A 56,558-nucleotide genomic window follows, 5' to 3' on the forward strand; every position below is an offset into this window, starting at 1 on the left:
TGCCAGAGTGCGTAGTGCCGGGCCGTGCTGGTATCGAAGTCCCGTGTATCGCCCCATTGGGTCCCGCGCTCTTCGTAGAACGAAAAGCCCACCATGAATTTCCGGGGCGCGAGAAAGTCGGCGAACAGTCGGTCGAAGTGTTGCTGCACCTGATCGGTTTTTTGCCCATAGGCCTGGAAAAGCACGTAGTCCAACGCGCTCTCCAGCGAGCGCAGCAAATCCATGTCGCCTATCTCACTGGTGTCGTAGATGAACAGCTTGCCCTCTTGCTTCAGACGCTTGGCCAAAATCAGCGAGACTTCGCGGGCCTTGTTGCGCTGGGCCTCGGACAGGCGCTTTTCGAGATCCACATCCAGCCCATCCAGGCCCTGCACCGACAGGAAACGGCTCTGCAGATGGTCGGCCAATTGCTGGTAGCCCTCGGCCGAATCGGGGAAGTCCGGATTGATCAGCTCATCGATGAACAGGGTGCGCACGACCTTGATGCCTTTGGCGTGCATCGCCGGAATCATTTCCGCTTCCAGCTTTTGCCAGAACTGCGGCGTTTCCTCACCATTGGGAAAAACGAATGCGATATCGACTTCTTCGGGCAGTTGCAGCATTGAGCAGTGGTTGCCCACTTCACCATTGGCGGTGTCGCGCCAAGAGCGGAAGTAACAGCCCATCAGGGGTTTCGGAGAGTTGGACATGAGCGGCTCCATTGATACAAAAGGTGCCGCGATTCAAGCGTCTGTCGCCAGACGCCGGAATCCTGAACGCTTTCCATGATGCCTGCGGGCAAGCCTATGACGACTCGAACATGAGCGCCCCTAGCGCAGCAAATTGTTCTTCGCCAGGTTCACCAACTCCTTGGCCCGACCATCCATGACCGCACGCAGCATGAACAGGCCGAAGCCTTTGACGTTCTCGGCGGTGATTTCCGGCGGCATGATCAATTCCTGTCGCTCACTCACCACATCGACCAACACCGGCCCATCGTGGGCGAAGGCCTCGCGCAGCGCCGCTTCGAGTTCCTGCGGTTGCTCCACTCGAATGCCCTTGATGCCCATGCTTTGGGCGAACGTGGCGAAGTTGGGGTTCTTGAGCTCGCAGCCAGTATCCAACAGGCCGCTGGCTTTCATCTCCATTTCCACGAAGCCCAAGGTGCCGTTGTTCAGCACGATCACCTTGACCGGCAGATTGGCCTGACTCAGGGTGAGGAAATCGCCCATCATCATGCTGAAACCTCCATCACCCGACATCGACACCACTTGCCGCCCCGGACAGCTCGCCTGGGCGCCGATGGCCTGCAGCATGGCATTGGCCATCGAGCCATGGTTGAACGAGCCAATCAGCCGGCGCTGACCATTCATCTTCAGGTAACGCGCAGCCCAGGCGGTGGGCGTACCGACATCACAGGTGAAGATGGCGTCCTCGTCGGCCAACTCGCTCACCAGTCGATTGAGGTATTGCGGATGGATGATCGCGCTGTTGGGGCTGCTTTCGGCCAGTCCGTCAAGGCTCTTGCGGGCGTCGCGATAGTCGGCCAAGGCCTTGTCCAGGTGAGCGGTGTCGGTGCGCTCCGGCAGAAGCGGCAGCAGTTGCTCGAGCGTGTGCTTGATGTCTCCGATCAGGCCAATCTCCAGCGCGCAGCGATTGCCCAGCGCCTCGGGCTTCAAATCGATTTGGGCAATACGTGCTTTCTCGGGGAAGAATTGCCGGTAAGGGAAGTTGCTACCCAGCATCAGCAGCGTGTCGCAATCCTTCATGGCATTGAAACCCGACGCGAAGCCGATGAGCCCCGTCATGCCGACGTCGTAGGGATTGTCATACTCCAGGTGCTCCTTGCCCCGCAGCGCATGCACGATGGGTGCCTTCAACTGCCTGGCCAGGGCGACCACTTCAGTGTGGGCGCCGGCGCAGCCTGCCCCGCACAGCAGCGTGATGCGTTTGCCGGCGCTCAGGAACTGCGCCAGCTCATCGAGTTTGGCAGGTTCAGGCACCACCACCGGCGGTGTAGGCGTCAACCACCGGCCGACCTTGGCATCGAGCGGGGCCAGTGCCACGTCGCCGGGAATCACCACCACCGCCACCCCGCGCCGGCTGACCGCCACACGCATGGCGCGCTCGAGAATCTGCGGCAACTGCTCGGGCTGCGACACCAGTTCGACGTAGTGACTGCACTCTTTGAACAGCGATTCGGGGTGAGTGGCCTGGAAGTAGTCGATGCCGATCTCGCTGCTGGGGATGTGCGCGGCGATCGCCAGCACCGGCACACCGCTGCGATGGCAATCGAACAGGCCATTGATCAGGTGCAGGTTGCCCGGTCCACAGCTCCCGGCGCACACCGCCAGCTCGCCAGTGAGATGGGCCTCGCCGCCGGCGGCGAAGGCACCGGCTTCTTCGTTGCGCATGTGAATCCAGTCCAGTCCACCCAGGCGGCGCATGGAGTCGGTGAACCCGTTCAATGAATCGCCGACAACCCCGTAAACACGTTTGACGCCGGCTTGTTTGAGGGTGTTGACCATGAAATCAGCAGCGGTGGCCATGGGAGGGTCCTTGAATGACGGTGAGTTCAAGGTCTGAGTCCAGGCAAAACGCGCGTGTTCCAACGCGATCATTAAGAAAAAGCTAAGCGGCCCGACGATCAGTCGTCACATTCAGTGGAATGGATATCGGCGGGCAGAAAAAAAGCGAAGCCAGGTTTCTGGCTTCGCTTTGGGTGTTTACCGCGTCGAGGACGGTTTCTCAGAACGGAATATCGTCATCGAAGCTGTCGAAGTCAGCGGCGGGCTGGGGTGCCTGCTGCTGTGGCGCGGGACGCTGCTGTGCCTGCTGCGGACGCGGCGCCTGCTGACGTGGTGGGGCTTGGTTGTATTGCTGCTGACCACCGCCCTGGTTGTAGTTGTTGCCACCACCCTGGTTGTACTGATCGCCGCCTTGCTGGTTCTGCGGACGACCGCCGAGCAGCTGCATGGTGCCCTGCATGTCGACGATGATTTCGGTGGTGTAACGCTTGATGCCGTCCTTTTCCCACTCACGGGTCTGCAGCTTGCCTTCGATGTAGCACTGCGAACCCTTGCGCAGGTACTCGCCAGCGATCTCGGCCACTTTGCCGAACAGCGAGACACGGTGCCACTCGGTGCGCTCGACCTTCTGTCCCGACTGCTTGTCGGTCCACTGTTCGCTGGTGGCCAGGCTCAGGTTGGTCACGGCGTTACCGTTGGGCAGGTAGCGGACTTCGGGATCCTGGCCGCAGGTACCGACCAGAATGACTTTGTTAACCCCACGGGCCATAACGTTCTCCTAGGCTTCGCACGCCGTCGGGGCTGGGTTCACCAGACGCTCGAGGGTCGCACGGTCCAAAATTTTCGTATCCAGTTTGATATAGATGGCGGCTTCTTCCGCCACCACCACGGCGTCGGTCACACCCGTCACGGCCATCAGACGTTCGGCCAGTCCGGCTTCCCGAACCGCCTCCGGCGTCAGCGGCATACGCAGGCTGGTGACATAAGGCGGTTCGTTCATGCCCAAGGCAGATACCAGCCAGATACCACACAGTACAGCACATCCGAGGAACACCGTGCCCAGGCCTCCGTGCTGGAACAACCAGCCACCGATGATGCCTCCCAGCGCCGCGCCGAGGAACTGGCTCGTGGAATAGACTCCCATGGCCGTCCCCTTGCCGCCAGCGGGCGACACCTTGCTGACCAGCGAAGGCAAGGATGCCTCCAACAGGTTGAAGGCCGTGAAGAATATCACGGTGCCGGTCACCAATGCCCGCAGGTCGTCAGCCCAGCGCCAGAAGAACACCTCGGTGAGCAGCAGCACGGTGACTGCACCCACCAACACGCGCTTCATCTTGCGCTTCTTTTCGCCGTAGATGATGAAGGGCACCATTGCAAAAAATGAGATCAGCAATGCGGTTAGGTATACCCACCAGTGCTGTTCCTTGGGTAACCCGGCGCGCTCTACGAAGGCCAGTGGCAGGGCCACGAAGCTGGCCATGAGGATCGCGTGCAGCACGAAAATGCTCAGGTCCAGGCGTAGAAGATCCGGATTGCGCAGGGTCGGGCCTAGGGCCTGACGTGCCACGCCCGATTCTCGATGCTGCAACACGCTGTGCGTGCTGGGCACGACGAAGGCGATCAAGGCGATACCCACTACCGCCAGTCCTGCGGTAGCGAGGAACAATCCTGACAAACCGAAGGCACTTGTCAGCAACGGGCCAACCACCATGGCAACGGCGAACGACACGCCGATGCTCATGCCGATCATGGCCATGGCCTTGGTGCGGTGTTGCTCGCGAGTCAGGTCGGAAAGCAGGGCCATGACGGCTGCGGAAATGGCACCCGCCCCCTGCAGAATACGGCCGGCGATCACGCCCCAGATCGAATCGGCCTGCGCCGCCAGTACGCTGCCCAAGGCGAACACCACCAGCCCCAGATAGATCACCGGGCGTCGGCCAATCCGGTCGGAAATCATCCCGAACGGAATCTGCAGGACCGCCTGGGTCAAGCCATAGGCACCGATGGCCAGGCCGATCAGCGCGGGTGTGGCGCCGGCCAGGTCCATGCCGTAGGTGGCCAGCACGGGCAAGACCATGAACATACCCAGCATACGAAAGGCAAAGACCAGGGCAAGGCCGCCTGCGGCGCGGGTTTCGCTGCCGCTCATGCGTTCTTGATGGATGTCGTGCATGGATGAACCTCGTCTGAACCGGCGGCGATTCTATCAGTCCCACGACCAGACGGCATCTGCGCGACGCTTTGCCGCGTAGTGGCAGCGCGCCGTATACTTCTTCGTTTACGCCCGCCGAGCGAGGCTGCTTTGGACACGATCCTGATCCGTGGGGCACGCACCCACAACCTGAAGAACATCGACCTGACCCTGCCACGGGACAAACTGATCGTCATCACCGGTCTGTCCGGTTCCGGCAAGTCTTCCCTGGCCTTCGACACCCTCTACGCCGAGGGCCAACGTCGCTACGTGGAGTCGCTGTCGGCCTATGCCCGACAGTTCCTGTCGATGATGGAAAAGCCCGACGTCGACACCATCGAAGGCTTGTCGCCGGCGATTTCCATCGAGCAGAAGTCCACGTCGCACAACCCGCGCTCGACCGTGGGCACCATCACCGAAATCTACGACTACCTGCGCCTGCTGTACGCGCGCGTGGGCACACCGCGCTGCCCGGATCACGACATTCCGCTGGAGGCGCAGACCGTCAGCCAGATGGTCGACCTGGTACTGGAACAACCCGAGGGCAGCAAGCTGATGCTGCTGGCACCGGTGGTGCGCGAGCGCAAGGGCGAGCACTTGGCAGTGTTCGACGAAATGCGCGCCCAAGGCTTCGTCCGCGCCCGGGTCAACGGCAAGCTCTACGAGCTGGATGAACTGCCCAAGCTCGACAAGCAGAAAAAGCACAGCATCGACGTGGTGGTCGACCGCTTCAAGGTCCGCGAAGACCTGCAGCAGCGTCTGGCCGAGTCGTTCGAGACGGCCTTGAAACTGGCCGACGGCATCGCCCTGGTGGCGCCGATGGACGACGACAGCGGTGAAGAAATGATCTTCTCGGCGCGCTTCGCCTGCCCCGTGTGCGGCCATGCGATCAGCGAGCTGGAACCCAAGTTGTTTTCCTTCAACAACCCGGCCGGTGCCTGTCCGACCTGCGACGGCCTGGGGGTCAAGCAGTTCTTCGACACCAAGCGCCTGGTCAACGCCGAGCTGACCCTGGCCGAAGGCGCGATCCGCGGCTGGGACCGGCGCAATGTGTATTACTTCCAGATGCTCGGCTCATTGGCCGCGCACTATGGCTTCAGTCTCGACCAGCCTTTCGGTGAACTGGCGGCCGAGCACCAGAAGGTCATCCTGCAGGGCAGTGGCAAGCACAGCGTCGACTTCAAGTACCTCAACGACCGCGGCGACATCGTCAAACGCTCGCACCCCTTCGAGGGTATCGTGCCGAATCTGGAGCGGCGCTACCGCGAAACCGAGTCGGCCACCGTGCGCGAGGAACTGGCCAAGTTCCTCGGTACCCAGCCCTGTCCAGACTGCCGCGGTACTCGCTTGCGCCGCGAGGCACGGCATGTCTGGGTCGGTGAGAAGACGCTGCCGGCGGTCACCAACCTGCCGATCGGCGACGCCAGCGAATACTTCGCTGCGCTAACCCTGACCGGCCGACGTGGCGAGATCGCGGCGAAGATCTTGAAGGAAATCTGCGAGCGGTTGCAGTTTCTGGTCAACGTGGGCCTGGACTATCTCACCCTCGACCGCAGCGCCGAAACGCTCTCCGGGGGCGAAGCGCAGCGCATCCGCCTGGCCAGCCAGATCGGTGCGGGCCTGGTGGGGGTCATGTACATCCTCGACGAGCCATCGATCGGCCTGCACCAGCGTGACAACGATCGCCTGCTGGCCACCCTCAACCACCTGCGCGACCTGGGCAACACGGTGATCGTCGTAGAGCACGACGAGGACGCCATTCGCCTGGCCGACTATGTCGTGGACATTGGCCCAGGCGCTGGTGTACATGGCGGGCAGATCGTCGCCGAAGGTACGCCGGACGAGGTCATGGCCCATCCAGACTCGGTGACCGGCATGTATCTGTCCGGTCGCAAGAAGATCGTCGTTCCAGCCAAACGCACACCCCGCAACAAGAAGCTGCAACTCAAGCTGAAAGGTGCGCGCGGCAACAACCTGCAGAATGTCGATCTGGAAGTCCCCATTGGCTTGCTGACGTGCGTCACCGGGGTTTCGGGGTCAGGGAAATCGACACTGATCAACAACACCCTGTTCCCCCTGGCCGCCACCGCCCTGAACGGTGCCAGCAGCCTGGAGCCGGCCGCCCACAGCAGCATTGACGGCCTGCAGCACCTGGACAAAGTGGTCGACATCGACCAGAGCCCAATCGGTCGTACCCCACGCTCCAACCCGGCGACTTACACCGGCATTTTCACGCCGATTCGCGAGCTCTTCGCGGGCGTGCCAGAGTCACGCTCACGCGGTTACGGTCCGGGACGGTTTTCTTTCAACGTCAAGGGCGGACGCTGCGAGGCGTGCCAGGGCGATGGCCTGATCAAAGTGGAAATGCACTTCCTGCCAGATATCTACGTGCCGTGCGATGTGTGCAAGAGCAAGCGATACAACCGCGAAACGCTGGAGGTCAAGTACAAGGGCAAGAACATCCACGAAGTGCTGGAAATGACCATCGAGGACGCCCGCGAGTTCTTCGATGCGGTTCCGGCACTGGCGCGCAAACTGCAGACGCTGATGGATGTGGGTTTGTCTTATATCAAGCTGGGACAATCGGCGACGACGTTGTCGGGCGGTGAAGCGCAGCGAGTGAAACTGTCGCGCGAGCTGTCCAAGCGCGATACGGGCAAGACCCTGTACATCCTTGACGAGCCCACTACAGGCTTGCACTTTGCCGATATCCAGCAACTCCTGGACGTCCTTCACCGTTTGCGCGACCACGGCAATACCGTGGTGGTGATCGAACACAACCTGGATGTGATCAAAACCGCAGACTGGCTGGTAGACCTGGGTCCAGAAGGGGGCTCACGCGGCGGGCAAATCATCGCCTGCGGCACACCGGAAGAGCTCAGCAAGATGAAGCAATCCTACACCGGGCATTATCTGAAACCGCTATTGGAACGGGACCGGGCATAACGCATAAGGCCGCGCCTATAAAACAGTGCAGATCCGATGATCTGCACTGTCTTGTAAGTGCGGCCTCATGTGTCGAGAGGACTAAACAGCCCTCCTGGTGTCACATCTGCGATTGCAGGTAGTTCTGCAGCCCGATGGATTTGATCAACCCCTGCTGCTTTTCCAGCCAGTACGTGTGATCTTCCTCGGTATCAGCCAACTGCGCGCGCAGGATGTCACGGCTGATGTAATCCTTGTGCGACTCGCACAACTCGATGCCCTTGCACAGGGCAGCACGCACTTTGTACTCCAGGCGCAAGTCGGCGGCGATCATTTCAGGCACCGTCGTGCCGATATCGAGGTCGTCCGGCCGCATGCGCGGCGTGCCTTCGAGCATGAGGATACGACGCATCAGAGCATCGGCGTGCTGCGCCTCTTCTTCCATCTCGTGATTGATACGCTCGTAGAGCTTCGAAAGGCCCCAGTCTTCGTACATGCGCGAGTGGATGAAATACTGATCGCGTGCCGCCAGTTCGCCCGTGAGCAACGTGTTGAGGTAATCGATGACGTCCGGGTGACCTTGCATCGCCCTGATACTCCTGAATAACGCTTGATAGGCTCATAGTGTGAACCATGATTTTCCCAAGGTCACTCGATACCGCGCAATTTATGCGAAAAAACTCGACAAACAGTAGTGATTTTCATTGAAAAACCGCCCAAATGCGGGCGGTTCTCCTTATCACTTCGACTCAGAACAGATTGATGCCCAGCGCTTTGGCAATCCCGCCACCATAAGCTGGATCGGCTTTATGGAAGTGCTGCAACTGGCGTCGAACCACTTCTTCCGTCACACCCGCCATAGTGCCTGCGATGTTGTCGATCAACAGCGCTTGTTGCTCAGGACTCATCAACCGGAACAGTGCACCGGCATGGCTGTAGTAGTCGTCGTCCTCACGATGATCGTGACGATCGGCTGCGCCATTGAGCGCCAAGGCAGGTTCCGCGTGGCGCGGGGACTGCTTGGGCGCGTCGGCGAAGCTGTTTGGCTCGTAGTTAGGAGCACTGCCATAGCTACCCATGCTCATGGCACCGTCGCGCTGATAGCTGTTTACCGCGCAGCGCGGCGCATTCACCGGCAAGTGTTGGTGATTGGTACCGACGCGGTAACGATGGGCGTCAGCGTAAGCGAACACGCGACCCTGCAGCATACGATCGGGCGACAAGCCCACGCCCGGCACCATGTTGCTCGGCCCGAATGCAGCCTGCTCGACTTCGGCGAAGTAGTTGAGCGGATTGCGGTTGAGCTCAAGCACGCCAACTTCGATCAGTGGATATTCTTTCTGCGACCAGGTCTTGGTGACGTCGAACGGGTTTTCGGCTCGGTTGGCAGCCTCCTCCTCGCTCATGACCTGAATGCATACTGTCCAACGCGGATAGTTGCCCTGCTCGATGGCCTCGAACAAGTCACGCTGGGCGTAGTCAGGGTCAGTACCTGCGATACGCGCAGCATCGGCCGGCGTCAGGTTCTTGATGCCCTGCTGCGTCTTGAAGTGCCATTTGACCCAGGTGCGCTGTCCCTCAGCGTTTATCAGGCTGTAGGTGTGGCTGCCGAAGCCGTGCATGTGGCGGTAGCCATCCGGAATGCCACGATCAGAGAACAGGATGGTGACCTGGTGCAGCGCCTCAGGCGAATGCGACCAGAAGTCCCACATCATCTGCGCACTTTTCAGGTTGGTCTGAGGGTTGCGCTTCTGCGTGTGGATGAAGTCGGGGAACTTGAGTGGATCGCGAATGAAGAACACGGGCGTGTTGTTACCCACGATGTCCCAGTTGCCCTCTTCGGTATAGAACTTGACGGCGAAGCCACGTGGATCGCGTTCGGTGTCGGCGGAGCCGCGCTCGCCACCTACGGTAGAGAACCGCAGGAAGGTTTCGGTCTGCTTGCCGACGCCATCGAAAAGCCGAGCATTGGTGTACTCAGTGATATCGCGAGTCACGGTGAAGGTGCCATAGGCGCCCGAGCCCTTTGCGTGCACACGGCGCTCAGGGATGTTTTCGCGGTTGAAATGGGCAAGCTTTTCGATCAGGTGGAAATCGTCGAGCAGCAATGGACCGCGCGGACCCGCGGAGCGGGAATTCTGGTTGTCGGCAACGGGCGCACCGCTGGCGGTGGTGAGGATCTTGCTCATGGGCTCTCCTTATCAGACGCAAATGTTGGCTTGATCGGCTTGGGGAGCAGTATCGCGAGCACAGATAAAAAGATCTAATGCATTGATATTTTATGTTCGATAGATTTTTACAATTTATTCGAACACAAAAAACCGGGCACTAGGCCCGGTTCTTTGTAGCAGACGGAACGTCTTACTCGGCAGCTTCTACAGCACCACCGACTGGACGATCAACCAGCTCGACGTACGCCATAGGCGCGTTGTCGCCAGCGCGGAAACCGCACTTCAGGATGCGCAGGTAGCCGCCCTGACGAGTGGCGTAGCGCTTGCCCAGATCGTTGAACAGTTTGCCAACAGCAGACTTCGAACGGGTACGGTCGAAGGCCAGACGACGATTGGCAACGCTGTCTTCCTTGGCCAGGGTGATCAGCGGCTCGGCAACGCGGCGCAGTTCCTTGGCTTTCGGCAGGGTGGTTTTGATCAGCTCGTGCTCGATCAACGACACTGCCATGTTCTGGAACATAGCCTTGCGGTGAGAGCTGGTACGGCTCAGGTGACGTCCACTTTTACGATGACGCATGATTCATTCCTTACCAAACACTACGTTCGGTGATTACGACGATCAGGCAGTCGCCTTGTCGTCTTTCTTAAGACTTGCAGGCGGCCAGTTGTCGAGGCGCATGCCGAGAGACAGACCACGAGAGGCCAGGACGTCCTTGATTTCGGTCAGGGACTTCTTGCCCAGGTTAGGAGTCTTCAACAGCTCTACTTCGGTACGCTGAATCAGGTCGCCGATGTAGTAGATGTTCTCCGCCTTGAGGCAGTTGGCCGAACGTACAGTCAGTTCCAGGTCGTCAACCGGGCGCAGCAGGATCGGATCGATCTCGTCTTCCTGCTCGACCACGACCGGCTCGCTGTCACCTTTGAGGTCGACGAACGCGGCCAGCTGCTGTTGCAGGATGGTCGCGGCCCGACGGATGGCCTCTTCAGGATCCAGGGTGCCGTTGGTTTCCAGATCGATGACCAGCTTGTCCAGGTTGGTACGCTGTTCAACACGGGCGTTCTCGACCACGTAGGCGATACGACGCACCGGGCTGAACGAAGCGTCCAGCTGAAGACGGCCAATGCTACGGCTTTCGTCTTCGTCGGTTTGACGGGAGTCGGCCGGCTCGTAACCACGACCACGAGCTACGGTGAGCTTCATGTTCAGGGCGCCGTTGGACGCCAGGTTCGCGATTACGTGATCGGGGTTGACGATCTCGACATCGTGATCCAGCTGAATATCGGCAGCGGTAACCACCCCCGAACCCTTTTTCGACAAGGTCAGCGTAACTTCGTCACGACCGTGCAGCTTGATAGCCAGACCTTTGAGGTTCAACAGGATTTCAATGACGTCTTCCTGTACACCTTCGATCGCGGAGTACTCATGGAGTACACCATCGATCTCGGCCTCGACTACTGCACAGCCAGGCATGGAGGACAACAGGATGCGGCGCAGCGCGTTGCCCAGGGTATGGCCGAAACCACGCTCGAGAGGCTCGAGCGTGATCTTGGCGCGGGTTGGACTGACCACCTGAACGTCGATGTGACGGGGCGTCAGGAACTCATTTACCGAAATCTGCATGGATGCACCTATTTTCTAGCCCTTACTTGGAGTAGAGCTCGACAATCAGGTTTTCGTTGATGTCGGCGGACAGGTCGCTGCGAGCAGGAACGTTCTTGAAAACGCCCGACTTTTTAGCGGAATCAACGTCTACCCACTCAACGCGGCCACGCTGAGAGCACAGTTCAAGGGCCTGAACAATGCGCAGCTGGTTCAGCGACTTCTCGCGAACTGCGACCACGTCACCCGGACGAACTTGGTAGGATGGAATGTTTACAGTCTTACCGTTGACGCTGATCGCTTTGTGCGAAACCAGCTGACGGGACTCGGAACGAGTCGAGCCGAAGCCCATACGGTAGACGACGTTATCCAGACGGCACTCGAGCAGTTGCAGCAGGTTCTCACCGGTTGCGCCTTTTTTCGAGGCAGCAGCTTGGTAGTAACCGCGGAACTGACGCTCCAGAACACCGTAGATACGACGGACTTTTTGTTTCTCGCGCAGCTGGGTACCGTAGTCGGACTGACGGCCACGGCGCTGGCCGTGGATACCTGGGGCTGCTTCGATGTTGCACTTCGATTCCAGAGCGCGAACGCCGCTCTTCAGGAACAGGTCGGTGCCTTCACGACGAGACAGTTTGCATTTTGGACCAATGTAACGTGCCATTCTTCTGTCTCCTGATTACACGCGACGCTTCTTCGGCGGACGGCACCCGTTATGCGGGATAGGCGTCACGTCGGTGATGCTGGCGATCTTGTAGCCGCAGCTGTTCAATGCACGAACGGCGGACTCACGACCTGGACCTGGACCCTTGACGTTCACGTCGAGGTTCTTCAGACCGTATTCCAGCGCAGCTTGACCAGCACGCTCAGCAGCGATCTGAGCTGCGAACGGGGTGGATTTGCGCGAACCACGGAAACCCGAACCACCGGAAGTCGCCCAGGACAATGCGTTGCCCTGACGATCGGTGATGGTCACGATGGTGTTGTTGAAAGAAGCGTGGATGTGGGCGATGCCATCAACCACTGTCTTTTTGACTTTCTTACGAGGACGAGCAGCAGGTTTTGCCATGTCTATATTCCTGGGCGATTACTTGCGGATCGGCTTACGCGGGCCCTTACGGGTGCGTGCGTTGGTCTTGGTGCGCTGACCGCGAACCGGCAGACCTTTACGATGGCGCAGGCCGCGGTAGCAACCCAGGTCCATCAAGCGCTTGATCTTCATGTTGATGTCACGACGCAGGTCACCTTCGGTGGTGAACTTCGCAACTTCGCCACGCAGGGTTTCGATTTGCTCGTCGCTCAGATCCTTGATCTTAGCGGCTGGATTTACACCAGCATCTGCACAGATTTTCTGTGCAGTAGTGCGACCGACACCATAGATGTAGGTCAGCGAGATAACAGTATGCTTGTTATCTGGAATGTTGACGCCTGCAATACGGGCCATTCAGTGGGACTCCAATTGACAGCTACCTACGCCCCGGAAGCCAAGAAATAGGGCGCGAGATAATATCGCTGTAGAAACGAATAATCAACCCAGCAGCGCACTAGCTGCTGGGTTTGAAGCGCAGATCACACTCAGCCTTGGCGCTGCTTGTGACGCGGTTCCGCGCTGCAGATCACGCGCACGATACCTTCGCGACGAATGATCTTGCAGTTGCGGCACAGCTTTTTCACCGATGCACGAACTTTCATTACCGACTCCTCGAACCTTAGGGGGTCTATCAGCGCAGCAGACCGCTGCCACCGTAGCCTTTCAGGTTGGCTTTCTTCATCAGGGATTCGTACTGGTGCGAAACGAGGTGCGATTGTACTTGGGACATGAAGTCCATCACAACCACCACCACAATCAGCAACGAGGTCCCGCCAAGGTAGAACGGCACGTTTGCAGCCACCACCAGGAACTGGGGCAGAAGGCAGACGGCCATCATGTAAAGAGCACCGAACATGGTCAGACGAGTCAGAACGCCATCAATGTAGCGCGCCGACTGCTCACCAGGACGGATACCCGGAATAAAGGCACCGGACTTCTTCAGGTTTTCCGCTACGTCTTTCGGGTTGAACATCAACGCTGTATAGAAGAAGCAGAAGAAAATGATCCCTGCACTAAACAGCAGAATGTTCAACGGCTGACCAGGAGCGATCGACTGCGAGATGTCCTGCAGCCAGCCCATACCTTCAGACTGACCGAACCAGGCACCCAACGAAGCCGGGAACAGCAGGATGCTGCTGGCAAAAATGGCGGGAATGACGCCCGCCATGTTTACCTTCAACGGCAAGTGGCTGGTCTGCGCGGCGAAGACCTTGCGGCCCTGCTGACGCTTGGCGTAGTGAACGGCGATACGACGCTGACCACGCTCGATGAACACCACGAAACCGATGATCGCTACTGCAAGCAAACCGATAGCGACCAGGGCGAAAATATTGATATCGCCTGTGCGCGCAGACTCGAAAGACTGCCCGATTGCTCTCGGAAGACCGGCAACGATACCTGCGAAGATCAACATCGAGATACCGTTGCCTACACCGCGCTCGGTGATCTGCTCGCCGAGCCACATCATGAACATTGCGCCGGCCACGAAAGTGGAGACGGCAACGACATGGAAGCCCAGGCCTACAGAAAACGCCACGCCCTGGTTGGCCAGGCCAATGGACATGCCAATGGCTTGAACCAGCGCCAGGATAACGGTGCCGTAGCGGGTGTACTGGCTGATCTTGCGACGGCCAGCTTCACCTTCCTTCTTCAACTGCTCCAGTTGTGGGCTGACCGCGGTCATGAGCTGCATGATGATCGATGCCGAAATGTACGGCATGATCCCCAATGCGAAAATACTCATGCGCTCCAGCGCACCACCGGAAAACATGTTGAACAAGCTAAGAATGGTCCCCTCATTCTGCCGAAACAGATCCGCCAGACGGTCTGGATTGATGCCAGGCACCGGGATGTGCGCGCCGATCCGGTAGACGATGATCGCCATGAACAGAAAGCGCAGACGAGCCCAGAGTTCCGACATCCCGCCCTTACCGAGCGAAGAGAGAGCACCTTGCTTAGCCATTTATTCCTCGAACTTGCCGCCAGCTGCTTCGATAGCCGCACGCGCACCTTTGGTGGCTGCGATGCCCTTGATGGTGACAGCGCGAGTGACTTCGCCCGACAGCATGATTTTCACACGCTGAACGTTCTGGCCAATCACGTTGGCGTCCTTCAGGGACTGTACGGTAACCACGTCACCTTCCACCTTGGCCAGCTCGGACAGACGCACTTCGGCGCGGTCCATAGCCTTCAGGGAGACGAAGCCGAACTTCGGCAGACGACGGTGCAGCGGTTGTTGACCGCCTTCGAAGCCCGGAGCGATGGTGCCACCGGAACGGGAGGTCTGACCTTTGTGGCCGCGGCCACCAGTCTTGCCCAAACCGCTACCGATACCACGACCCGGACGATGCTTCTCGCGACGGGAACCCGGCGCTGGACTCAGATCATTGAGTTTCATCGATTAACCCTCGACGCGCAGCATGTAGTAAGCCTTGTTGATCATCCCGCGATTCTCGGGAGTATCCTGGACTTCTACAGTGTGACCGATGCGACGCAGACCCAGGCCTTTAACGCACAGAATGTGGTTAGGCAGACGGCCAGCGGTGCTCTTGATCAGCGTTACTTTTACGGTTGCCATGATCAGAAGATCTCCTCGACGCTCTTGCCGCGCTTGGCAGCAATGGATTCAGGAGATTGCATGGCTTTCAGACCCTTGAAGGTGGCGTAGACCACGTTCACTGGGTTGGTCGAACCGTAGCACTTGGCCAGAACGTTCTGGACGCCAGCAACTTCCAGGACAGCACGCATTGCGCCGCCGGCGATGATACCGGTACCTTCCGAAGCAGGCTGCATGTAAACCTTCGAGGCGCCGTGGGCAGCCTTGGTGGCGTACTGCAGGGTGGTGCCCTTCAGGTCAACCTGGATCATGTTGCGACGTGCAGCTTCCATGGCTTTCTGAATCGCAGCAGGTACTTCGCGCGACTTGCCACGGCCGAAGCCGACGCGACCTTTACCATCACCTACCACGGTCAACGCGGTGAAGGTGAAGATACGGCCGCCTTTGACGGTTTTAGCAACGCGGTTAACTTGAACCAGCTTCTCGATGTAGCCTTCGTCGCGCTTTTGATCGTTATTTGCCATAACTTAGAACTCCAGCCCGCCTTCACGAGCAGCATCGGCCAGCGCTTTGACGCGGCCATGGTACTTGAAGCCGGAACGGTCAAAGGCAACTTGAGATACACCGGCGGCTTTCGCACGCTCAGCAACCAGCTTGCCAACCTTAGTGGCCGCGTCGATGTTGCCGGTGGCGCCATCACGCAGGTCTTTGTCCAAGGTCGAGGCGCTTGCCAGAACCTTGCTGCCGTCGGCCGAAATGACTTGGGCATAGATGTGCTGCGAGGAGCGGAACACGCACAGACGCACGGCTTCGAGCTCGTGCATTTTCAGGCGTGCTTTGCGAGCGCGACGCAGTCGAGTAACTTTTTTGTCGGTCATTTGCTAGGCCCTACTTCTTCTTGGCTTCTTTACGACGGACTACTTCGTCCGCGTAACGCACACCCTTGCCTTTGTAAGGCTCTGGCGGACGGAAGTCGCGGATTTCAGCGGCCACCTGACCCACCAGCTGCTTGTCGATACCCTTGATCAGGATATCGGTCTGGCTTGGGGTTTCTGCGGTGATACCGGCTGGCAGTTCGTAGTCCACTGGATGCGAGAAGCCCAGAGCCAGGTTCAGGACAGTGCCCTTGGCCTGTGCCTTGTAACCAACACCGACCAGCTGGAGCTTGCGCTCGAAGCCTTGGCTTACGCCCTGGACCATGTTGTTCACCAGAGCACGGGTGGTACCGGCCATGGCGCGAGCTTGCTGGTCACCGTTGCGAGCGACGAAGCGCAGTTCGCCGGACTCTTCGGTAACTTCAACAGACGAGTGAACGTTCAGTTCGAGAGTGCCCTTGGCACCCTTCACCGAAAGCTGCTGGCCGGCGAATTTGACTTCGACACCGGCGGGCAGCTTAACGGGGTTCTTAGCAACGCGAGACATGCCTATCTCCCCTTAGAACACTGTGCACAGAACTTCGCCACCGACACCGGCAGCGCGCGCAGCGCGATCAGTCATCACACCTTTGTTGGTGGAGACGATAGACACGCCCAGACCGCCACGTACTTTCGGCAGATCGGTGACGGACTTGTACTGGCGCAGGCCTGGACGGCTGGAGCGCTTCAGTTCCTCGATGACCGGACGGCCTTCGAAGTACTTCAGTTCGATCGACAGGGAAGGCTTGGCCTCACCAGTTACCTGGTAGCCGGCGATGTAACCTTCATCTTTCAGAACTTTGGCAACCGCGACCTTCAGGGTGGAGGAAGGCATGCTTACGACGGACTTTTCAGCCATCTGGGCATTACGGATGCGAGTTAGCATGTCCGCTAACGGGTCCTGCATACTCATGGGCTAGATGCTCCTGATACAAGAATTATTAGCCTTGCGGCTATCACAACCACCTAAGCAGGCAGGGCAAAATACCCAGGCCCAGGTGAGCCGGTCATTCTAGACACAAGACAGAAACGAAACAAGCCCCATGAAGGGGCTTGTTCGTTGGCGAGGCCACCGGTGGTCGGAGATTTCTCTCCTTCCACCGGAAATCACACCAGCAGCGCTTACCAGCTGGCCTTGACCAGACCTGGTACGTCGCCGCGCATTGCAGCCTGGCGCAGCATGTTACGGCCCAGGCCGAACTTACGGTAAACACCGTGAGGACGACCGGTCAGGCGGCAACGGTTGCGCAGACGTGCGGCACTGGCATCACGCGGTTGCTTCTGCAGCGCGACAACGGCAGCGAAACGCTCTTCAGGAGAGGCGTTCAGGTTGACGATGGTCGCTTTCAGCTCGGCACGCTTTTTAGCGTACTTGGCTACCGTGAGCTGACGCTTCAGCTCGCGGTTTTTCATGCTCTTCTTGGCCATTTTCCTACTCCAATCAGTTGCGGAACGGGAACTTGAAAGCACGCAGCAGAGCGCGGCCTTCGTCGTCCGAACGAGCAGTGGTGGTCAGGGTGATGTCCAAACCGCGCAGAGCATCGATCTTGTCGTAGTCGATTTCCGGGAAGATGATCTGCTCTTTCACGCCCATGCTGTAGTTGCCACGACCGTCGAAGGACTTGGCATTCAGGCCGCGGAAGTCGCGAACCCGAGGCAGGGAGATCGCCAGCAGGCGGTCCAGGAACTCGTACATTTTTTCGCGACGCAGGGTCACCTTGACACCGATCGGCCAGCCCTCACGGACTTTGAAGCCCGCGATGGATTTACGAGCGAAGGTCACGACCGGCTTTTGGCCGGTGATCTTTTCGAGATCGGCAACAGCGTGCTCGATGACTTTCTTGTCACCGATCGCTTCGCCCAGACCCATGTTCAGGGTGATCTTGGTAACGCGCGGAACTTCCATTACGTTCGACAGCTTAAGTTCTTCCTTAAGCTTGGGAGCGATTTCGTTCCGGTAAATCTCTTTCAGTCGTGCCATGGTCTTCTACCTAGCAGTGTTCAAGCATCAACCGCTTTTTGGGTCGACTTGAAGACACGAATTTTCTTACCGTCTTCTACTTTGAAACCAACACGGTCAGCCTTGTTGGTTTCGCCATTGAAGATGGCCACGTTGGAAGCGTGCAGAGGCGCTTCTTTCTCGACGATACCGCCCTGAACGCCTGCCATCGGGTTCGGCTTGGTATGACGCTTGACCAGGTTGACACCACCAACGACCAGACGGTCGTCAGCGAGCACCTTCAGCACCTTACCGCGCTTGCCCTTGTCTTTGCCGGCGATCACGATGATCTCGTCGTCACGACGAATCTTTTGCATGTCGGATCTCCTTACAGCACTTCAGGGGCGAGCGAGACGATCTTCATGAACTTCTCGTTACGAAGCTCACGGGTCACTGGCCCGAAGATGCGAGTACCGATCGGCTCTTGCTTGTTGTTCAGCAGAACAGCAGCGTTGCCGTCGAAACGAATGATGGAACCGTCAGCGCGACGTACACCGTGACGGGTACGGACGACAACAGCGGTCATCACCTGGCCTTTTTTGACCTTACCGCGAGGAATCGCTTCCTTGACGGTTACTTTGATGATGTCACCGATGCCAGCGTAACGGCGGTGCGAACCGCCGAGCACCTTGATGCACATGACGCGACGAGCGCCGCTGTTATCGGCCACATCGAGCATGGATTGAGTCTGAATCATAAAATTTCTCCGACCCCTAGCCCTTAGACTTCAACAGCGCGTTCGAGGACTTCAACCAGTGCCCAGGACTTGGTCTTGGCCAGCGGACGGGTTTCGGTGATGGAAACCTTGTCGCCGATTTTGCACTGGTTGGTTTCGTCGTGCGCGTGCAGCTTAGTCGAACGCTTAACGTATTTACCGTAGATCGGGTGCTTGACGCGACGCTCGATCAGAACGGTGATGGTCTTGTCCATTTTGTCGCTGACGACACGGCCAGTCAGCGTACGGACGGTTTTTTCAGCTTCAGCCATGATCACTTACCTGCCTGCTGGTTGAGCACAGTTTTCACGCGAGCGATGTCACGCTTAACTTGCGAGAGCAGGTGCGACTGCCCCAACTGGCCAGTTGCTTTCTGCATACGCAGATTGAACTGGTCGCGCAGCAAGCCGAGCAGTTGCTCGTTCAGTTGCTGTGCCGATTTTTCACGAAGTTCATTCGCTTTCATCACATCACCGTCCGCTTAACAAAGGAGGTGGCGAGAGGCAGCTTTGCAGCGGCCAGAGCGAAAGCTTCGCGCGCCAGCTCTTCAGAAACACCCTCGATCTCGTACAGGACTTTGCCTGGCTGGATCTGGGCAACCCAGTACTCCACGGAACCCTTACCTTTACCCATCCGCACTTCAAGAGGCTTCTTGGTAACTGGCTTGTCCGGGAAGACGCGGATCCAGATCTTGCCGCCACGCTTAACGTGACGGGTCAGTGCACGACGTGCCGACTCGATCTGACGGGCGGTGAGGCGACCGCGAGCAACAGCTTTCAGGGCGAACTCGCCGAAGCTGACCTTGCTACCGCGCAGTGCCAGACCACGGTTGTGGCCAGTCATCTGCTTGCGGAATTTTGTACGCTTTGGTTGCAACATTTGGCGTACCCCTTACTTAGCAGCTTTTTTACGAGGCGCTGGTGCTTGCGGCTTCAGCTCTTCCTGGCGACCACCAATCACTTCGCCTTTGAAGATCCAAACCTTCACACCGATCACACCGTAGGTGGTGTGAGCTTCGTAGGTGTTGTAGTCGATATCGGCACGCAGGGTGTGCAGTGGCACACGACCTTCCCGATACCACTCAGTACGGGCGATCTCGGCACCGCCGAGACGACCGCTCACCTGGATCTTGATGCCCTTGGCACCAATACGCATGGCGTTCTGTACTGCGCGCTTCATGGCGCGACGGAACATAACGCGGCGCTCCAGCTGCTGGGCAACGCTTTGAGCAACCAGCATGGCGTCGAGCTCCGGCTTGCGGATCTCTTCGATGTTGATGTGCACAGGCACACCCATCTGCTTGGTCAGGTCCTGACGCAGCTTCTCGACATCCTCACCTTTCTTGCCGATAACGATACCGGGACGAGCAGTGTGGATGGTGATGCGTGCAGTTTGAGCCGGACGATGAATATCGATACGGCTTACGGACGCGCTTTTTAGTTTGTCTTGGAGGTACTCACGCGTTTTCAGATCCTTCAACAGGTAATCTGCGTAAGTAGCACCGTCTGCGTACCAGACGGAGGTGTGCTCCTTGACGATTCCCAGGCGAATGCCAGTGGGATGTACTTTCTGACCCATCTGATCGACTCCGTTACTTGTCCGCAACCTTGACAGTGATATGGCAAGACCGCTTGACGATGCGATCAGCGCGGCCTTTGGCACGCGGCATGATGCGCTTAAGCGAACGCCCTTCGTTGACGAAAACGGTGGAGACCTTCAGGTCATCAACGTCTGCGCCTTCGTTGTGTTCGGCGTTGGCAACGGCCGACTCGAGGACTTTCTTCATGATTTCAGCGGCTTTTTTGCTGCTGAAGGCCAACAGGTTGAGCGCTTCGCCCACCTTCTTCCCGCGGATCTGGTCGGCGACCAAGCGGGCTTTCTGGGCGGAGATTCGAGCGCCCGACAACTTAGCGGCTACTTCCATTTCCTTACCCCTTAACGCTTGGCTTTCTTGTCAGCCACGTGCCCGCGATAGGTGCGGGTACCGGCGAACTCGCCCAGTTTGTGGCCGACCATGTCTTCGTTCACGAGAACGGGGACGTGTTGGCGACCGTTGTGTACCGCGATGGTCAGACCGACCATTTGTGGCAGGATCATCGAACGGCGCGACCAGGTTTTCACCGGCTTGCGATCGTTCTTTTCCACCGCCACTTCGATCTTCTTCAGCAGGTGAAGATCGATAAAAGGACCTTTTTTCAGAGAACGTGGCACTGTCGTATCCCTCTAGTTACTTGCGACGACGGACGATCATGTTGTCGGTACGCTTATTACCGCGGGTCTTCGCACCCTTGGTTGGGAAGCCCCATGGCGATACCGGATGACGACCACCGGAGGTACGACCTTCACCACCACCATGTGGGTGGTCAACCGGGTTCATGGCAACACCACGAACGGTTGGGCGAACGCCGCGCCAGCGTTTAGCACCTGCTTTACCCAGCGAACGCAGGCTGTGCTCGGAGTTCGAGACTTCACCCAGGGTCGCACGGCATTCAGCCAGTACTTTGCGCATCTCACCGGAGCGCAGACGCAGAGTCACATAGGCACCTTCACGAGCGATCAGCTGAGCCGAAGCGCCAGCGGAACGAGCGATCTGTGCACCTTTACCCGGCTTCAGCTCGATGCCGTGAATGGTGCTACCTACTGGGATGTTGCGCAGCTGCAGGGAGTTACCAGCCTTGATTGGGGCCAGTGCACCTGCGATCAGCTGGTCGCCAGCGCTCACGCCTTTAGGGGCGATGATGTAGCGACGCTCGCCGTCTGCGTAGCACAGCAGTGCGATGTGAGCAGTACGGTTCGGGTCATATTCGACGCGCTCGACAGTGGCAGGGATGCCATCTTTGTCGTTGCGACGGAAGTCGACCAGACGGTAGTGCTGCTTATGACCACCACCCACATGACGGGTAGTAATGCGGCCATTGTTGTTACGACCACCAGACTTCGATTTCTTCTCGAGCAGCGGTGCGTGAGGAGCGCCTTTGTGCAGCTCCTTGTTGACCACCTTGACCACGAAACGGCGGCCAGGGGAAGTCGGTTTGCATTTAACGATTGCCATGATGCACCCCTTCCTTACTCAGCACTGCTGCTGAAATCGAGATCTTGGCCTGGCTGAAGGGATACGATCGCCTTCTTCCAGTCATTGCGCTTGCCCAGACCACGTGCGGTACGCTTGGTTTTACCCATCACGTTGACAGTCGACACGTTTTCAACTTTTACGTTGAACAGGCCTTCGACAGCTTTCTTGATTTCCAGCTTGGTTGCATCGGTAGCAACCTTGAATACGAACTGGCCTTTTTTCTCAGCCAGAACGGTAGCCTTCTCGGAAACGTGCGGGCCAAGGAGGACTTTGAATACGCGTTCCTGGTTCATCCCAGCAGCTCCTCGAATTTCTTCACGGCGGAGACAGTGATCAACACTTTCTCGTAGGCGATCAGGCTTACCGGGTCGGAACCTTGTACGTCACGTACGTCGACGTGCGGCAGGTTACGAGCAGCCAGATACAGATTCTGATCAACTGCGTCCGAAACGATCAGAACATCGTTCAGGCCCATGCCGTTCAGCTTGTTCAGCAAGTCTTTGGTTTTCGGCGCTTCGACAGCGAAGTCCTGAACCACGACCAGACGATCGCTACGCACCAGCTCGGAGAGGATGGAGCGCAGAGCTGCGCGGTACATCTTCTTGTTGAGCTTCTGCGAGTGATCTTGAGGGCGAGCTGCGAAGGTGACACCACCGCCACGCCAGATCGGACCACGAGTGGTACCGGCACGAGCACGGCCAGTACCCTTCTGACGCCATGGGCGCTTACCGCCACCGGCCACGTCGGAACGGGTCTTTTGCTGCTTGGTGCCCTGACGGCCGCCGGCCATGTAGGCCACGACTGCTTGGTGTACCAGCGTCTCGTTGAATTCGCCACCGAAAGTCAGTTCGGAAACTTCGATCGCCTGAGCGTCATTTACATTAAGTTGCATGTCAGTTTCCCCTTAACCGCGAGCCTTGACAGCTGGACGCACAACCACGTCGCCGCCAGTAGCGCCTGGAACGGCACCCTTGATCAGCAGGAGGTTGCGTTCAGCGTCTACGCGTACTACTTCCAGGGACTGAACAGTCACGCGCTCGGCGCCCATGTGACCGGACATCTTCTTGCCCTTGAATACACGACCAGGAGTCTGGCACTGGCCGATGGAGCCAGGGACACGGTGCGATACGGAGTTACCGTGGGTGTTGTCCTGACCACGGAAGTTCCAACGCTTGATGGTACCGGCGAAGCCTTTACCTTTGGACTGACCGGTTACGTCTACCAGCTGGCCTGCAGTGAAGAGTTCAGCTTTGATCAGATCGCCAGCCTGGAAATCGCCTTCTTCAAGACGGAACTCCCAGACACCGCGACCAGCGGCAACGTTAGCCTTGGCGAAGTGACCTGCCTGAGCGGCAGTCACACGCGAAGCACGACGCTCGCCGACAGTGACTTGCACTGCACGGTAGCCATCGGATTCTTCAGTTTTGAACTGGGTGACGCGATTCGGCTCGATCTCAATGACCGTGACCGGAATGGAGACACCTTCTTCGGTGAAAACGCGGGTCATACCGCATTTGCGACCGACTACACCAATAGTCATGTTGTAAACCTCATGAGTGTACGGGGCTTTCACCCGCTATGGCCGCCCATTTCAGAGCGTTACACGACTAGGACCGAAGTCTTAGCCGAGGCTGATCTGCACTTCCACACCTGCCGCAAGATCAAGCTTCATCAGCGCATCAACGGTTTTATCCGTCGGCTGGACGATGTCCAGAACGCGCTTATGAGTGCGAATCTCGTACTGGTCACGCGCGTCTTTGTTGACGTGCGGGGAGACCAGAACGGTGAAACGCTCTTTGCGAGTAGGCAGTGGAATTGGACCACGCACTTGTGCACCAGTACGTTTCGCGGTTTCCACGATTTCCTGGGTGGATTGGTCGATCAGGCGATGGTCGAAAGCCTTCAACCTGATACGGATTTGCTGATTTTGCATTGGATTTCAGACTCCAGGCTGTTCCCAACGGACGCACTACGCCCGCTAAAAGGAGGCGTGATTCTATAGACGCCCCCATTTAGTGTCAACCCAATAAAAAAAGCCCCCGCTGAGCGGGGGCTTTTTCAACCGGTCGAGTGATTACTCGATGATTTTTGCTACGACGCCGGCGCCGACGGTACGACCGCCTTCACGGATGGCGAAGCGCAGACCGTCTTCCATTGCGATGGTCTTGATCAGAGTGACAGTCATCTGAATGTTGTCACCTGGCATTACCATTTCAACGCCTTCCGGCAGTTCGCAGTTACCGGTCACGTCAGTGGTACGGAAGTAGAACTGAGGACGGTAGCCTTTGAAGAACGGCGTGTGACGGCCGCCTTCTTCTTTCGACAGAACGTAGACTTCTGCGGTGAACTTGGTGTGCGGCTTGACCGAACCTGGCTTGACCAGAACCTGGCCACGCTCAACGTCGTCACGCTTGGTACCACGCAGCAGAACGCCGCAGTTCTCGCCAGCACGACCTTCGTCCAGCAGCTTGCGGAACATCTCAACGCCGGTGCAGGTGGTGGTGGTGGTGTCACGCAGACCAACGATTTCCAGCGGATCCTGAACGCGGACGATACCACGCTCGATACGACCGGTCACAACGGTACCACGGCCCGAGATCGAGAACACGTCTTCGATCGGCATCAGGAACGGCTGGTCGATGGCACGAACTGGCTCAGGAATGTAGCTATCCAGAGTCTCTACCAGCTTCTTGACAGCGGTAGTGCCCATTTCGTTGTCGTCTTTGCCTTCCAGCGCCATACGAGCCGAACCGATGATGATCGGGGTGTCGTCGCCTGGGAAGTCGTAGGTGGACAGCAGGTCGCGAACTTCCATCTCGACCAGTTCCAGCAGCTCAGCGTCGTCTACCAGGTCAGCCTTGTTCAGGAAGACCACGATGTACGGAACGCCAACCTGACGGGACAGCAGGATGTGCTCACGGGTTTGTGGCATCGGACCATCAGCGGCCGAGCACACCAGGATCGCGCCGTCCATCTGGGCAGCACCGGTGATCATGTTCTTCACGTAGTCAGCGTGACCTGGGCAGTCAACGTGAGCGTAGTGACGAATGGTCGAGTTGTACTCAACGTGAGCGGTGTTGATGGTGATACCGCGCGCTTTTTCTTCCGGAGCCGAGTCGATCTTGTCGAACTCAACGATTGCCGAACCGAAAACTTCGGAGCAAACGCGAGTCAGAGCTGCGGTCAGAGTGGTCTTACCGTGGTCAACGTGGCCGATGGTGCCGACGTTAACGTGGGGAAGGGAACGATCAAATTTTTCTTTAGCCACGACAGTGAACCTCTTGCCTAAAGGGGATTAGCCTTGTTTTTTAACGAGTGCTTCGACGATGTTCGACGGAGCTTCGGCGTATTTGGAGAATTCCATGGAGTAGCTTGCGCGACCCTGAGACATGGAACGAACATCGGTTGCGTAACCGAACATCTCTCCCAGCGGCACCTCAGCAGTGATTACCTTGCCGGACACCGAGTCTTCATTACCCTGGATCATCCCGCGACGACGGCTCAGGTCACCCATCACGTCACCCAGGTAGTCTTCCGGGGTTACAACCTCGACCTTCATGATCGGCTCGAGAACCACGCCACCGCCCTTCTGGGCCAGTTGCTTGGTGGCCATCGAAGCAGCGATTTTGAACGCCATTTCGTTGGAGTCGACGTCGTGGTACGAACCGTCGAATACCGTGGCCTTCAAGCCGAGCAGAGGATAACCGGCGACAACGCCGTTCTTCATCTGTTCTTCGATACCCTTCTGGATCGGGGCGATGAATTCCTTAGGAATCACACCACCAACGACTTCGTTGGTGAACACCAGACCTTCGGTGATGTTGCCCTTCTCGTCGACGTCCGGTTCCGAGAAACGGATCCAGCAGTGACCGAACTGACCACGACCACCCGACTGACGAACGAACTTACCTTCGATCTCAACGTTGGACTTGGTGATCTTCTCGCGGTACGAAACCTGCGGCTTGCCGACGTTGCACTCGACGTTGAACTCGCGCTTCATGCGGTCAACGAGGATGTCCAGGTGCAGCTCACCCATACCGGAGATGATGGTCTGACCGGTTTCTTCGTCGGTCTTGACGCGGAACGACGGGTCTTCCTGGGCCAGCTTGCCCAGAGCAATACCCATCTTCTCCTGGTCAGCCTTGGTTTTCGGCTCTACGGAGAGCGAAATGACCGGCTCAGGGAAGTCCATACGCTCGAGGATGATCGGCTTGTCGGCGTTGCACAGGGTGTCGCCGGTAGTGACGTCCTTCATGCCGATCAGAGCAGCGATGTCGCCAGCGCGTACTTCTTTGATCTCTTCACGCTGGTTGGCGTGCATCTGCACCATACGACCAACGCGCTCTTTCTTGCCCTTGACCGAGTTGATGACGGAGTCACCGGAGGTCAGGAAGCCCGAGTAGACGCGAACGAAGGTCAGAGTACCCACGAACGGGTCGGTGGCAATCTTGAACGCCAGAGCCGAGAACGGCTCGTTGTCGTCAGCAGGACGCTCGTCGTACTGTTCTAGCTTGACTTCGTCCTTCGGCACGTCGATCAGATCGGGATGGATACCCTTGATCGCCGGAATCTCGGTCGGAGCAGGCAGGAAGTCGATGACAGCGTCGAGAACCAGAGGAACACCCTTGTTCTTGAACGAAGAACCGCAGACAGCCGGAACGATCTCGCTGGCCAGGGTGCGCGCACGCAGGCCTGCCTTGATCTCTTCGGCGGTCAGCTCACCTTCTTCAAGGTACTTGTTCATCAGCTCTTCGTTGGCTTCAGCGGCGGCTTCAACCATGTTGCTGCGCCACTCTTCAGCCAACTCCAGCATATCGGCAGGAATTTCTTCCTCACGATAGGAGGTGCCTTTGTCGTCATCGTTCCAGTAGATGGCCTTCATCTTGATCAGGTCAACCTGACCCTGGAAGTCATCTTCTGCACCGATAGCCAGCTGAACCGGAACCGGAGTATGACCCAGACGGTTCTTGATCTGACCGACAACGCGCAGGAAGTTGGCACCCGCGCGGTCCATCTTGTTCACGTAGACAACACGTGGAACACCGTACTTGTTGGCCTGGCGCCATACGGTTTCGGACTGCGGCTCAACGCCGGAAGTACCGCAGAATACGACGACCGCGCCGTCGAGTACGCGCAGCGAACGCTCAACTTCAATGGTGAAGTCAACGTGGCCGGGGGTATCGATGACGTTTACGCGGTAGTTGTCGTACTGACCACGGGAACCTTTCCAGAAGGTAGTAACGGCAGCGGAGGTAATGGTGATACCCCGCTCCTGCTCCTGCACCATCCAGTCGGTGGTCGCGGCGCCGTCGTGCACCTCGCCCATTTTGTGGCTCAGACCTGTGTAGAACAGGATCCGCTCGGTAGTGGTAGTCTTACCCGCATCAACGTGCGCGCAGATACCGATGTTACGGTAGCGGTTAATTGCTGTAGTACGAGCCATAAAGCCCTCGCAAAATGATTGATGCTTGAATTAGAAGCGGTAGTGCGAGAACGCTTTGTTGGCCTCGGCCATACGGTGCACGTCTTCACGCTTCTTGACTGCAGCACCCTTGCCTTCAGCAGCATCCAGCAGCTCGCCAGCCAGGCGCAGAGCCATCGACTTCTCGCCGCGCTTGCGGGCGTAGTCTACGAGCCAGCGCATTGCCAGAGCGTTACGACGGGATGGACGAACTTCAACCGGAACCTGGTAAGTGGCACCGCCGACACGGCGGGACTTGACTTCGACCAGCGGAGCGATGGCGTCGAGAGCTTTCTCGAAGATTTCCAGGGGGTCGCTGTTCTTGCGTGCTTTGACGGTATCCAGAGCACCGTAAACGATGCGCTCGGCTACGGCCTTCTTGCCGCTTTCCATCACGTGGTTCATGAACTTGGCGAGGATCTGCGATCCGTATTTAGGATCGTCCAGGATCTCACGTTTTGCTGCTACACGACGTCTTGGCATGATAAGCCCTCAAACGGTCTTCAGGTTAGCCCGGGACTTGGATCTTCGACCCCTGCCCGACCTTACTCTTATCGACTCAAATAAATGGATGTCTGCAAACGGCCGATTACTTCGGACGCTTGGTACCGTACTTCGAACGACCCTGGTTACGGCCTTTGACGCCCGAAGTATCCAGAGAGCCGCGAACGGTGTGGTAACGAACACCTGGCAAGTCTTTTACACGGCCGCCACGGATCAGGACGACGCTGTGCTCTTGCAGGTTGTGGCCTTCACCACCGATGTACGAGGAAACCTCGAAACCGTTGGTCAGACGCACACGGCATACTTTACGCAGTGCCGAGTTAGGTTTTTTCGGCGTGGTGGTGTACACACGGGTGCACACGCCACGACGTTGCGGGCAGTTCTGCAGCGCAGGTACGTCGGATTTCTCGACGGTACGCTTGCGCGGCTGACGTACCAGCTGGTTGATAGTTGCCATCTACTAGCTCCACTGAATGTCTTGCGACGCTATTGTCTTGCAAGAAAGCCAAAAATTGGCGAGACGGAGCCTCACCAAATTTAAGGGTACAAAAGTCTAAAGAGGATCTTGCACCCAGTCAAGACAAGGCCCCGACCCTTCCTGCCCGGTCATCGGCAACAATTCATGTCGCCGCGGCGGGGAGGAAGGGGCCGGGGCCCCGCCTCTACCTTAGTTACCGCTGGAATTCAGCGCTTCGGTCAGTGCGGCTTCCACCTCACTGGCGCTCACACGCAGCGGCTTGTCGGCATCACGGCGACGCTTGCGCTCGCTGTGGTAAGCCAGACCGGTACCCGCCGGGATCAGACGACCGACGACCACGTTCTCTTTCAGACCGCGCAGATAGTCGCGCTTGCCGGTTACCGCCGCCTCGGTCAGTACACGGGTGGTTTCCTGGAAGGAAGCCGCCGAGATGAACGATTCGGTGGACAGCGAGGCCTTGGTGATACCCAGCAGCACACGCGAGAACTTCGAGATGAACTTGTCTTCACTGGCCAGGCGCTCGTTCTCCACCAGCACCTGAGTCAGTTCCATCTGGTCACCCTTGATGAAGCTGGAGTCGCCCGACTCGCTGATCTCGACCTTGCGCAGCATCTGACGCAGGATGGTCTCGATGTGCTTGTCGTTGATCTTCACGCCCTGCAGACGGTACACGTCCTGGATCTCGTTGACGATGTACTTCGCCAGCGCGCTCACACCCAGCAGACGCAGAATGTCATGCGGATCGCTCGGACCGTCCGAGATCACCTCACCACGGTTGACCTGCTCGCCCTCGAAGACGTTCAGGTGGCGCCACTTCGGAATAAGCTCTTCGTACGGATCGCTGCCATCTGTCGGGGTAATGACCAGACGGCGCTTGCCCTTGGTCTCTTTACCGAACGCGATGGTACCGCTGACTTCCGCCAGGATCGACGCTTCCTTCGGACGACGCGCTTCGAACAAGTCGGCAACGCGCGGCAGACCACCGGTGATGTCACGGGTCTTGGACGTTTCTTGCGGAATACGCGCGATAACGTCACCGACACCGATCTGAGCACCGTCAGCCACCCCGACGAGGGCGTTGGCTGGCAGGAAGTACTGAGCCGGCACGTCGGTACCTGGCAGGTACAGATCCTTGCCGTTGGCATCGACCATCTTGATCGCTGGACGGATTTCCTTGCCAGCAGCCGGGCGATCCTTCACGTCCATCACTTCAATGTTGGTCAGACCGGTCAGTTCGTCGGTCTGGCGCTTGATGGTGATGTTCTCTTCCATGCCCACGAAGGTCACGGTACCTTTCAGTTCGGTGACGATCGGGTGGGTGTGCGGGTCCCACTTGGCGACGATGGCGCCAGCTTCGACCTTGTCGCCTTCCTTCACCGAAATCACGGCACCGTACGGCAGTTTGTAGCGCTCACGCTCACGACCGAACTCGTCGGCAATGGCCAATTCACCGGAACGCGATACCGCGACCAGATTGCCATCAGCACGCTCGACCTGTTTCAGGTTGTGCAGACGCACCATGCCGCCATTCTTCACCTGAACGCTGTCGGCAGCCGAAGTACGGCTTGCAGCACCACCGATGTGGAAGGTACGCATGGTGAGCTGGGTACCCGGCTCACCGATCGACTGCGCGGCGATGACGCCGACAGCTTCACCGATATTCACCTGGTGACCACGGGCCAGATCGCGACCGTAGCACTTGGCGCAGATGCCGAAGCGGGTTTCGCAGCTGATCGGCGAACGCACGATCACTTCGTCGATGCTGTTCAGCTCGATGAATTCGACCCACTTTTCGTCGACCAGGGTGCCGGCCGGAACGATGACGTCTTCGGTACCCGGCTTGAACACGTCACGGGCAATGACACGACCCAGTACGCGCTCGCCCAACGGCTCTACGACGTCGCCGCCTTCGATGTGCGGAGTCATCAGCAGACCGTGGTCGGTACCGCAGTCGATCTCGGTCACCACCAGATCCTGGGCGACGTCCACCAGACGACGCGTCAGATAACCGGAGTTCGCAGTCTTCAGTGCGGTATCCGCCAGACCCTTACGAGCACCGTGGGTCGAGATGAAGTACTGCAGTACGCTCAGACCTTCACGGAAGTTCGCAGTGATAGGCGTCTCGATGATCGAGCCATCCGGCTTGGCCATCAGACCACGCATACCGGCCAACTGACGGATCTGTGCAGCGGAACCCCGCGCACCGGAGTCAGCCATCATATACATCGAGTTGAAGGATTCCTGATCGACTTCGTTACCTTCGCGGTCGATGACTTTCTCTTTCGAGAGGTTGGCCATCATCGCCTTGGACACTTCGTCGTTCGCCTTCGACCACAAGTCGATGACCTTGTTGTACTTCTCGCCCTGGGTGACCAGGCCGGAGGCGTACTGACTCTCGATTTCTTTAACTTCATCAGTGGCCGAGCCAATGATGCGGGCTTTTTCGTCAGGGATAACGAAGTCGTTAACACCGATCGAAACGCCGGAAATGGTCGAGTAGGCAAAGCCGGTATACATCAACTGGTCGGCAAAGATGACGGTTTCCTTCAAACCAACCACGCGATAGCACTGGTTGATCAGCTTGGAAATAGCCTTTTTCTTCATCGGCTGGTTGACCACGTCGTACGGCAGACCTGCCGGAACGACTTGGAACAACAGGGCACGGCCGACGGTGGTGTCGACGATGCGAGTGTTCTTGACCACAGAACCGTCACGCTCTTTCACGGTTTCGTTGATACGAACCTTGATTTTCGCGTGCAGAGCGGCTTCGCCGGCGCGGAATACGCGGTCGACTTCCTGCAGGTCGGCGAATACACGACCTTCACCCTTGGCATTGATGGCCTCACGGGTCATGTAGTACAGACCCAGTACAACGTCCTGCGACGGAACGATGATTGGCTCACCGTTAGCTGGCGACAGAATGTTGTTGGTCGACATCATCAGCGCACGCGCTTCGAGCTGGGCTTCCAGCGTCAGCGGTACGTGAACGGCCATCTGGTCACCGTCGAAGTCGGCGTTGTACGCAGCACAAACCAGCGGGTGCAGCTGGATAGCCTTGCCTTCGATCAGAACCGGCTCGAACGCCTGGATACCCAGACGGTGCAGGGTCGGTGCACGGTTGAGCAGCACGGGGTGTTCGCGGATCACCTCGGCGAGCACGTCCCACACCTCAGGCAGCTCGCGCTCGACCATCTTCTTGGCAGCCTTGATGGTGGTCGCCAGACCACGCATTTCCAGCTTGCCGAAAATGAACGGCTTGAACAGCTCGAGGGCCATCTTCTTCGGCAGACCGCACTGGTGCAGACGCAGGGTCGGGCCTACGGTAATAACCGAACGGCCGGAGTAGTCCACACGCTTGCCGAGCAAGTTCTGACGGAAGCGACCCTGCTTACCTTTGATCATGTCGGCCAGGGACTTCAGCGGACGCTTGTTCGAGCCAGTGATGGCGCGACCGCGACGGCCGTTGTCCAGCAGGGCGTCGACCGCCTCCTGCAGCATGCGCTTTTCGTTGCGCACGATGATGTCCGGCGCCGACAGATCGAGCAGGCGCTTCAGACGGTTGTTACGGTTGATCACCCGACGATACAGGTCGTTCAGGTCGGAGGTCGCGAAGCGGCCACCATCCAGCGGCACCAGCGGACGCAGGTCCGGCGGCAGTACTGGCAGGACGGTCAGAACCATCCACTCAGGCAGGTTGCCCGAGCCCTGGAAAGCTTCCATCAGCTTCAGGCGCTTGGACAGCTTCTTGATCTTGGTTTCCGAGTTGGTCTGCGGAATTTCTTCACGCAGGCGGCCAATCTCGTGCTCCAGGTCGATCGCGTGCAGCAGCTCGCGGACAGCCTCGGCACCCATGCGGGCGTCGAAGTCGTCACCGAACTCTTCCAGCGCTTCGAAGTACTGCTCGTCGTTCAGCAGTTGACCCTTTTCGAGGGTGGTCATGCCCGGATCGATGACGACGTAGCTCTCGAAATAGAGCACGCGCTCGATGTCACGCAGGGTCATGTCCATCAGCAGGCCGATACGGGACGGCAGCGACTTCAGGAACCAGATGTGGGCGACCGGCGAGGCCAGTTCGATGTGCGCCATGCGCTCACGACGAACTTTGGCCAGGGCAACTTCAACGCCGCACTTCTCGCAGATCACGCCGCGGTGCTTGAGGCGCTTGTACTTGCCGCACAGGCACTCGTAGTCCTTGACTGGGCCAAAGATCTTGGCGCAGAACAGACCGTCACGCTCAGGCTTGAACGTACGGTAGTTGATGGTCTCCGGTTTCTTGACTTCACCGAACGACCACGAACGGATCATTTCAGGCGACGCCAGACCGATGCGGATGGCGTCGAACTCTTCGACTTGACCCTGGTTTTTCAGCAGATTCAGTAGGTCTTTCAAGGCCTTTCCTCCTGGCGGAGCAGGAAGCGGGCTGTGCCAGCCCCACTCCCCTTCGCGTCACGTGTTATTCGGTTTCCAGATCGATATCGATACCGAGCGAACGGATCTCTTTGATCAACACGTTGAAGGACTCGGGCATGCCCGGCTCCATACGGTGATCGCCATCCACGATGTTCTTGTACATCTTGGTACGGCCGTTCACGTCGTCCGACTTCACTGTGAGCATTTCTTGCAGGGTGTATGCCGCGCCGTATGCTTCCAGCGCCCACACTTCCATCTCCCCGAAACGCTGACCACCGAACTGCGCCTTACCACCCAGCGGCTGCTGGGTAACCAGGCTGTAAGAACCAGTGGAACGCGCGTGCATCTTGTCGTCCACCAAGTGGTTCAGCTTGAGCATGTACATGTAACCAACGGTCACTGGACGCTCGAACTTGTTGCCGGTACGACCATCGAACAGCACCATCTGGCCGCTCTCTGGCAGATCGGCCAGCTTCAGCATGGCCTTGATCTCGCGCTCCTTGGCACCGTCGAAGACTGGAGTGGCCATTGGCACGCCTTTCTTCAGGTTGTTGGCCAGGGCGAAGATCTCTTGATCGGAGAACTCGTCGAGGTTTTCCTGACGACCACCGATCTCGTTGTAGATCTCGGTCAGGAAGCTACGCAGTTCGGCAGCCTTGCGTTGCTCTTCGATCATGCGGTCGATCTTCTCGCCCAGCCCTTTGGCCGCGAGGCCCAGGTGGGTTTCGAGAATCTGACCGACGTTCATACGCGAAGGTACGCCCAGCGGGTTCAGTACGACATCGACCGGTGTACCGTTGGCGTCATGCGGCATGTCTTCGACCGGCATGATCACCGAGACGACACCCTTGTTACCGTGACGACCGGCCATCTTGTCACCCGGCTGGATGCGACGGCGGATAGCCAGGTAGACCTTGACGATCTTCAGTACGCCTGGAGCCAGGTCATCGCCCTGCTGCAGCTTGCGCTTCTTGTCTTCGAACTTGTCGTCGAGCAGACGACGGCGATCGACGATGTACTGCTGAGCCTTTTCCAACTGCTCGTTCAGTGCATCTTCGGCCATGCGCAGCTTGAACCACTGACCGTGCTCCAGACCGCCCAGCACTTCGTCGGAGATCACGGTGCCTTTCTTCAGGCCCGCGCCGCCGTCGACCACTTGGCCGTTCAGCGCAGAGCGCAGACGCTCAAAGGTCGCGCCCTCAACGATACGGAACTCTTCGTTGAGGTCCTTGCGGATCTCGTCCAGCTGCATCTTCTCGATGGCCAGGGCTCGGCTGTCGCGCTCGACGCCATCACGGGTGAAGACCTGAACGTCGATGACGGTGCCCTTGGTGCCAGTTGGCACACGCAGGGAGGTATCTTTGACGTCGCTGGCCTTCTCACCGAAGATCGCCCGCAGCAGTTTCTCTTCGGGCGTCAATTGGGTCTCGCCTTTCGGAGTGACCTTGCCGACCAGAATGTCGCCAGCGCCGACCTCGGCACCTACGTAGACGATACCGGCTTCGTCCAGCTTGTTCAGCGCAGCTTCACCCACGTTCGGGATGTCCGCGGTGATTTCCTCTGGGCCAAGCTTGGTGTCACGCGCCACACAGGTCAGTTCCTGGATGTGGATCGTGGTGAAACGGTCTTCCTGAACCACACGTTCGGAGAGGCAGATGGAGTCTTCGAAGTTGAAGCCGTTCCACGCCATGAACGCGATGCGCATGTTCTGGCCCAAAGCCAGCTCACCCATATCGGTGGACGGACCATCGGCCATGATGTCACCGCGCGCGACCACGTCACCTTTGCTGACCAGCGGACGCTGGTTGATGCAGGTGTTCTGGTTCGAGCGGGTGTACTTGGTCAGGTTGTAGATATCCACACCGGCTTCGCCGGTCTCGACTTCATCATCCGCGACGCGAACCACGATCCGGCTGGCATCGACCGAGTCGATTACACCGCCACGACGAGCGACTACACAAACACCGGAGTCACGGGCAACGTTGCGCTCCATGCCGGTACCTACCAGCGGCTTGTCGGCACGCAGGGTGGGTACAGCCTGGCGCTGCATGTTCGAGCCCATCAATGCACGGTTGGCGTCGTCGTGCTCGAGGAACGGAATCAGCGAGGCTGCAACGGAAACGACCTGCTTCGGCGAAACGTCCATCAGGGTGACGTCTTCCGGCGCCTTGACGGTGAACTCGTTCAGGTGACGAACAGCAACCAGCTCATCGATGAGCTGCTTCTTGTCGTTCATCGCAGCCGAAGCCTGGGCGATCACATGATCGGCCTCTTCGATTGCCGACAGGAACACGATGTCGTCGCTGACCACACCTTCTTTCACCACGCGGTACGGGCTTTCCAGGAAGCCGTACTGGTTGGTGCGAGCATAGGCCGCCAGGGAGTTGATCAGACCGATGTTCGGACCTTCCGGCGTTTCGATCGGGCACACGCGGCCATAATGGGTCGGGTGTACGTCACGCACTTCGAAGCCAGCACGCTCACGGGTCAGACCACCTGGGCCGAGCGCGGAAACGCGGCGCTTGTGAGTGATCTCGGAGAGCGGGTTGTTCTGGTCCATGAACTGGGAAAGCTGGCTGGAGCCGAAGAACTCCTTCACCGCCGCCGCAACCGGCTTGGCGTTGATCAGGTCCTGCGGCATCAGGCCTTCGCTTTCAGCCATCGACAGACGTTCCTTGACCGCACGCTCTACGCGCACCAGGCCAACACGGAACTGGTTCTCGGCCATCTCGCCAACGCAACGTACGCGGCGGTTGCCCAGGTGGTCGATGTCGTCGACGATGCCCTTGCCGTTACGGATGTCGACCAGCGTCTTCAGCACGTCAACGATGTCTTCCTTGCTCAGCACGCCCGAACCTTCGATCTCGGTCCGACCGATACGACGGTTGAACTTCATGCGGCCTACGGCCGACAGGTCGTAACGCTCAGCGCTGAAGAACAGGTTGTTGAACAGAGTTTCGGCAGCGTCCTTGGTCGGCGGCTCGCCTGGACGCATCATGCGATAGATTTCGACCAGTGCTTCCAGCTGGTTGCTGGTGGTGTCGATCTTCAGCGTATCGGCAATGAACGGACCGCAGTCGATGTCGTTGGTGTACAGCGTCTCGATGCGTACTACCTGAGCTTTGGCGATCTTGACCAGCAGATCGGTAGTCAGCTCAGTATTGCACTCAGCCAGGATCTCACCCGTTGCCGGATGCACGATGGCCTTGGCAGTGGTGCGACCAATGACATATTCCAGCGGGACTTCCAGCTGTTTGACGCCGGACTTCTCGATCTGGTTGATGTGACGCGCGGTGATCCGGCGCCCCTGCTCGACGATGACCTTGCCGGTTTCGTCGGTGATATCCATCACCGCGACTTCACCACGCAAGCGTTGGGCAACCAGCTCCAGGCTCAACTTCTCGCCGGAAACGTGGAATACGTTGGTGGTGTAGAAGGTGTCCAGGATCTCTTCGGTGCTGTAGCCCAGCGCACGCAGCAGGACGGACGCCGGCAGCTTGCGACGACGGTCGATACGCACGAACACGCAGTCCTTCGGGTCGAACTCGAAGTCCAACCACGAGCCGCGGTAAGGAATGATGCGAGCGGAGTACAGCAGCTTGCCGGAGCTGTGAGTCTTGCCACGGTCGTGGTCGAAGAACACACCTGGCGAACGGTGCAGCTGGGAAACGATCACACGCTCGGTACCGTTGATAACGAAGGTACCGTTCTCAGTCATCAGGGGGATTTCACCCATGTAGACTTCTTGCTCTTTGATGTCCTTGATCGCTTTGTTCGACGACTCTTTGTCGAAGATGATCAGGCGCACCTTGACCCGCAGTGGGACCGCGAAGGTCACGCCACGCAGGACACATTCCTTCACATCGAAGGCAGGCTCGCCCAGGCGATAGCCTACGTACTCCAGGGCAGCATTGCCGGAGTAGCTGATGATCGGGAATACCGATTTGAAGGCCGCATGCAGACCGACGTCGCGGAACTGATCCTTGGATGCTCCCGCCTGCAGGAATTCGCGATACGAATCCAGCTGGATGGCCAGGAGGTACGGCACATCCATGACGTCCGGCAACTTGCTAAAGTCCTTGCGGATACGTTTTTTCTCAGTGTATGAGTAAGCCATCAGCGTTCCCCAGCTTGGTCACCTGCTTGTTTGGCTTCTCCCGGCGGGAGCAGCCAGAAAATCGTGCAAACCCCTTGGTTTGCGCCACCCACATGGGTGTCTTGCAGCTCGTTATCGGGGCCGACAGGATCGGCCACCAATAACGGAAAAAGGCCGGTGGCACAGGCCACCAGCCATCAGCCCTACGCTTGACGCTCAGGCTGCAGTCGCAAAGTCGAAATTACTTCAGCTCGACTTTAGCGCCAGCTTCTTCCAGCTTCTTCTTAGCGTCTTCAGCGGCTTCTTTCGAAACGCCTTCAGCTACGACCTGAGGAGCGCCATCGACTTTCTCTTTGGCTTCTTTCAGGCCCAGACCGGTCAGTTCGCGAACGGCTTTAATGACGTTCACTTTCTTGTCGCCAGCTTCGAGCAGGACAACGTTGAACTCGGTCTGCTCTTCGGCAGCAGGAGCGGCAGCAGCTGGGCCAGCGGCAACAGCGGCAGCAGCGGTAACGCCGAAGGTTTCTTCCATCGCTTTGATCAGTTCAACAATTTCCAGAACGGTTTTCTGGCCGATCGCTTCGATGATTTGCTCGTTAGTCAGAGACATGACTATGAATTCCTGTATTGGGGTGACAGCCTACGCGGCCATCAAATTAAACGTTTGATTTCGAGAGAAACTACGCTGCCTTAGGCAGCCGCTGCTTCTTTCTGGTCGCGCAGAGCAGCCAGGGTACGTGCCAGCTTGCTGGTTGCACCTTGGATCACGCTCATCAGCTGTGCGATAGCCTCGTCGCGAGTTGGCAGAGTTGCCAGCACGTCGATCTGGTTAGCGGCAAGGAACTTGCCGTCGAACGCAGCTGCCTTGATCTCGAACTTGTCCTGACCCTTGGCGAATTCCTTGAACAGACGGGCAGCGGCGCCCGGGTGCTCATTGGAGAACGCGATCAGGGTCGGGCCGGTGAAAGCGTCGTTGAGAACACTGAATTCAGTGTCAGCAACAGCACGCTTGAGCAGGGTGTTACGTACGACACGTACATAAACACCAGCTTCACGAGCCTCTTTACGGAGTCCGGTCATTGCGCCTACAGTCACACCACGGGCATCAGCCACGACAGCGGACAGAGCGACTTTGGCAGCCTCGTTGACTTCAGCGACGATGGCCTTCTTGTCTTCGAGTTTAATTGCCACGGGTTTACTCCTGGTTTCTACCGTTTCATCTGGCCGAGGCCGGATGTCGTTTTGGTGTCTGATTCGCGAGCGAATCGGGAGCACCATCTGCGTAGGCTTGGGTTTTAAGACTTGCGTCGCCTACGGTCTTGGATAGCCCCCGCCAGGCAGGGACCCCAATCTTGTTGCCGTCGGCGCGCTCTAGAGAACGCACCGACGCTGCATTACACGTCCAGCGAGCTCTGATCGATGACCAGACCCGGGCCCATAGTGGTGCTCAGGGTAACGCGCTTGACATAGATACCTTTCGAAGAAGCCGGCTTGATGCGCTTCAGGTCAGCGATCAGGGCCTCAACGTTTTCCTTCAGCTTGCCAGCTTCGAAGCCGACCTTGCCAACGGAGGTGTGGATGATACCGTTCTTGTCGGTACGGTAGCGAACCTGACCAGCCTTGGCGTTTTTCACGGCAGTGGCTACGTCTGGGGTAACAGTACCGACTTTCGGGTTAGGCATCAGGCCGCGAGGACCGAGAACCTGACCCAACTGACCAACGACACGCATGGCATCAGGGGATGCGATGACTACGTCGTAGTTCAGATCGCCGCCTTTCATTTCAGCAGCCAAGTCGTCCATGCCAACGCGGTCTGCACCGGCAGCCAGAGCGGCTTCAGCAGCAGGACCTTGGGTGAAGACGGCGACACGTACGGTCTTGCCAGTGCCGTGTGGCAGCACGGTAGCGCTACGAACGACCTGGTCGGATTTACGCGGGTCAACACCCAGGTTTACGGCGATGTCGTAGGACTCTACGAACTTGGCAGCAGGCAGCGATGCCAGCAGCGTTGCAGCTTCTTCGAAGTTGTAGGCTTTGCCTGCTTCGATTTTTTCGGCGATAGCCTTTTGGCGCTTGGTCAGCTTAGCCATTACACACCCTCCACGTTCAGGCCCATGCTGCGGGCAGAGCCAGCGATGGTGCGTACAGCTGCATCCAGGTCAGCGGAAGTCAGATCGGCCTGCTTGGTCTTGGCGATCTCTTCCAGCTGAGCACGGGTGACGGTACCGACTTTGACGGTGTTCGGACGGGCCGAACCGCTGGTCAGGCCAGCAGCTTTCTTCAGCAGAACCGAGGCAGGCGTGCTCTTGGTCTCGAAGGTGAAGCTACGGTCACTGTAGACGGTGATGATCACTGGAGTCGGCAGACCAGCTTCTTGACCCTGAGTACGGGCGTTGAAAGCTTTGCAGAACTCCATGATGTTCACACCGTGTTGACCCAGTGCTGGACCAACGGGTGGGCTTGGGTTGGCCTGGCCGGCCTTTACTTGCAGCTTGATGTAAGCCTGAATCTTCTTAGCCATGAGCTACTCCAAAATCGGGTTCGAACGCCTGGTGGCTCCCCGGATAACTTGCGTTTTATCCCAGTGACGACAAAACCCCGCAGCACGTAGAGCTGCGGGGTAAGGGATGCGCCGCCCAGTTAGACCTTTTCGACCTGACTGAACTCGAGCTCCACCGGAGTGGAACGACCGAAAATGAGCACCGCAACCTGCAGACGACTCTTTTCGTAGTTAACTTCTTCGACGTTGCCATTGAAGTCAGCAAACGGACCATCAATGACACGAACCACTTCACCGGGCTCGAACAACGTCTTCGGCTTAGGCTTGTCGCTACCATCGGCAACGCGACGCAGAATAGCTTCGGCCTCTTTATCAGTGATCGGCGCAGGCTTGTCTGCTGTACCACCAATGAAACCCATGACGCGAGGGGTATCCTTGACCAAGTGCCAAGTCCCTTCGTTCATTTCCATCTGCACCAGGACATAACCTGGGAAGAATTTACGCTCACTCTTGCGCTTCTGGCCGTTGCGCATTTCGACGACTTCTTCGGTCGGGACGAGAATCTCGCCAAACCCGTCTTCCATGCCTGCCAGCTTTACGCGCTCGGTGAGGGAGCGCATGACATGCTTCTCGTAACCCGAGTAAGCATGCACAACATACCAACGCTTAGCCACGAGACACCCTTAGCCAACAATCAAGGAAACCAACCAACCGAGCAGGGAATCGAGACCCCACAACAGCAGCGCCATAACGAGCACGACGGCAACAACGATCAACGTGGTCTGCGTAGTCTCTTGGCGGGTCGGCCACACGACTTTACGAATCTCGGCACGTGCTTCCTTCGCAAGCGTAAAGAACGATTTGCCCTTCGCGGTCTGCAGAGCAACGAAACCTGCAGCAGCAGCCAGGGCAAGGAGCGCTAGAACGCGGTACAGGATAGGAGCAGCGGAGTAATACTGGTTACCCACAACGCCTACGACAACCAATGCAACTACAGCCAGCCACTTGATCAGATCGAAACGCGATTCTTGGGCTTCAGTTTTGGGAGTCATCGGGGAGGATCCTGTAAGAAGAAAGCCAATCACACCGAGGTGAATGGCAGGTCAGGAGGGAATCGAACCCCCAACCTACGGTTTTGGAGACCGTCGCTCTGCCAATTGAGCTACTGACCTTTAACGCTGTATCAGGCCGGCCATTATGCCGACCTGATCGAGATAAATCAACTACTTATTCAATAATTTTAGCTACGACGCCGGCGCCGACGGTACGACCGCCTTCACGGATGGCGAAGCGCAGACCGTCTTCCATTGCGATGGTCTTGATCAGAGTGACAGTCATCTGAATGTTGTCACCTGGCATTACCATTTCAACGCCTTCCGGCAGTTCGCAGTTACCGGTCACGTCAGTGGTACGGAAGTAGAACTGAGGACGGTAGCCTTTGAAGAACGGCGTGTGACGGCCGCCTTCTTCTTTCGACAGAACGTAGACTTCTGCGGTGAACTTGGTGTGCGGCTTGACCGAACCTGGCTTGACCAGAACCTGGCCACGCTCAACGTCGTCACGCTTGGTACCACGCAGCAGAACGCCGCAGTTCTCGCCAGCACGACCTTCGTCCAGCAGTTTGCGGAACATCTCAACGCCGGTGCAGGTGGTGGTGGTGGTGTCACGCAGACCAACGATTTCCAGCGGATCCTGAACGCGGACGATACCACGCTCGATACGACCGGTCACAACGGTACCACGGCCCGAGATCGAGAACACGTCTTCGATCGGCATCAGGAACGGCTGGTCGATGGCACGAACTGGCTCAGGAATGTAGCTGTCCAGAGTCTCTACCAGCTTCTTGACAGCGGTAGTGCCCATTTCGTTGTCGTCTTTGCCTTCCAGCGCCATACGAGCCGAACCGATGATGATCGGGGTGTCGTCGCCTGGGAAGTCGTAGGTGGACAGCAGGTCGCGAACTTCCATCTCGACCAGTTCCAGCAGCTCAGCGTCGTCTACCAGGTCAGCCTTGTTCAGGAAGACCACGATGTACGGAACGCCAACCTGACGGGACAGCAGGATGTGCTCACGGGTTTGTGGCATCGGACCATCAGCGGCCGAGCACACCAGGATCGCGCCGTCCATCTGGGCAGCACCGGTGATCATGTTCTTCACGTAGTCAGCGTGACCTGGGCAGTCAACGTGAGCGTAGTGACGAATGGTCGAGTTGTACTCAACGTGAGCGGTGTTGATGGTGATACCGCGCGCTTTTTCTTCCGGAGCCGAGTCGATCTTGTCGAACTCAACGATTGCCGAACCGAAAACTTCGGAGCAAACGCGAGTCAGAGCTGCGGTCAGAGTGGTCTTACCGTGGTCAACGTGGCCGATGGTGCCGACGTTAACGTGGGGAAGGGAACGATCAAACTTTTCCTTAGCCATCGATACAATCCTCCGCAGAAGAAAAATGGTCACTACACTGATAAAACAAAGGCAGATATTTTCATATCTGCCTTGTTTAAATGGAGCTCTTGAGCGGACTTGAACCGCTGACCTCACCCTTACCAAGGGTGTGCTCTACCAACTGAGCTACAAGAGCGAAACTATTTGTGCAACAACAGCAAACCTGGAGCGGGTAGCGGGAATCGAACCCGCATCATCAGCTTGGAAGGCTGAGGTTCTACCACTAAACTATACCCGCGAGATTGCAGCTCTCGCTAAAACTGGTGGAGGGAGAAGGATTCGAACCTTCGAAGCTCTCGCAACGGATTTACAGTCCGTCCCCTTTGGCCGCTCGGGAATCCCTCCAGATGTGGCCGGCATTTTATTTGGCTGCCGCACCATCGTCAAGCATTTTTTTCAATTAAATCTGAAAGTTAGCTACTTTGACGACACTTGCAGTTGAACCGTATGACCGGTGTTCCCTGCGAAGCGGGCGCCATTCTATCAATCTATTCAGCAGTTGCAATACCTTGGCAGAAAATAATTTTGTGCTTCAACTCTTTGAAATCACTGGAAAGAGTGGCCAGCACGTTGCCATCCAGCAACCGCTCGCTCTCAGCCCCAATCTTGAGCCAGAACCCTTCCGCGCCAGGTAGTAGCCCCTGGACTTGACGGGCACTGATATCAAGACTCAGCAGGCGTTGGCGCAGAGCGTCGACATCATCCTGACTTCGCAATCCACCCACCACCAAGCATTCGTCCTGTCGTCGAGCAGGTGCTTGAGCTGCTGTCTCGCGCAGCAGCCGAATCTCCTGCTGGCTTCCCTTGTACAGCGAGAGCGGAGCTATTTCCTTGATACGCAATGGCGCCTCCTGCTGGTGCCACACGTAGTAGACGACATTGAGCACCAGCAACAACAGGAACAACCAACGCATAGGCACCTCAATTCAAGGGGCAGGCCATCGCAAGGCCGACAAAGACCAAGTCGGGAACAACCCGCGCTCCAGGTGCCGAAACTTCCACGAGAGGCGCATCCCCACCGGTGAGGAATATGCTGAATTCGTCACCCCACAAGGCGCGAGCCTGATCAATCTGCGTGCGAGCGAAGCCCTGCAACATCAACACGCATCCGCGCTCTACCGCTTCGACCGTCGAGCGGCCGGGGAGCAGACTGGTCAATGCGCGCTCGGCTGAGGCATCATCGTAGCGAATTCGGCGCGTATGGGTACGTAGCTGGCTGCGCATCAAAGGCATACCCGGACAGATGTACCCGCCTAGATGCTGTCCATCGGCCGCCACGAAATCGGCTTTGGCAGCTGTACCAAAATCCATTACCAAGCAGGCGCCCTTGGCCAGATGAAAAGCACCCACAGCAGCAAGCCAACGGTCCATTCCCAAGCGCTGATGATCTGTGTAGCCATTGCGCACGCCCGCCATTTCAGTGGCCGGATGCGCAGTCTGAACGATCACACCGAAATCACAAGTGATCGCCCTCATCAGCGCATCGGTTTCCTCTTCACTGCGCACGCTGACCATTCTGGCCCCACGAAGATGCACATTAGGCAGTTTTGCTACCTGCGCGATCAAGGCCTGGTCCGAGTCAACGATACCGCCACCCACAATAATGGCGTCATCAGCATGGATCACCCGCCATTTGATAAAGCTGTTACCACAGTCGAGCTCAAGAATCATTCCGCAACCTCAACCCAAGCTCTCCGCCGCTGAAGCTCTTCTCGACGCCGTTGACGTTCATACGCAGACCACCCTGCCCGTCCACACCCAAAACGACACCATCCACCGCATGATTGCCGGCTATCAGCGAGACGCTTCGGCCCTGCCATACATGCGCCTGCTCCCATTCATGCTGGAATCCGAGGAAGCCCTCGCGATGATGACGTGCAAGCACATGCTGTAAATTTCCGTTGAGCCGAGCAACCAGCTGGTTGCGGTCGATAAGTTCGCCCGTCTCACGCCGTATCGAAGTCCATTGCTGATCAACCTGGTTGTTATTCTGCATGTTCACGTTAATACCAATCCCCAGTACCACATGGCAGACATCTGCAGGATCGCCGACCAGCTCGAGCAGAATGCCAGAGATCTTCCGTGGACCGACTAACACGTCATTCGGCCATTTGAGCCCCGCCTCCGCCACCCCAAATTCCTGCAGAGTGCGCATCACGGCAAGTCCGACCACCAGACTTAGACCTTCAAGCTGACGCATGCCGCCTTCGACGCGTATCACCAGGCTGTAGTAAAGGTTTTCAGCGAACGGACTGACCCACTGCCTGCCACGTCGACCACGGCCGGCTTTCTGGCGCTCGGCAATAACGACAAAAGGCGCGGCCTGACCCTGTGCTACACAGCGCAACGCCTCGGCATTGGTGGAGTCGATGATGTCGTGAACCTGAACTGGCCATGCCTCACTTTCGGCGTAGGCCGCAATCGCCGTTGAGTCGAGAAGGCTCAGCGGCGTTGCCAGCTGGTAACCGCGTCCACGCACCTTGTGGATAACCAAATCCAGCTCGGCCTCCAGGTGCTGAAGCTGCTTCCAAACCGCACTGCGGCTTACCCCCATGGATTGCCCTAAAGCCTGGCCGGAATGAAACCGCCCATCCTTAAGGAGATTCAACAACTTCAGCATGCCAGTCTCGACTTGTAATAAGGCAGGCATGATAGCCACGGGTTGCTGGATTGCATAGGGAAAGGGCCGAGCCCAGCCAACACACTCCAGACATGGTAGCTATGAGGCACCGACTTTTGAGGGCAGCGCTGATATTGAAAACACGAAAAAGACAAAACCCCTACCTGCTCGCGCAGATAGGGGTTTTGCGAAATGAATCTTGACGATGACCTACTCTCACATGGGGAAACCCCACACTACCATCGGCGATGCATCGTTTCACTGCTGAGTTCGGGATGGGATCAGGTGGTTCCAATGCTCTATGGTCGTCAAGAAATTCGGTTGCCAGTGCGTCCTTACGGACACCCCAGCCTATTCGGATATGTGATTCTGTGGTTCGTCGCGAACTTTCGGTTCTCTCGTCTTCACCACCACAATTCGGCGCTCACGCTCAAATTGCTTGGGTGTTATATGGTCAAGCCTCACGGGCAATTAGTATGGGTTAGCTCAACGCCTCACAGCGCTTACACACCCCACCTATCAACGTCGTAGTCTTCGACGGCCCTTCAGGGGATTCTAGATCCCAGTGAGATCTCATCTTGAGGCAAGTTTCCCGCTTAGATGCTTTCAGCGGTTATCTCTTCCGAACATAGCTACCCGGCAATGCCACTGGCGTGACAACCGGAACACCAGAGGTTCGTCCACTCCGGTCCTCTCGTACTAGGAGCAGCCCCTCTCAAATCTCAAACGTCCACGGCAGATAGGGACCGAACTGTCTCACGACGTTCTAAACCCAGCTCGCGTACCACTTTAAATGGCGAACAGCCATACCCTTGGGACCGGCTTCAGCCCCAGGATGTGATGAGCCGACATCGAGGTGCCAAACACCGCCGTCGATATGAACTCTTGGGCGGTATCAGCCTGTTATCCCCGGAGTACCTTTTATCCGTTGAGCGATGGCCCTTCCATACAGAACCACCGGATCACTAAGACCTACTTTCGTACCTGCTCGACGTGTCTGTCTCGCAGTCAAGCGCGCTTTTGCCTTTATACTCTACGACCGATTTCCGACCGGTCTGAGCGCACCTTCGTACTCCTCCGTTACTCTTTGGGAGGAGACCGCCCCAGTCAAACTACCCACCATACACTGTCCTCGATCCGGATCACGGACCTGAGTTAGAACCTCAAGGTTGCCAGGGTGGTATTTCAAGGATGGCTCCATGAGAACTGGCGTCCCCACTTCAAAGCCTCCCACCTATCCTACACAAGCAAGCTCAAAGTCCAGTGCAAAGCTATAGTAAAGGTTCACGGGGTCTTTCCGTCTAGCCGCGGATACACTGCATCTTCACAGCGATTTCAATTTCACTGAGTCTCGGGTGGAGACAGCGCCGCCATCGTTACGCCATTCGTGCAGGTCGGAACTTACCCGACAAGGAATTTCGCTACCTTAGGACCGTTATAGTTACGGCCGCCGTTTACCGGGGCTTCGATCAAGAGCTTCGCTTGCGCTAACCCCATCAATTAACCTTCCGGCACCGGGCAGGCGTCACACCCTATACGTCCACTTTCGTGTTTGCAGAGTGCTGTGTTTTTAATAAACAGTCGCAGCGGCCTGGTATCTTCGACCGGCATGGGCTTATGGAGCAAGTCCTTCACCCTCGCCGGCGCACCTTCTCCCGAAGTTACGGTGCCATTTTGCCTAGTTCCTTCACCCGAGTTCTCTCAAGCGCCTTGGTATTCTCTACCTAACCACCTGTGTCGGTTTGGGGTACGGTTCCCAGTTATCTGAAGCTTAGGAGCTTTTCTTGGAAGCATGGCATCAACCACTTCGTCGCCTAAAGGCAACTCGTCATCAGCTCTCGGCCTTGAAATCCCGGATTTGCCTAAGATTTCAGCCTACCACCTTAAACCTGGACAACCAACGCCAGGCTGGCCTAGCCTTCTCCGTCCCTCCATCGCAATAACTGCAAGTACAGGAATATTAACCTGTTTTCCATCGACTACGCTTTTCAGCCTCGCCTTAGGGACCGACTAACCCTGCGTCGATTAACGTTGCGCAGGAAACCTTGGTCTTTCGGCGTGCGAGTTTTTCACTCGCATTGTCGTTACTCATGTCAGCATTCGCACTTCTGATACCTCCAGCAAGCTTCTCAACTCACCTTCACAGGCTTACAGAACGCTCCTCTACCGCATCACCAAAGGTGATACCCGTAGCTTCGGTGCATGGTTTGAGCCCCGTTACATCTTCCGCGCAGGCCGACTCGACTAGTGAGCTATTACGCTTTCTTTAAAGGATGGCTGCTTCTAAGCCAACCTCCTAGCTGTCTAAGCCTTCCCACATCGTTTCCCACTTAACCATGACTTTGGGACCTTAGCTGACGGTCTGGGTTGTTTCCCTTTTCACGACGGACGTTAGCACCCGCCGTGTGTCTCCCATGCTCGGCACTTGCTGGTATTCGGAGTTTGCATCGGTTTGGTAAGTCGGGATGACCCCCTAGCCGAAACAGTGCTCTACCCCCAGCAGTGATACATGAGGCGCTACCTAAATAGCTTTCGAGGAGAACCAGCTATCTCCGAGCTTGATTAGCCTTTCACTCCGATCCACAGGTCATCCGCTAACTTTTCAACGGTAGTCGGTTCGGTCCTCCAGTCAGTGTTACCTAACCTTCAACCTGCCCATGGATAGATCGCCCGGTTTCGGGTCTATACCCAGCGACTAAGCGCCCTATTAAGACTCGCTTTCGCTACGCCTCCCCTATTCGGTTAAGCTCGCCACTGAATATAAGTCGCTGACCCATTATACAAAAGGTACGCAGTCACCTAACAAAGTAGGCTCCCACTGCTTGTACGCATACGGTTTCAGGTTCTATTTCACTCCCCTCTCCGGGGTTCTTTTCGCCTTTCCCTCACGGTACTGGTTCACTATCGGTCAGTCAGTAGTATTTAGCCTTGGAGGATGGTCCCCCCATGTTCAGACAAAGTTTCTCGTGCTCCGTCCTACTCGATTTCATTGAAAAGAGACTTTCGTGTACGGGGCTATCACCCACTATGGCCGCACTTTCCAGAGCGTTCCACTAATCTCAAATCAACTTAAGGGCTGGTCCCCGTTCGCTCGCCACTACTAAGGGAATCTCGGTTGATTTCTATTCCTCAGGGTACTTAGATGTTTCAGTTCCCCTGGTTCGCCTCTTGCACCTATGGATTCAGTACAAGATACCTAGGTTATCCTAGGTGGGTTCCCCCATTCAGAGATCTCTGGATCACAGTCTGTTTGCCGACTCCCCAAAGCTTATCGCAGGCTACCACGTCTTTCATCGCCTCTGACTGCCAAGGCATCCACCGTATGCGCTTCTTCACTTGACCATATAACCCCAAGCAATCTGGTTATACTGTGAAGACGACATTCGCCGAAAATTCGCACGTCGCTCTTTCGAGCAGAACTCACAAATTTTACCTCAGCCTGATTTCCAGCAGTGAAACTGGTCATCAGTCTGTATCTATCACATATCCGAATTTTTAAAGAACGATCTGGCAAAAGCCAGAAATCAACATTCCAACGCGGCGTCAACGCGACGCGCGAATGCTCATTTCTGAGTTCTAACAGTGCTGTACAAAGGTGGTGGAGCCAAGCGGGATCGAACCGCTGACCTCCTGCGTGCAAGGCAGGCGCTCTCCCAGCTGAGCTATGGCCCCGTGTATCTGCTACATCTCGTAGGCCGCACCAAGTAATTGGTAGGTCTGGGCAGATTTGAACTGCCGACCTCACCCTTATCAGGGGTGCGCTCTAACCAACTGAGCTACAGACCTATAACAGGGTCGCGTTACAGCATCGTCTTTTCACAATGAATCAAGCAATTCGTGTGGGAGCTCATCAGCAGGCTGATGTCTTCGATTAAGGAGGTGATCCAGCCGCAGGTTCCCCTACGGCTACCTTGTTACGACTTCACCCCAGTCATGAATCACACCGTGGTAACCGTCCCCCCGAAGGTTAGACTAGCTACTTCTGGTGCAACCCACTCCCATGGTGTGACGGGCGGTGTGTACAAGGCCCGGGAACGTATTCACCGCGACATTCTGATTCGCGATTACTAGCGATTCCGACTTCACGCAGTCGAGTTGCAGACTGCGATCCGGACTACGATCGGTTTTGTGAGATTAGCTCCACCTCGCGGCTTGGCAACCCTCTGTACCGACCATTGTAGCACGTGTGTAGCCCAGGCCGTAAGGGCCATGATGACTTGACGTCATCCCCACCTTCCTCCGGTTTGTCACCGGCAGTCTCCTTAGAGTGCCCACCATGACGTGCTGGTAACTAAGGACAAGGGTTGCGCTCGTTACGGGACTTAACCCAACATCTCACGACACGAGCTGACGACAGCCATGCAGCACCTGTGTCAGAGTTCCCGAAGGCACCAATCCATCTCTGGAAAGTTCTCTGCATGTCAAGGCCTGGTAAGGTTCTTCGCGTTGCTTCGAATTAAACCACATGCTCCACCGCTTGTGCGGGCCCCCGTCAATTCATTTGAGTTTTAACCTTGCGGCCGTACTCCCCAGGCGGTCAACTTAATGCGTTAGCTGCGCCACTAAAATCTCAAGGATTCCAACGGCTAGTTGACATCGTTTACGGCGTGGACTACCAGGGTATCTAATCCTGTTTGCTCCCCACGCTTTCGCACCTCAGTGTCAGTATCAGTCCAGGTGGTCGCCTTCGCCACTGGTGTTCCTTCCTATATCTACGCATTTCACCGCTACACAGGAAATTCCACCACCCTCTACCGTACTCTAGCTTGCCAGTTTTGGATGCAGTTCCCAGGTTGAGCCCGGGGCTTTCACATCCAACTTAACAAACCACCTACGCGCGCTTTACGCCCAGTAATTCCGATTAACGCTTGCACCCTCTGTATTACCGCGGCTGCTGGCACAGAGTTAGCCGGTGCTTATTCTGTCGGTAACGTCAAAATTGCAGAGTATTAATCTACAACCCTTCCTCCCAACTTAAAGTGCTTTACAATCCGAAGACCTTCTTCACACACGCGGCATGGCTGGATCAGGCTTTCGCCCATTGTCCAATATTCCCCACTGCTGCCTCCCGTAGGAGTCTGGACCGTGTCTCAGTTCCAGTGTGACTGATCATCCTCTCAGACCAGTTACGGATCGTCGCCTTGGTGAGCCATTACCTCACCAACTAGCTAATCCGACCTAGGCTCATCTGATAGCGCAAGGCCCGAAGGTCCCCTGCTTTCTCCCGTAGGACGTATGCGGTATTAGCGTTCCTTTCGAAACGTTGTCCCCCACTACCAGGCAGATTCCTAGGCATTACTCACCCGTCCGCCGCTGAATCGAGAAGCAAGCTCCTCTCATCCGCTCGACTTGCATGTGTTAGGCCTGCCGCCAGCGTTCAATCTGAGCCATGATCAAACTCTTCAGCTCAATACTGCTTGGGTTTTTAAGAAACCCTAAACTTGGCTCAGCAATCTCAAATGACTATGTGATTTCTCGCATGGCCACTTGTGATGCTGATAATCTAGGCGACGATCAGTCCATACTCACAAGCACCCACACGAATTGCTTGATTCGATTTGTTAAAGAGCGTTTGGCTAAGAGCGTTTCGTCTCAACCGAGGCCGCGCATTCTACAGCAGCCTTACTTCGTGTCAAGCCTTTATTTTGAAGTTCTTTCCGAGAAACTCGTTTAGCTTCAAACACTTGACTCACTGCGATCGCTCGTAGCGGGAGGCGAATCATACAGCACCAAACGATGCTGTCAACTGCCTTTTTCACCGCTTTCAACCCGAGGATCGAAGCCCTTCGCACCACACCGAACTCGCTTAACTCGTTGATTATCAAGGAGTTTCGCGTTCCGTTTGCTGCGGAAGTGGGGCGCATTATAAGGGGATCTGAACAGCGGTCAAGGCTTAATTTCAAATAAATTCAAATAGTTGAAACAAAGCGGGGTGGCCTACCGGCCACCCCGCTTCTATATAGCTACACAACCACGCGCCATCACTCAGTCTTCAACGTCACTCGAGCAAAGGCCTTCTTGCCAGCCTGGCAAACATGTATGGCTCCCAGGACAAACATAAAGTCCTTCTCAACCACCACGCCATCTACTTTCACCGCGCCACCGCTAAGCAAGTCGCGTGCCTGCGCCGAATTCTTAACAAGACCCGCCCGGTTGAGCACGGCGGCAATCGGCAAGTCGGCGTCCGCAACCACCTCGATCTCCGGCAGATCCTCAGGCAGCTCACCCTCCTTCATTCGATTACCGGCAGCACGGTGAGCATTGGCTGCAGCCTCCTCACCATGGAAACGCGCCACAATTTCTTCGGCGAGCTTGATCTTGATGTCGCGCGGATTCGCCCCCTTCTCCACATCAGCACGGAACGCGTCGATTTCCGCCATCGAGCGGAAGCTCAGCAGCTCGAAGTAGCGCCACATCAGCGTGTCAGGAATCGACACGAGCTTGCTGTACATCACACCCGGCGCTTCCTGGATGCCCACATAATTGCCCAACGACTTGGACATCTTCTTGACGCCATCCAAGCCTTCGAGCAGCGGCATGGTGACGATGTTCTGAGCCTCCTGCCCGTACGCGCGCTGCAACTCGCGCCCCATCAGCAGGTTGAAGCGCTGATCGGTGCCGCCCAGTTCCACATCGGCCTTGAGCGCCACGGAGTCATAACCCTGCACCAGAGGGTAGAGGAACTCATGAATCGCGATCGGCTGCTGGCTGCTGTAACGCTTGTCGAAGTCGTCACGCTCGAGCATGCGCGCCACAGTGTACTGCGAGGCAAGGCGAATGAAATCAGCCGGGGTCAGGGAGTCCATCCAGGTGGAGTTGAAGGCAACCTCGGTCTTGGCCGGGTCGAGGATCTTGAACACCTGCTGCTTATAAGTCTCGGCGTTATCCAATACCTGCTCGCGGGTGAGGGGCGGGCGGGTGGCGCTCTTGCCGCTCGGATCGCCGATCATGCCGGTGAAGTCGCCGATCAGAAAGATCACTTGATGCCCCAGCTCTTGGAACTGGCGCAGCTTGTTGATCAGCACGGTATGCCCCAGGTGCAGGTCGGGCGCAGTCGGATCGAAGCCCGCCTTGATGCGCAATGGCTGGCCGCGCTTGAGTTTCTCGACCAGCTCCGACTCGACCAACACCTCTTCCGCACCGCGCTTGATTAGCGCCAGCTGCTCTTCAACCGACTTCATAGACAGACCCGCAAGGCTCAGATTCAAAGGGGAACAACGATACAAGATCGCCCATCAAATACAAGTTTGACGACCGGATGTGACCTGAAGCAAGGATTGAGGCGTCTACGCGCCCTTGCGCGAAAACGGTTTTGGTTATATTTTATACAGTTATTTCATCTTCATCATGTCATTCATCTATTCCACCGTGTCTTGCAGCGATTTCAGTCACCTTTTTCATTCACTTTTTCAAAGTCACCTCACCTATGACCAACGACACGCCTAAAGCGCCGCCGCTTTATCCGAAGAGCCATCTGTTGGCCGCCAGCGGCATCGCCGCCCTGCTCAGCCTGGCCTTGCTGGTATTTCCCTCCAGCGACGTAGAAGCGAAGAAAACCACCCTCAGCCTCGAGCTCGATACCCCGGCCGAGCAACTCAACGACGAATCCCGGGCTGCCCCCCTGGTGCAATCCACCGAAAACAGCGGATCGCCCTTCGCGCAAATCGAGGGTGACGACAGCAACACCGGACAGGCCGCCGAGCGCGCTCAGCCGGTCGCACAAGAAAAACCTGAAGACAAAGCCCCAGGCCATCGGGAAGTGATCGTAGCCCGTGGCGACACCCTCTCCACACTCTTCGCCAAGGTGGGCCTGCCCGCCAACGCGGTCCACGACGTTCTGGCCAGCGACAAGCAGGCCAAACAGTTCAGTCAGCTCAAACACGGCCAGGTGCTGCAGTTCGAGCTGGACAAAGAGGGTCAACTGACCAGCCTGCACAGCCAGGTCAGCAAGCTCGAGAGCATCCGTCTGAACAAGACCGACAAGGGTTACGCCTTCGCCCGCGAGATCAGCAAACCGGTGGTGCGTACCGCCTACGCCCATGGCGTGATCAAGAGCTCGCTGTCCGCTTCGGCGCAACGCGCCGGGCTGTCCCACAGCATGACCATGGATATGGCCCGCGTGCTCGGCTACGACATCGACTTCGCCCAGGACATCCGCCCAGGTGACGAATTCGATGTGGTCTACGAACAGAAGGTGATGGACGGCAAGGTGGTCGGCACCGGCAATATTCTCTCTGCACGCTTCACCAACCGCGGCAAGACCTACACCGCCGTGCGCTATACCAACAAGCAGGGCAATACCAGTTACTACACCGCCGACGGCAATAGCCTTCGCAAGGCATTCATTCGCACACCAGTCGACTTCGCGCGCATCAGCTCGCGCTTTTCTGCCGGACGCAAGCATCCAATCCTGAACAAGATCCGCGCGCACAAAGGCGTGGACTATGCGGCGCCACGCGGTACGCCCATCAAGGCTGCAGGTGACGGACGCATCGAACTGGCGGGCCGGCGTGGTGGTTACGGCAACACCGTGATCATTGCCCACGGCAACAGCTATAAGACCTTGTACGGTCACATGCAGGGCTTCGCCAAAGGCATCAAGACCGGCAGCAGCGTCAAACAGGGTCAGATCATCGGCTACATCGGCACCACCGGTCTGTCCACTGGGCCGCACCTGCACTATGAGTTCCAGGTCAACGGTGTGCACGTCGATCCGCTGAGCCAGAAAGTGCCGATGGCCGACCCGATCGCCAAGGCCGAGCGTCAGCGATTCCTGCAGCAGAGCCAGCCGCTGGTGGCCCGCATGGATCAGGAAAAAGCCACCTTGCTCGCCGCGAACAAGCGCTGAGATGACGCTTTACCTGGGGGTGATGTCCGGCACCAGTCTCGACGGACTGGACATTGCCTTGATCGAACAGTTGGATCAGCCACGGCTGCTCGCCACCTGCTATCTGCCCATGCCTGCCGATCTTCGCCAGGACTTACTGAGCCTGTGCGCCAGCGGCCCTGACGAAATCGCCCGTGCTGCACTGGCAGAAAATCGCTGGGCCAAGCTGGCTGCACAAGGCATACAGCAGTTACTGAAAGAGCAAGATCTCGCCCCCGAGGCGATCCGCGCCATCGGCAGCCATGGCCAGACCATTCGCCATGAGCCGACCCGAGGCTTCACCGTGCAAATCGGCAACCCGGCCCTGCTCGCCGAGCTGACGAACATTTGCGTGGTCGGCGACTTCCGCCGTCGCGATGTCGCCGCTGGGGGCCAGGGCGCTCCCTTGGTACCGGCCTTCCATGAAGCCTTGTTCGGCCATCTGGGCCAGCGCCTGGCCGTGCTCAACGTGGGTGGCTTCAGCAACCTCAGCCTGATTGCGCAGAACACGCCAGTTCGAGGTTTCGATTGCGGGCCAGGCAATGTCCTGCTCGATGCATGGATCGAGCGCAAACGCGGTGAAGTCTTCGACGCAGATGGCGCTTGGGCAGCCAGCGGCAAGGTACAGAGCGACCTGCTTACCGCGCTGCTGGGCGATACCTTCTTCGCCGGCAGTGGCCCGAAAAGCACAGGACGGGAAGTCTTCAACCTGCCTTGGTTGGACGGTCACCTGGCGCGATTGCCGCACTACCGCGACGAAGACGTGCAAGCGACGCTTCTGGAACTGACCGCACGCAGCATCGTAGACGCGCTGGTTGAAGCCCAGCCGCGCACCGACGCCCTGATGGTCTGCGGAGGCGGTGCGCGCAATGGTGCGCTGATGCAACGCCTGACCGCATTGCTGAACGGCACCATGGTGACCAGCACGCAGGCACAAGGGATCGATCCGGATTGGGTCGAGGCCATGGCGTTTGCATGGCTGGCCCATTGCTGCCTCGAAGGAATTCCGGCCAATCGCCCAAGTGTCACGGCAGCCAGAGGCTTGCGCGTGCTCGGCGCGATCTACCCCGCCTGATCGAAAGAAACGAAAACGCCGCGCACAAGCGCGGCGTTTTCGTGAGTGGCAGCGGACTCAGATCGAGAACGACGATCCGCAGCCGCACGTGGTGGCGGCATTCGGGTTCTTGATCACGAAACGCGAACCCTCCAGCCCTTCCTGGTAATCGACTTCGGCACCGGCCAGGTACTGGAAGCTCATCGGATCGACCACCAGCGACACGCCTTCGCGCTCGACGATGGTGTCGTCCTCGGCCACGTCCTCATCGAAAGTGAAGCCGTACTGGAATCCCGAGCAGCCACCGCCGGTCACGAACACGCGCAGCTTGAGGCGGTCATTGCCCTCTTCGGACACCAGGGTCTTCACCTTGTGCGCAGCACCCTGGGTGAACTCCAGGGCGGTGGGGGTGAAGGTTTCGACGCTCATGTTGGTTCTCCCGGCGTAAGCCGCCATAACACTCGATGACGCGCATTATCCGCTTCTCCGAGAAAATTGGTCAACAATTAGGCATGAGGCGAACGGCAAGCGGCTAGCTCAAGGGCAGCAGCACGCTTCCCTGTGCCACTTATGGCAGCAAGCCGGCGTGGCTCAAGCCCATGCGTTCATCCAGGCCAAACAGGATGTTCAGGTTTTGCACGGCCTGGCCGGAGGCGCCCTTGACCAGGTTGTCGATGACCGACAGGACCACCACCAGATCACCGCCCTGCGGACGATGCACGGCGATTCGGCACACGTTGGCGCCGCGCACGCTGCGGGTTTCAGGGTGGCTGCCCGCCGGCATGACATCGACGAACGGTTCATCGGCATAACGCTTCTCGAACAACGCTTGCAGATCGACCGAAGTGTCGACCACGTTGGCATAGAGCGTCGCGTGAATGCCACGAATCATGGGCGTGAGATGAGGCACGAAGGTCAGCCCGATGTCCTTGCCCGCCGCCAGACGCAGCCCCTGACTGATTTCCGGCAGGTGGCGATGCCCCTTGACCGCATAGGCTTTCATGCTTTCACCCGCTTCGCAGAACAGCGAACCCACCGCAGCACCGCGACCGGCGCCACTGACGCCCGACTTGCAGTCGGCGATCAGGCGCGACGGGTCTGCCAGTCCGGCTTCGAGCAGCGGCAGGAAACCAAGCTGGGTCGCGGTCGGGTAGCAGCCCGGAACGGCGATCAGGCGCGCCTGGCGGATCTTGTCGCGGTTGACTTCGGGCAGCCCGTAGACCGCTTCCCCCAACAACTGCGGCGCGCCATGGGGCTGGCCATACCACTTGCCCCATTGCTCGGCATCCTGCAGACGGAAGTCCGCAGACAGGTCGATGACCCGAGTGCCGGCCGCCAGCAACTCACCGGCCAGCGCGTGGGCAACACCGTGAGGGGTGGCGAAGAACACCACATCGCAGGCGCCCAGGGTTTTGCTGTCCGGCACGCTGAACTGCAGGCCGTCATAGTGGCCGCGCAGGTTCGGGTACATGTCGGCCACCGCCACACCGGCCTCGGAACGCGAGGTGATGACCGCCACCTCGGCCTGGGGGTGCTGTGCCAGCAGGCGCAACAGTTCGACACCGGTGTAGCCCGTGCCGCCGACGATACCGACCTTGATCATAATGCTTGCCCCTCATCAACGAGACCACTGGAAAGCGCACGATGATAGGGTGACGTGGCGCCTGTAACAACTCTTGGCTAGCCCATGGCAGTACCGGGCCACTACTCTCTGACCACCGTGAAAACCTGAAGGAACACCCCATGCTCTATCTCTGGATCAAGGCCCTGCACATCGTCAGCGTGGTCTGCTGGTTCGCTGGCCTTTTCTACTTGCCGCGCCTGTTCGTCTACCACGCACAAAGCCAGGACAGCATCAGCCAGGAACGCTTCGTCACCATGGAGCGCAAGCTGTACCGCGGCATCATGAATCCGGCCATGATCGCCACCTACGTGTTTGGCCTGTGGATGCTCTATCTGACGCCGGGGTGGCTGAGCCAGGGCTGGCTGCACGCCAAGCTGACACTGGTGCTGCTGCTCACCGGCTACCATCACATGTGCGGCGCGCAGCGCAAACGCTTCGCTGCCGGGCAGAACACCCGTAGCCATGTGTACTACCGCTGGTTCAACGAAGTGCCTGTGCTTTTCCTGCTGGCCATCGTCATCCTGGTGGTCGTGAAACCGTTCTAGGCCTCACCTGAGCGAAGGAGTCTCGCCATGTCCCTGCCCAAGGTTCTCCAGCAGCGCCTGCGCTTGCCAGCGGTCGCAGCGCCAATGTTTCTCATCTCCAATCCACAGTTGGTGCTGGCATGTTGTGCCGAGGGCGTGGTGGGCAGCTTTCCGGCGCTGAATCAGCGTGACAGTGCCGGGTTCAAGGCATGGCTGGAAGAGATCGAGACGGGGCTG

Annotated in this window: 58 protein-coding genes, 6 tRNA genes and 3 rRNA genes (2 of these 67 only partly in view); 5 read left to right on the forward strand and 62 right to left on the reverse strand. The window is 57.7% G+C overall.

The window, feature by feature from the left end:
* The 4 genes from NJ69_RS16140 to NJ69_RS16155 all read right to left on the reverse strand — a co-directional run.
* A protein-coding gene (locus tag NJ69_RS16140) for an EndoS/ChiA family endoglycosidase (protein WP_039580791.1) crosses the window boundary here: on the reverse strand, window positions 1-689 show its 5' portion. The gene continues 130 nt to the left of window position 1, outside the view; the window shows 689 of its 819 coding nt (coding positions 1-689); its start codon is at window positions 687-689; the stop codon falls past the left edge of the window.
* 120 nt (window positions 690-809) lie between these two features.
* The gene (gene poxB / locus NJ69_RS16145; protein WP_039580794.1) at window positions 810-2,528 is read right to left on the reverse strand and encodes a ubiquinone-dependent pyruvate dehydrogenase; all 1,719 of its coding nucleotides are present in this window, start codon (window positions 2,526-2,528) and stop codon (window positions 810-812) included.
* 199 nt (window positions 2,529-2,727) lie between these two features.
* On the reverse strand, window positions 2,728-3,276 hold the full coding sequence (locus NJ69_RS16150; protein WP_029614564.1) for a single-stranded DNA-binding protein: 549 nt from the start codon (window positions 3,274-3,276) through the stop codon (window positions 2,728-2,730).
* Between the two features lie 9 nt (window positions 3,277-3,285).
* On the reverse strand, window positions 3,286-4,680 hold the full coding sequence (locus tag NJ69_RS16155) for an MFS transporter (RefSeq protein WP_039580798.1): 1,395 nt from the start codon (window positions 4,678-4,680) through the stop codon (window positions 3,286-3,288).
* A gap of 129 nt (window positions 4,681-4,809) precedes the next feature.
* Here NJ69_RS16155 and uvrA point away from each other — a divergent pair, with 129 nt between their 5' ends.
* The gene (gene uvrA / locus NJ69_RS16160) at window positions 4,810-7,644 is read left to right on the forward strand and encodes an excinuclease ABC subunit UvrA (protein ID WP_039580801.1); all 2,835 of its coding nucleotides are present in this window, start codon (window positions 4,810-4,812) and stop codon (window positions 7,642-7,644) included.
* A 100-nt stretch (window positions 7,645-7,744) separates the two neighbouring features.
* Here uvrA and bfr read toward each other — a convergent pair whose 3' ends face one another.
* From bfr to tyrS, 56 genes are all read right to left on the reverse strand, one after another.
* Window positions 7,745-8,209, reverse strand: coding sequence for a bacterioferritin (gene bfr / locus NJ69_RS16165; protein ID WP_039580802.1), 465 nt, complete (start codon window positions 8,207-8,209; stop codon window positions 7,745-7,747).
* Window positions 8,210-8,372: 163 nt separating this feature from the next.
* Window positions 8,373-9,812 carry a catalase gene (locus NJ69_RS16170; protein ID WP_039580803.1) on the reverse strand — a complete coding sequence of 480 codons (1,440 nt, stop codon included), beginning with the start codon at window positions 9,810-9,812 and terminating at the stop codon, window positions 8,373-8,375.
* Between the two features lie 172 nt (window positions 9,813-9,984).
* Window positions 9,985-10,371, reverse strand: a complete 387-nt coding sequence (rplQ, locus tag NJ69_RS16175; protein WP_003255451.1) for a 50S ribosomal protein L17 — start codon at window positions 10,369-10,371, stop codon at window positions 9,985-9,987.
* 42 nt (window positions 10,372-10,413) lie between these two features.
* Window positions 10,414-11,415, reverse strand: a complete 1,002-nt coding sequence (locus NJ69_RS16180; RefSeq protein WP_003255452.1) for a DNA-directed RNA polymerase subunit alpha — start codon at window positions 11,413-11,415, stop codon at window positions 10,414-10,416.
* Between the two features lie 22 nt (window positions 11,416-11,437).
* Window positions 11,438-12,058, reverse strand: a complete 621-nt coding sequence (gene rpsD, locus NJ69_RS16185) for a 30S ribosomal protein S4 (RefSeq protein WP_029614568.1) — start codon at window positions 12,056-12,058, stop codon at window positions 11,438-11,440.
* A gap of 15 nt (window positions 12,059-12,073) precedes the next feature.
* Window positions 12,074-12,463 carry a 30S ribosomal protein S11 gene (gene rpsK / locus NJ69_RS16190; protein WP_003255454.1) on the reverse strand — a complete coding sequence of 130 codons (390 nt, stop codon included), beginning with the start codon at window positions 12,461-12,463 and terminating at the stop codon, window positions 12,074-12,076.
* Between the two features lie 18 nt (window positions 12,464-12,481).
* The gene (rpsM, locus tag NJ69_RS16195) at window positions 12,482-12,838 is read right to left on the reverse strand and encodes a 30S ribosomal protein S13 (protein ID WP_003255457.1); all 357 of its coding nucleotides are present in this window, start codon (window positions 12,836-12,838) and stop codon (window positions 12,482-12,484) included.
* A gap of 131 nt (window positions 12,839-12,969) precedes the next feature.
* Window positions 12,970-13,086 carry a 50S ribosomal protein L36 gene (gene rpmJ / locus NJ69_RS16200; protein WP_011531897.1) on the reverse strand — a complete coding sequence of 39 codons (117 nt, stop codon included), beginning with the start codon at window positions 13,084-13,086 and terminating at the stop codon, window positions 12,970-12,972.
* Between the two features lie 29 nt (window positions 13,087-13,115).
* On the reverse strand, window positions 13,116-14,447 hold the full coding sequence (secY, locus tag NJ69_RS16205; protein ID WP_003257108.1) for a preprotein translocase subunit SecY: 1,332 nt from the start codon (window positions 14,445-14,447) through the stop codon (window positions 13,116-13,118).
* Window positions 14,448-14,882, reverse strand: coding sequence for a 50S ribosomal protein L15 (gene rplO, locus NJ69_RS16210; protein WP_039580851.1), 435 nt, complete (start codon window positions 14,880-14,882; stop codon window positions 14,448-14,450). It abuts the gene before it with no gap.
* Between the two features lie 3 nt (window positions 14,883-14,885).
* The gene (rpmD, locus tag NJ69_RS16215) at window positions 14,886-15,062 is read right to left on the reverse strand and encodes a 50S ribosomal protein L30 (RefSeq protein ID WP_029614570.1); all 177 of its coding nucleotides are present in this window, start codon (window positions 15,060-15,062) and stop codon (window positions 14,886-14,888) included.
* Window positions 15,063-15,064: 2 nt separating this feature from the next.
* Window positions 15,065-15,565, reverse strand: coding sequence for a 30S ribosomal protein S5 (rpsE, locus tag NJ69_RS16220; RefSeq protein WP_003255465.1), 501 nt, complete (start codon window positions 15,563-15,565; stop codon window positions 15,065-15,067).
* Window positions 15,566-15,568: 3 nt separating this feature from the next.
* Window positions 15,569-15,919, reverse strand: a complete 351-nt coding sequence (rplR, locus tag NJ69_RS16225; protein WP_029614571.1) for a 50S ribosomal protein L18 — start codon at window positions 15,917-15,919, stop codon at window positions 15,569-15,571.
* Between the two features lie 10 nt (window positions 15,920-15,929).
* Window positions 15,930-16,463, reverse strand: coding sequence for a 50S ribosomal protein L6 (rplF, locus tag NJ69_RS16230; RefSeq protein WP_009681972.1), 534 nt, complete (start codon window positions 16,461-16,463; stop codon window positions 15,930-15,932).
* Between the two features lie 12 nt (window positions 16,464-16,475).
* Window positions 16,476-16,868: a 30S ribosomal protein S8 gene (gene rpsH / locus NJ69_RS16235; protein ID WP_008089805.1), complete on the reverse strand. Its 393-nt coding sequence runs from the start codon at window positions 16,866-16,868 to the stop codon at window positions 16,476-16,478.
* 209 nt (window positions 16,869-17,077) lie between these two features.
* A complete protein-coding gene (gene rpsN / locus NJ69_RS16240; RefSeq protein ID WP_009397499.1) occupies window positions 17,078-17,383 on the reverse strand; it encodes a 30S ribosomal protein S14 in 306 nt (101 codons plus the stop codon).
* A 13-nt stretch (window positions 17,384-17,396) separates the two neighbouring features.
* Window positions 17,397-17,936, reverse strand: a complete 540-nt coding sequence (gene rplE / locus NJ69_RS16245) for a 50S ribosomal protein L5 (RefSeq protein WP_012316517.1) — start codon at window positions 17,934-17,936, stop codon at window positions 17,397-17,399.
* 20 nt (window positions 17,937-17,956) lie between these two features.
* Window positions 17,957-18,271: a 50S ribosomal protein L24 gene (gene rplX / locus NJ69_RS16250; RefSeq protein WP_016715319.1), complete on the reverse strand. Its 315-nt coding sequence runs from the start codon at window positions 18,269-18,271 to the stop codon at window positions 17,957-17,959.
* Between the two features lie 11 nt (window positions 18,272-18,282).
* Window positions 18,283-18,651, reverse strand: coding sequence for a 50S ribosomal protein L14 (gene rplN, locus NJ69_RS16255; RefSeq protein ID WP_011063774.1), 369 nt, complete (start codon window positions 18,649-18,651; stop codon window positions 18,283-18,285).
* Window positions 18,652-18,674: 23 nt separating this feature from the next.
* Entirely contained in the window at window positions 18,675-18,941 is a 267-nt protein-coding gene (gene rpsQ, locus NJ69_RS16260; protein WP_023534981.1) for a 30S ribosomal protein S17, read from the reverse strand.
* Window positions 18,942-18,943: 2 nt separating this feature from the next.
* A complete protein-coding gene (gene rpmC, locus NJ69_RS16265) occupies window positions 18,944-19,135 on the reverse strand; it encodes a 50S ribosomal protein L29 (RefSeq protein WP_002555481.1) in 192 nt (63 codons plus the stop codon).
* Window positions 19,135-19,548, reverse strand: coding sequence for a 50S ribosomal protein L16 (gene rplP / locus NJ69_RS16270; protein WP_009397508.1), 414 nt, complete (start codon window positions 19,546-19,548; stop codon window positions 19,135-19,137). The genes rpmC and rplP overlap by 1 nt, the downstream gene beginning before the upstream one ends.
* Before the next feature lie 12 nt (window positions 19,549-19,560).
* Window positions 19,561-20,247 (reverse strand): 30S ribosomal protein S3, encoded by a 687-nt coding sequence (gene rpsC, locus NJ69_RS16275; RefSeq protein ID WP_003255481.1) that lies wholly within the window; start codon window positions 20,245-20,247, stop codon window positions 19,561-19,563.
* A gap of 13 nt (window positions 20,248-20,260) precedes the next feature.
* Complete coding sequence (gene rplV / locus NJ69_RS16280; protein ID WP_003103908.1) at window positions 20,261-20,593, reverse strand: 50S ribosomal protein L22; 333 nt, start codon at window positions 20,591-20,593, stop codon at window positions 20,261-20,263.
* 11 nt (window positions 20,594-20,604) lie between these two features.
* Window positions 20,605-20,880, reverse strand: a complete 276-nt coding sequence (gene rpsS / locus NJ69_RS16285) for a 30S ribosomal protein S19 (RefSeq protein ID WP_010486981.1) — start codon at window positions 20,878-20,880, stop codon at window positions 20,605-20,607.
* 16 nt (window positions 20,881-20,896) lie between these two features.
* On the reverse strand, window positions 20,897-21,721 hold the full coding sequence (gene rplB / locus NJ69_RS16290; protein ID WP_029614573.1) for a 50S ribosomal protein L2: 825 nt from the start codon (window positions 21,719-21,721) through the stop codon (window positions 20,897-20,899).
* 14 nt (window positions 21,722-21,735) lie between these two features.
* Window positions 21,736-22,035 (reverse strand): 50S ribosomal protein L23, encoded by a 300-nt coding sequence (gene rplW, locus NJ69_RS16295; RefSeq protein ID WP_029614574.1) that lies wholly within the window; start codon window positions 22,033-22,035, stop codon window positions 21,736-21,738.
* Window positions 22,032-22,634 (reverse strand): 50S ribosomal protein L4, encoded by a 603-nt coding sequence (gene rplD, locus NJ69_RS16300; RefSeq protein WP_009397517.1) that lies wholly within the window; start codon window positions 22,632-22,634, stop codon window positions 22,032-22,034. Before rplD ends, rplW begins: the two co-directional genes overlap by 4 nt.
* Window positions 22,635-22,646: 12 nt before the next feature.
* The gene (rplC, locus tag NJ69_RS16305; RefSeq protein ID WP_039581041.1) at window positions 22,647-23,282 is read right to left on the reverse strand and encodes a 50S ribosomal protein L3; all 636 of its coding nucleotides are present in this window, start codon (window positions 23,280-23,282) and stop codon (window positions 22,647-22,649) included.
* An 81-nt stretch (window positions 23,283-23,363) separates the two neighbouring features.
* The gene (gene rpsJ / locus NJ69_RS16310; protein WP_003186070.1) at window positions 23,364-23,675 is read right to left on the reverse strand and encodes a 30S ribosomal protein S10; all 312 of its coding nucleotides are present in this window, start codon (window positions 23,673-23,675) and stop codon (window positions 23,364-23,366) included.
* 141 nt (window positions 23,676-23,816) lie between these two features.
* Window positions 23,817-25,010 (reverse strand): elongation factor Tu, encoded by a 1,194-nt coding sequence (tuf, locus tag NJ69_RS16315; RefSeq protein WP_003255489.1) that lies wholly within the window; start codon window positions 25,008-25,010, stop codon window positions 23,817-23,819.
* 27 nt (window positions 25,011-25,037) lie between these two features.
* Complete coding sequence (gene fusA / locus NJ69_RS16320) at window positions 25,038-27,185, reverse strand: elongation factor G (protein ID WP_039581064.1); 2,148 nt, start codon at window positions 27,183-27,185, stop codon at window positions 25,038-25,040.
* Window positions 27,186-27,215: 30 nt separating this feature from the next.
* Window positions 27,216-27,686, reverse strand: a complete 471-nt coding sequence (rpsG, locus tag NJ69_RS16325; RefSeq protein WP_003246741.1) for a 30S ribosomal protein S7 — start codon at window positions 27,684-27,686, stop codon at window positions 27,216-27,218.
* A 106-nt stretch (window positions 27,687-27,792) separates the two neighbouring features.
* Window positions 27,793-28,164: a 30S ribosomal protein S12 gene (gene rpsL, locus NJ69_RS16330; RefSeq protein WP_003257088.1), complete on the reverse strand. Its 372-nt coding sequence runs from the start codon at window positions 28,162-28,164 to the stop codon at window positions 27,793-27,795.
* A gap of 210 nt (window positions 28,165-28,374) precedes the next feature.
* Window positions 28,375-32,574 (reverse strand): DNA-directed RNA polymerase subunit beta', encoded by a 4,200-nt coding sequence (gene rpoC / locus NJ69_RS16335; RefSeq protein ID WP_029614354.1) that lies wholly within the window; start codon window positions 32,572-32,574, stop codon window positions 28,375-28,377.
* Between the two features lie 64 nt (window positions 32,575-32,638).
* Window positions 32,639-36,712 (reverse strand): DNA-directed RNA polymerase subunit beta, encoded by a 4,074-nt coding sequence (rpoB, locus tag NJ69_RS16340; RefSeq protein WP_039581072.1) that lies wholly within the window; start codon window positions 36,710-36,712, stop codon window positions 32,639-32,641.
* Window positions 36,713-36,932: 220 nt separating this feature from the next.
* Window positions 36,933-37,301 (reverse strand): 50S ribosomal protein L7/L12, encoded by a 369-nt coding sequence (gene rplL, locus NJ69_RS16345; RefSeq protein ID WP_029614619.1) that lies wholly within the window; start codon window positions 37,299-37,301, stop codon window positions 36,933-36,935.
* Window positions 37,302-37,381: 80 nt separating this feature from the next.
* On the reverse strand, window positions 37,382-37,882 hold the full coding sequence (gene rplJ / locus NJ69_RS16350; RefSeq protein ID WP_029614620.1) for a 50S ribosomal protein L10: 501 nt from the start codon (window positions 37,880-37,882) through the stop codon (window positions 37,382-37,384).
* Window positions 37,883-38,085: 203 nt separating this feature from the next.
* Entirely contained in the window at window positions 38,086-38,781 is a 696-nt protein-coding gene (gene rplA / locus NJ69_RS16355; protein WP_029614621.1) for a 50S ribosomal protein L1, read from the reverse strand.
* A complete protein-coding gene (rplK, locus tag NJ69_RS16360; RefSeq protein ID WP_028633698.1) occupies window positions 38,781-39,212 on the reverse strand; it encodes a 50S ribosomal protein L11 in 432 nt (143 codons plus the stop codon). Before rplK ends, rplA begins: the two co-directional genes overlap by 1 nt.
* A gap of 119 nt (window positions 39,213-39,331) precedes the next feature.
* A complete protein-coding gene (nusG, locus tag NJ69_RS16365) occupies window positions 39,332-39,865 on the reverse strand; it encodes a transcription termination/antitermination protein NusG (protein ID WP_029614622.1) in 534 nt (177 codons plus the stop codon).
* Window positions 39,866-39,874: 9 nt separating this feature from the next.
* Window positions 39,875-40,243: a preprotein translocase subunit SecE gene (secE, locus tag NJ69_RS16370; protein ID WP_029614623.1), complete on the reverse strand. Its 369-nt coding sequence runs from the start codon at window positions 40,241-40,243 to the stop codon at window positions 39,875-39,877.
* Between the two features lie 44 nt (window positions 40,244-40,287).
* A tRNA-Trp gene (locus tag NJ69_RS16375) sits at window positions 40,288-40,363 on the reverse strand.
* 55 nt (window positions 40,364-40,418) lie between these two features.
* The gene (gene tuf / locus NJ69_RS16380) at window positions 40,419-41,612 is read right to left on the reverse strand and encodes an elongation factor Tu (protein WP_003255489.1); all 1,194 of its coding nucleotides are present in this window, start codon (window positions 41,610-41,612) and stop codon (window positions 40,419-40,421) included.
* 81 nt (window positions 41,613-41,693) lie between these two features.
* Window positions 41,694-41,769, reverse strand: a tRNA-Thr gene (locus NJ69_RS16385).
* A 28-nt stretch (window positions 41,770-41,797) separates the two neighbouring features.
* Window positions 41,798-41,871: transfer RNA gene (locus tag NJ69_RS16390), tRNA-Gly, on the reverse strand.
* Window positions 41,872-41,894: 23 nt separating this feature from the next.
* Window positions 41,895-41,978, reverse strand: a tRNA-Tyr gene (locus NJ69_RS16395).
* Window positions 41,979-42,121: 143 nt separating this feature from the next.
* Window positions 42,122-42,547 (reverse strand): hypothetical protein, encoded by a 426-nt coding sequence (locus tag NJ69_RS16400; protein ID WP_029613949.1) that lies wholly within the window; start codon window positions 42,545-42,547, stop codon window positions 42,122-42,124.
* Between the two features lie 7 nt (window positions 42,548-42,554).
* On the reverse strand, window positions 42,555-43,304 hold the full coding sequence (locus NJ69_RS16405) for a pantothenate kinase (protein ID WP_039581078.1): 750 nt from the start codon (window positions 43,302-43,304) through the stop codon (window positions 42,555-42,557).
* Entirely contained in the window at window positions 43,294-44,253 is a 960-nt protein-coding gene (birA, locus tag NJ69_RS16410) for a bifunctional biotin--[acetyl-CoA-carboxylase] ligase/biotin operon repressor BirA (RefSeq protein WP_029613947.1), read from the reverse strand. The genes NJ69_RS16405 and birA overlap by 11 nt, the downstream gene beginning before the upstream one ends.
* Before the next feature lie 197 nt (window positions 44,254-44,450).
* A 5S ribosomal RNA gene (rrf, locus tag NJ69_RS16415) occupies window positions 44,451-44,566 on the reverse strand.
* Window positions 44,567-44,703: 137 nt separating this feature from the next.
* Window positions 44,704-47,595, reverse strand: a 23S ribosomal RNA gene (locus NJ69_RS16420).
* 254 nt (window positions 47,596-47,849) lie between these two features.
* Window positions 47,850-47,925, reverse strand: a tRNA-Ala gene (locus tag NJ69_RS16425).
* Window positions 47,926-47,962: 37 nt separating this feature from the next.
* Window positions 47,963-48,039 (reverse strand) — tRNA-Ile (locus NJ69_RS16430).
* A gap of 86 nt (window positions 48,040-48,125) precedes the next feature.
* Window positions 48,126-49,662 (reverse strand): 16S ribosomal RNA (locus NJ69_RS16435).
* Together the 16S, 23S and 5S rRNA genes with 2 tRNA genes alongside form the textbook arrangement of a ribosomal RNA operon.
* 572 nt (window positions 49,663-50,234) lie before the next feature.
* Entirely contained in the window at window positions 50,235-51,434 is a 1,200-nt protein-coding gene (tyrS, locus tag NJ69_RS16440) for a tyrosine--tRNA ligase (RefSeq protein ID WP_039581081.1), read from the reverse strand.
* 245 nt (window positions 51,435-51,679) lie between these two features.
* Between tyrS and NJ69_RS16445 the strand changes: the two genes are divergently transcribed.
* Window positions 51,680-53,101: a peptidoglycan DD-metalloendopeptidase family protein gene (locus NJ69_RS16445; protein WP_039581084.1), complete on the forward strand. Its 1,422-nt coding sequence runs from the start codon at window positions 51,680-51,682 to the stop codon at window positions 53,099-53,101.
* A 1-nt stretch (window position 53,102) separates the two neighbouring features.
* Window positions 53,103-54,194 (forward strand): anhydro-N-acetylmuramic acid kinase, encoded by a 1,092-nt coding sequence (locus NJ69_RS16450; protein ID WP_039581087.1) that lies wholly within the window; start codon window positions 53,103-53,105, stop codon window positions 54,192-54,194.
* 57 nt (window positions 54,195-54,251) lie between these two features.
* Here the strand turns inward: NJ69_RS16450 and erpA are convergent, their stop codons facing one another.
* Both erpA and argC read right to left on the reverse strand, forming a co-directional pair.
* Entirely contained in the window at window positions 54,252-54,602 is a 351-nt protein-coding gene (gene erpA / locus NJ69_RS16455) for an iron-sulfur cluster insertion protein ErpA (protein WP_029615063.1), read from the reverse strand.
* A 139-nt stretch (window positions 54,603-54,741) separates the two neighbouring features.
* A complete protein-coding gene (argC, locus tag NJ69_RS16460) occupies window positions 54,742-55,776 on the reverse strand; it encodes an N-acetyl-gamma-glutamyl-phosphate reductase (protein WP_039581090.1) in 1,035 nt (344 codons plus the stop codon).
* A gap of 140 nt (window positions 55,777-55,916) precedes the next feature.
* Between argC and hemJ the strand changes: the two genes are divergently transcribed.
* Window positions 55,917-56,342, forward strand: coding sequence for a protoporphyrinogen oxidase HemJ (hemJ, locus tag NJ69_RS16465; protein WP_039581093.1), 426 nt, complete (start codon window positions 55,917-55,919; stop codon window positions 56,340-56,342).
* Window positions 56,343-56,369: 27 nt separating this feature from the next.
* On the forward strand, window positions 56,370-56,558 hold the 5' end (the start) of the coding sequence (locus NJ69_RS16470; protein ID WP_039581095.1) for an NAD(P)H-dependent flavin oxidoreductase. It continues 759 nt past the right edge of the window; 189 of the gene's 948 nt are visible here — the first part of the coding sequence; its start codon is at window positions 56,370-56,372; its stop codon lies beyond the right edge, outside the window.

It is taken from the genome of Pseudomonas parafulva, from assembly GCF_000800255.1.
GTDB lineage: Bacteria > Pseudomonadota > Gammaproteobacteria > Pseudomonadales > Pseudomonadaceae > Aquipseudomonas > Aquipseudomonas boreofloridensis.

Bases quoted from the DNA above. Each gene is read 5' to 3' on its own strand.
- poxB (WP_039580794.1), bottom strand. From the start codon at position 2,528: ATGGCCACCGCTGCTGATTTCATGGTCAACACCCTCAAACAAGCCGGC.
- NJ69_RS16150 (WP_029614564.1), bottom strand. From the start codon at position 3,276: ATGGCCCGTGGGGTTAACAAAGTCATTCTGGTCGGTACCTGCGGCCAG.
- NJ69_RS16155 (WP_039580798.1), bottom strand. From the start codon at position 4,680: ATGCACGACATCCATCAAGAACGCATGAGCGGCAGCGAAACCCGCGCC.
- bfr (WP_039580802.1), bottom strand. From the start codon at position 8,209: ATGCAAGGTCACCCGGACGTCATCGATTACCTCAACACGTTGCTCACG.
- NJ69_RS16170 (WP_039580803.1), bottom strand. From the start codon at position 9,812: ATGAGCAAGATCCTCACCACCGCCAGCGGTGCGCCCGTTGCCGACAAC.
- rplQ (WP_003255451.1), bottom strand. From the start codon at position 10,371: ATGCGTCATCGTAAAAGTGGACGTCACCTGAGCCGTACCAGCTCTCAC.
- NJ69_RS16180 (WP_003255452.1), bottom strand. From the start codon at position 11,415: ATGCAGATTTCGGTAAATGAGTTCCTGACGCCCCGTCACATCGACGTT.
- rpsD (WP_029614568.1), bottom strand. From the start codon at position 12,058: ATGGCACGTTACATTGGTCCAAAATGCAAACTGTCTCGTCGTGAAGGC.
- rpsK (WP_003255454.1), bottom strand. From the start codon at position 12,463: ATGGCAAAACCTGCTGCTCGTCCTCGTAAGAAAGTCAAAAAGACAGTG.
- rpsM (WP_003255457.1), bottom strand. From the start codon at position 12,838: ATGGCCCGTATTGCAGGCGTCAACATTCCAGATAACAAGCATACTGTT.
- rpmJ (WP_011531897.1), bottom strand. From the start codon at position 13,086: ATGAAAGTTCGTGCATCGGTGAAAAAGCTGTGCCGCAACTGCAAGATC.
- secY (WP_003257108.1), bottom strand. From the start codon at position 14,447: ATGGCTAAGCAAGGTGCTCTCTCTTCGCTCGGTAAGGGCGGGATGTCG.
- rplO (WP_039580851.1), bottom strand. From the start codon at position 14,882: ATGAAACTCAATGATCTGAGTCCAGCGCCGGGTTCCCGTCGCGAGAAG.
- rpmD (WP_029614570.1), bottom strand. From the start codon at position 15,062: ATGGCAACCGTAAAAGTAACGCTGATCAAGAGCACCGCTGGCCGTCTG.
- rpsE (WP_003255465.1), bottom strand. From the start codon at position 15,565: ATGGCAAATAACGATCAAAAGCGCGACGAAGGCTACATCGAGAAGCTG.
- rplR (WP_029614571.1), bottom strand. From the start codon at position 15,919: ATGACCGACAAAAAAGTTACTCGACTGCGTCGCGCTCGCAAAGCACGC.
- rplF (WP_009681972.1), bottom strand. From the start codon at position 16,463: ATGTCTCGCGTTGCTAAGAACCCCGTTAAGCTGCCCGCCGGTGTCGAA.
- rpsH (WP_008089805.1), bottom strand. From the start codon at position 16,868: ATGAGTATGCAGGACCCGTTAGCGGACATGCTAACTCGCATCCGTAAT.
- rpsN (WP_009397499.1), bottom strand. From the start codon at position 17,383: ATGGCCAAGAAGAGCATGAAAAACCGCGAGCTGAAGCGTCAGCTCACG.
- rplE (WP_012316517.1), bottom strand. From the start codon at position 17,936: ATGGCACGACTGAAAGAGATTTACCGGAACGAAATCGCTCCCAAGCTT.
- rplX (WP_016715319.1), bottom strand. From the start codon at position 18,271: ATGCAAAAGATTCGTCGTGACGACGAGATCATCGTGATCGCCGGCAAA.
- rplN (WP_011063774.1), bottom strand. From the start codon at position 18,651: ATGATTCAGACTCAATCCATGCTCGATGTGGCCGATAACAGCGGCGCT.
- rpsQ (WP_023534981.1), bottom strand. From the start codon at position 18,941: ATGGCTGAAGCTGAAAAAACCGTCCGTACGCTGACTGGCCGTGTCGTC.
- rpmC (WP_002555481.1), bottom strand. From the start codon at position 19,135: ATGAAAGCGAATGAACTTCGTGAAAAATCGGCACAGCAACTGAACGAG.
- rplP (WP_009397508.1), bottom strand. From the start codon at position 19,548: ATGTTGCAACCAAAGCGTACAAAATTCCGCAAGCAGATGACTGGCCAC.
- rpsC (WP_003255481.1), bottom strand. From the start codon at position 20,247: ATGGGTCAGAAAGTACATCCCACTGGCATTCGCCTGGGAATCGTCAAG.
- rplV (WP_003103908.1), bottom strand. From the start codon at position 20,593: ATGGAAGTAGCCGCTAAGTTGTCGGGCGCTCGAATCTCCGCCCAGAAA.
- rplB (WP_029614573.1), bottom strand. From the start codon at position 21,721: ATGGCAATCGTTAAATGCAAACCGACTTCCCCTGGCCGCCGTTTCGTG.
- rplW (WP_029614574.1), bottom strand. From the start codon at position 22,035: ATGAACCAGGAACGCGTATTCAAAGTCCTCCTTGGCCCGCACGTTTCC.
- rplD (WP_009397517.1), bottom strand. From the start codon at position 22,634: ATGCAACTTAATGTAAATGACGCTCAGGCGATCGAAGTTTCCGAACTG.
- rplC (WP_039581041.1), bottom strand. From the start codon at position 23,282: ATGACTATTGGTGTAGTCGGTCGCAAATGCGGTATGACCCGCGTTTTC.
- rpsJ (WP_003186070.1), bottom strand. From the start codon at position 23,675: ATGCAAAATCAGCAAATCCGTATCAGGTTGAAGGCTTTCGACCATCGC.
- fusA (WP_039581064.1), bottom strand. From the start codon at position 27,185: ATGGCTCGTACTACAGCAATTAACCGCTACCGTAACATCGGTATCTGC.
- rpsG (WP_003246741.1), bottom strand. From the start codon at position 27,686: ATGCCAAGACGTCGTGTAGCAGCAAAACGTGAGATCCTGGACGATCCT.
- rpsL (WP_003257088.1), bottom strand. From the start codon at position 28,164: ATGGCAACTATCAACCAGCTGGTACGTCAGCCGCGCAAGCGTACCGTC.
- rpoB (WP_039581072.1), bottom strand. From the start codon at position 36,712: ATGGCTTACTCATACACTGAGAAAAAACGTATCCGCAAGGACTTTAGC.
- rplL (WP_029614619.1), bottom strand. From the start codon at position 37,301: ATGTCTCTGACTAACGAGCAAATCATCGAAGCGATCGGCCAGAAAACC.
- rplA (WP_029614621.1), bottom strand. From the start codon at position 38,781: ATGGCTAAGCTGACCAAGCGCCAAAAGGCTATCGCCGAAAAAATCGAA.
- rplK (WP_028633698.1), bottom strand. From the start codon at position 39,212: ATGGCTAAGAAGATTCAGGCTTACATCAAGCTGCAAGTAAAGGCCGGC.
- secE (WP_029614623.1), bottom strand. From the start codon at position 40,243: ATGACTCCCAAAACTGAAGCCCAAGAATCGCGTTTCGATCTGATCAAG.
- tuf (WP_003255489.1), bottom strand. From the start codon at position 41,612: ATGGCTAAGGAAAAGTTTGATCGTTCCCTTCCCCACGTTAACGTCGGC.
- NJ69_RS16400 (WP_029613949.1), bottom strand. From the start codon at position 42,547: ATGCGTTGGTTGTTCCTGTTGTTGCTGGTGCTCAATGTCGTCTACTAC.
- NJ69_RS16405 (WP_039581078.1), bottom strand. From the start codon at position 43,304: ATGATTCTTGAGCTCGACTGTGGTAACAGCTTTATCAAATGGCGGGTG.
- birA (WP_029613947.1), bottom strand. From the start codon at position 44,253: ATGCTGAAGTTGTTGAATCTCCTTAAGGATGGGCGGTTTCATTCCGGC.
- tyrS (WP_039581081.1), bottom strand. From the start codon at position 51,434: ATGAAGTCGGTTGAAGAGCAGCTGGCGCTAATCAAGCGCGGTGCGGAA.
- NJ69_RS16445 (WP_039581084.1), top strand. From the start codon at position 51,680: ATGACCAACGACACGCCTAAAGCGCCGCCGCTTTATCCGAAGAGCCAT.
- NJ69_RS16450 (WP_039581087.1), top strand. From the start codon at position 53,103: ATGACGCTTTACCTGGGGGTGATGTCCGGCACCAGTCTCGACGGACTG.
- erpA (WP_029615063.1), bottom strand. From the start codon at position 54,602: ATGAGCGTCGAAACCTTCACCCCCACCGCCCTGGAGTTCACCCAGGGT.
- argC (WP_039581090.1), bottom strand. From the start codon at position 55,776: ATGATCAAGGTCGGTATCGTCGGCGGCACGGGCTACACCGGTGTCGAA.
- hemJ (WP_039581093.1), top strand. From the start codon at position 55,917: ATGCTCTATCTCTGGATCAAGGCCCTGCACATCGTCAGCGTGGTCTGC.